We start from the raw sequence: 57413 nt of genomic DNA on the forward strand, positions 1-57413 counted from the left end.
CCATAGTGAACGACCAGCCAGCCGCCTGCCCATGCCCCACACTGCGGAAGACAAACAACGCGCCATCACCCGGCTGCGCCGCATCAAGGGCCAGGCCGAGGCGCTGGAGCGCGCGGTGGAAGCGGGCAGTGACTGCGCCCCCATCCTGCAGCAGCTGGCGGCCATGCGTGGCGCCGTGCACGGACTGATGGCCGACCTGCTCGACAGCCACGTGCGCGAGACGCTGGCGGAAAAACCGGCCCCGTCCCAGCAAGCCATTGACGAAACGCTGGCGCTGCTTCGCTCCTACCTCAAATAGACCGCCAACCCGCATTCCCTACCCGATTGACCGAAAGGACCACCCCATGAAATCCCGTGCCGCCGTCGCCTTCAAAGCTGGAGAACCCCTGCAGATCGTCGAGATCGACGTCGCCCCGCCCAAAAAGGGCGAAGTGCTCATCAAGATCACCGACACCGGCGTGTGCCACACCGACGCGTTCACCCTGAGCGGCGACGACCCCGAAGGCCTGTTCCCCGTGGTGCTGGGCCACGAAGGCGCGGGCATCGTGGTGGAAGTGGGCGAAGGCGTGACCAGCGTGAAGCCGGGCGACCATGTGATCCCGCTGTACACCGCCGAATGCGGCGAGTGCCTGTTCTGCAAGAGCGGCAAGACCAACCTGTGCGTGAGCGTGCGCGCCACGCAGGGCAAGGGCGTGATGCCCGATGGCACCACGCGCTTCAGCTACAACGGCCAGCCCATCTACCACTACATGGGCTGCAGTACGTTCAGCGAATACACCGTAGTGGCCGAGGTCTCGCTCGCCAAGGTCAATCCCAACGCCAACCCCGAGCAGGTCTGCCTGCTGGGCTGCGGCGTGACCACGGGCCTGGGCGCCGTCAAGAACACCGCCAAGGTGCAAGAGGGCGACATGGTGGCCGTGTTTGGCCTGGGCGGCATTGGCCTGGCCGTGATCCAGGGCGCCAAGCTGGCCAAGGCCGGGCGCATCATCGCCATCGATACCAACCCCTCCAAGTTCGACCTGGCACGCACCTTTGGCGCGACCGACTGCGTGAACCCCAAGGACTTCGACAAGCCCATCCAGCAGGTCATCGTGGAGATGACGACCTGGGGCGTGGACCACAGCTTTGAGTGCATCGGCAACGTGAACGTGATGCGCGCTGCGCTGGAATGCGCGCACCGGGGCTGGGGCCAGTCGGTCATCATCGGCGTGGCAGGCGCGGGGCAAGAGATCAGCACCCGCCCCTTCCAGCTCGTCACCGGCCGCAAGTGGATGGGGACGGCGTTTGGCGGCGTCAAGGGCCGCAGCGAACTGCCCGGCATGGTCGAAGACGCGATGGCCGGCAAGATCCAGCTCGCGCCCTTTGTGACCCACACCATGGGCCTGAAGGACATCAACGAAGCCTTTGACTTGATGCACGAAGGCAAGTCGATCCGCTCGGTCGTCAAATACGCCGCGTAACTCGGCTACTCGCCAGCGCCCACAGCCCCAGAGACAACCGGGCACTCTGGGTGCTGGCCCTGGCGGGCCATGAAAAACGGCCTGGAGCCGGTTTTTAGGGTCCCTACCAGTGAAAACTGCCTCAAGCGCTACGAGATATTACCTGAGCAGCTATCAATTCAAGAGCAAACACCATGACCACTCCCCTGGACCTGCTCAGCCAGCACGCCTGTTTTGGCGGCGAGCAGCGCTTTTACCAGCACACCTCCACCACCATCGGCCTGCCGATGAAGTTCTCGGTGTACCTGCCGCCCCAGGCACAACAGGGCCCTGTGCCCGCCGTGTTGTACCTGGCCGGGTTGACCTGCACCGAGGAGACCTTTGCCATCAAGGCTGGCGCCCAGCGCCTGGCCGCCGAACTGGGCCTGGCCCTGATCGCGCCCGACACCAGCCCGCGCGGCGAGGCCGTGTTGGCCCTGCCCGGCGCCACGGCCAGCTGGGACTTTGGCGTGGGCGCGGGCTTCTACCTCGACGCCACGCAGAGCCCCTGGAACACCCACTGGCGCATGGAGAGCTACCTGCTGCAAGAGCTGCTGCCCCTGGTGGGCCAGCACCTGCCCATCGACGGGCAGCGCCTGGGCATCTTCGGCCACAGCATGGGCGGGCACGGCGCGCTCACACTCGCCCTGCGCCACCCCGGCCGCTTCAAGACGGTGTCGGCCTTTGCGCCCATCTGCGCGCCCACCCAGTGCCCCTGGGGCGAAAAGGCCTTCACCGGTTACCTGGGCCCCGACCGCACCACCTGGCTGGAGCACGATGCCACGGTGCTGATGCAACACCAGCCCATCGCGCCCTACCCGGCGGGCATCCTCATCGACCAGGGGCTGGACGACAAATTCCTGGCCGACCAGTTGCACCCCCACCTGTTCGAGGCCGCGTGCCAGGCCATCGGCCAGCCGCTCACGCTGCGCCGGCACACGGGTTACGACCACGGCTACTACTTTGTGCAGAGCTTTGTGGGCGACCATTTGGCCCACCATGCGCGGGGTCTTGGCGCCGGACATTAATGCGCACTTAAGCAACTGGCAGCACACTAACGGGCTATGCTTTTGTCCCTGCGGCGCCTGCTGCCCTTTGCCTCGGCTTCACGCTCGGAGCCCCCCACCGCCTCCCCTGCACCCCGCCCCATGCATCCTGCATGGGTGGTGGTGCTGGTCAGCACCTGGCTGGCTACGGCCTGCAACGTGCCGCTGTGGCAAGAGGTGGCCCAACTGCCCGGCCAGGGCAGCCTGCGCGGCTGGGGCTTTGCGCTGGCGTTTGCGCTCATCGTCGCGGCGGGCAACGCGGCGCTGCTGAGCCTGCTGGCCTGGCGCTGGACGCTCAAGCCCGCCGTGCTGGTGCTGGTGCTGATGGCCGCGTTTGGTGCGTACTTCATGCTGGCCTATGGCATCGCCATCGACGCCAGCATGCTGGTCAACGTGATGCAGACCGACGTGAAGGAAGCTGGCGACCTGCTCAACCTGCGCATGCTGGGCACCGTGCTCATCCTGGCCGTGCCGCCGCTGTTGTGGCTGTACCGCCGCCCCGTGCAGCGCCTGACCGCGCTGCGCCATGTGGCGCACAACGGCCTGCTGCTAGCAGGCTCCATCGCCGTCATCGTGGTGTGCCTGCTGCTGGTGTTCCAGGACTTTGCATCGACCATGCGCAACCACACCAAGCTGCGCTACCTGATCAACCCGCTCAACAGCGTGTACGCGCTGGGCAACATTGCCACCAAGCCCCTGCGCATGGACACCAGCAAGATCCTGCCCCTGGGCCGTGACGCCCAGCTGGGCGCCAGCTACGCCAGCCAGGCCAAGCCCCCACTGCTGGTGCTGGTGCTGGGCGAGACGGGCCGCAGCGGCAACTTTGGCCTGAACGGCTATGAGCGCGACACCACCCCACGCCTGTCAGCCCGCAAAGACCTGGTGAGTGCCCGCAACGCCTGGTCCTGCGGCACCAGCACTGCTGCGTCGGTGCCCTGCATGTATTCGCACCTGGGCCGCACAGGCTACGAAGGCCGCTCGGCCAACTACGAAAGCCTGATCGACGTGCTGCACCACGCCGGCCTGGCCGTGCTGTGGGTGGACAACCAGTCGGGCTGCAAGGGCGTGTGCGACCGGGTGGGCGAGACCATCACCAGCACCCAGAAAGACCCAGCGCTGTGCGCTGGCGGCGAGTGCCTGGACCGCGTGATGCTCAAGGACCTGGACGCCCAGATCGCCGCCCTGCCTGCCGAGCAGCGCCAGCGTGGCACCGTGGTGGTGATGCACCAGATGGGCAGCCACGGCCCCGCGTACTACAAGCGTTCCGCGCCCGAGAACAAGAAGTTTGGCCCCGAATGCACCTCCACCGCGCTGCAGGAATGCCAGCGCGAGCAGGTGGTCAACGCCTACGACAACAGCATCGTCGAGACCGACCATTTCCTCGATTCAGTGCTCCAGTGGCTGGGAGCGCAGGAACAACATGCCCAGACAGCTATGATTTACGTAGCAGACCATGGCGAGTCGCTGGGCGAGAACAACATTTACCTGCACGGTCTGCCCTACTCCATTGCCCCCGACGTGCAAAAACACGTGCCCTGGATCACCTGGCTGTCACCCACCATGCAGGCGCGCACCCACCTCGCCACGGGCTGCCTGCAGCAAGACCTGGGCGAGCGACGCATCACGCACGACCACTACTTCCACTCGGTACTGGGCCTGATGGATGTGAAGACCGAGGCGTACAACACCGAGCTGGACATGTTTGCCGCGTGCCGCAAGCCCGCCGCGGCGGGCTGAGGCGGACCGAGGCGGGGCCAGGCGGACGGCCCCGGCAGCCCTGTGCCACAAAGGTGTGGCGCAGGGCGCAGCCAGCTCAGCTCCCTTGGGGCAACAACAGAATCTTGCCGATGCTGGCGCCAGACTCCATGCGCCGATGGGCCTGTGCAGCATCGGCCAGTGCAAACGTGCTGTCGATCACCGGCCGGATCACTCCAGCGGCCAAGGCTGGCAGCCACTGCTGGGCAAACCGCTGCACCATGGCCTGCTTGACCTCGGGCGGGCGGGACTTCATCACGGTGCCAAAAATCTGCAGGTGTCGGTACAGCAGCACATCCATGGGCAGCTCCGCACCCTGCGCACCGCCCAGCAGCCCCACCGACACCAGGCGTCCGCCGTCGGCCAGAGACCGCACGTTGCGCTGCAGGTACGGAGCCCCGATGAAGTCGATCACCACATCCACGCCCCGGCCCTGCGTGGCCTGGTCCACCACCGCCTGAAAGTCTTCGCTGCGGTAGTCGATGAACACATCGGCCCCGCAACCCAGCACGGCGCCGCGCTTGTCGCCCCCCGCCGTGGCAAACACGCGCGCACCCGCCGCATGGGCCAGCTGCACGGCGGCTGACCCCACGCCGCCCGCCGCCGCATGGACCAGCACGGACTCGCCCGCGTGCAAGCGCGCCAGGTGGAACAACGCCTCGTGCGCGGTCACGAACACCTCGGCCACGGCGCCAGCGGCTACCAAGTCCATGCCCGCAGGCACCGGCATGGCCATGCGGTGGTCGATGCGCGACAGCTCGGCGTAGGCCCCGCCGCCCACGATGCCCATCACGCGGTCGCCCACGGCAAAGCCTTGCACCTCGGGCCCCATGGCGACCACCGTGCCCGCAATCTCCAGCCCCATGGTGTCGGCATCGCCAAAGTAGGCGCGGCCATAGGCCCCTTTGCGGTGCAGCAGGTCGGCCCGGTTGACGCCTATGGCGGCGTTGCGCACCAGCAGGTCGTGCGGGCGCACCTCGGGGACAGGGATCTCGCGCGCCACCAGCACTTCCGGGCCGCCGAAGTCATCGAACACGACGGCTCGCATGGTGCGTTGGGGGTTTGCAGGTTGTTCGGCCGCTGGTGTGGACATGGGTGTTGCTCCTCAAGCAATGGTTTCAGTGCCTTGAAGGATAGGGCGCCACGCAGTGATTTAAACGCAGCAATTTTGCTCTACAGCGATGCAAATTTGCATCACACTCACCCCTCATCCGCAACCTCCATACGGCCATGAACTGGGACGACACCCGCATCTTTCTTGCCCTGACCCGCGCGCCCTCCTTGCGCGCCGCCGCGCGCAGCCTGGGCGTGGACCAGGCCACCGTCGGGCGGAGGCTGAACGCGCTGGAGGCCGAACTGGGCGCCAAGCTGTTTCTGCGCGCCAAGGACGGCTACCTGCTCACCGCTGCAGGCGAGACAGCGCTTGCCGCCGCCCGCCGCATGGAAAGCGCGGCCCTGGACCTGCGCACCCGCATCGAGGGCCAGGACACCAGCCCCGGCGGCCTGGTGCGCGTGACCAGCACTGACTCGATCGCCATCGACCTGCTCATGCCCGCCATTGAGCGCCTGCAACAGCACTGGCCCCACATTCGCGTGGACCTGGAGGTGTCCACCCAGTTGCTCAGCCTCAGCCGCCGCCAGGTGGACATCGCTTTCCGCAACGTCCGGCCCGAGACGCCCGACTTGGTGGTGCGCCGCGTGGTGTCGTGGCCTGTGGGCCTGTTCGCCAGTGCGGGCTACGTTGAGCGTTTTGGCATGCCGGTGCCAGAGGACGAACTGCGCGGCCACCACCTGGTGGCCTACGCGCCTTACCTGGAGCAAAGCCCGTTCCTGACCATGGCGGGCGTGCCTGCGCGCCAGGCCCGGATTGCGCTGGCCGTGCGCTCCAGCCTGTTGGTGCGCAAGGGCGTGGCGGCGGGCATTGGCCTGGGTGAAATGCCGGTGTGGATGGGGGCGCGCGAAGGCCTGGTGCGCATCTGGCCCGAGCGCCGCCGGGCGACCGACTACGAGGTCTGGCAAGTCATGCACCCCGACCTGCAACGCACGGCCCGGGTGCGCGCCACCGCAGAGTTTCTGTCCGAGGCATTCCAAGTCCAGTAGACGCCCCAAGCCGATGGAGCCCGCCCCGCCGGGCCGGGCCGCCACTGCAGCACAGGATGCACCATACTCTGACGCAGACCCATACCCCTTGCGCCCCAACATGCCACACACCATTCACCACCAGGAACAGGACGCCAAAGGTGCGTTCTACATCGAGCGCAACGGCCAGCGCCTGGCCGAGATGACCTACAGCCGCACCAACGCCACGATGATCATCGTGGACCACACCGAGGTGGACCCATCGCTCGGCGGCCAGGGTGTGGGGCGCGCGCTGCTCGACGCACTGGTTCAATGGGCCAGGGCCACAGGCACCAAGGTGGTCCCGCTGTGCCCGTTCGCCAAGGCGCAGTTCGACAAGGACGTGTCTTTGCGGGACGTGCTGGTGTAAACAGGCCCGCTGACAGTGGTGCCCGCCCGAGGCGGTCCATTGCTGGTCACTGCGGGTCATGGCAAAGAACGCCCTTGCCCGTGGATGGGCGGCGCAACCCGCGCGCATCGATGGTGGAGTGACTCTAGTCCTGTGGGCCCACAGCCGCTGAAGACGCCAGGGGCCTTCAGGTAGAAAATTCCGCCATGGATCAAAGCGTCATTTACGTCCTGGGCGCAGCGGTGCTCTTTGGCGCCAGCACCCCATTTGCCAAGCTGCTGACGGGCGACCTGCCACCGGTGCTGCTGGCAGGCCTTCTGTATCTGGGCAGCGGCCTGGGACTGGCCCTGGTGCGTGTGGTCCGCGATGGCGGGCTCAAGCCCTCTGGCATTCCCTTGAATGAATGGCCCTGGCTCCTGGGCGCCGTGCTGTTTGGAGGCGTGGTGGGGCCGGTGGCGCTGATGCTTGGACTGCGCTCCACCAGCGGCGCCACGGCTTCGCTGTTGTTGAATCTGGAAGCGGTGCTGACCGCAGTCATTGCCTGGTGGGTGTTCAAAGAAAACGCCGACCGGCGCATCGTGGGGGGCATGCTTGCCATCGTGGCGGGAGGCATTGCCCTGGGCTGGCAGACCGGCTCTCCGTGGCAACCCGGCGGCACGGGCTCCTGGCTGGTGGGCCTGGCCTGCTTGTGCTGGGCCATCGACAACAACCTCACACGCAAGGTTTCTGCCTCCGACGCGCTCTTCGTTGCCAGCATCAAGGGCCTGATCGCGGGGTCGGTCAACACCACGCTGGCCATCAGCATGGGCGCCGCCTGGCCTTCGTGGGCCACACTGTCTGCAACGATGGCTGTCGGCCTTTTGGGATACGGACTGAGCCTTGTGCTGTTTGTGCTGGCATTGCGCGGGCTCGGCACAGCCCGCACGGGAGCGTACTTCTCCACCGCGCCCTTCATGGGGGTGGTTGTGTCCTTGTTGGTGTTCTCGGAGCCAACCTCGTGGGTGTTTTGGATGGCCGCTGCGCTGATGGGCCTGGGGGTGTGGTTGCACCTCACGGAACACCACAGCCATGAGCACCAACACGAAGCGCTGGAACACGAGCACGAACACGAACATGACGAGCACCACCAGCACGCGCATGGCGTAGAGCATTGCGGCAGCGGCAAACACAGCCACCGACACACGCACCTGCCACTGAAGCACACGCATCCGCACTACCCGGACATCCACCATCGGCATGTCCATTGAGACCGAACACCTGCTTGTGGCGGGGCCGTCCCTTTGCAGGCAGCACGGCATTCAGCGTTAAGCGCCCCCCAGTCATCACCAAGGGACGCGCCGTTGGCGAGCCCGCAGGGTGCGCAATTAGCGCAGTGCCATCCAGCCCTCCACCTCTCCCACCAAATGCGCCCGGAACACCTCGGCAATCGGTGACAGCTGCTTGCCCTTGGGCCAGACCAGGTGCCACTGCGACTGGATGGGAAAGCCTTGCACGTTGAGCACGGCAAGCCCCTCGTGGTGCGGACCCAGGGAGTGGTGGGAGACGATGGAGACGCCCAGCTGGCCCTCCACCGACTCCTTGATGGCTTCATTGCTGCCCAACTCCAGCAATGCGCTGGGCGCAAAACCCAGTTGGCGCAGGTGGGCGTCAGTGGCCATGCGGGTGCCGGAGCCTTTTTCGCGCAGGATGAAACGCTCCGTCTGCAATTGCGCAAGCTTGATGCGCTTTTTGGCGGCCAGGGGGTGGCCTGCGGGGGCGATGACAACCAGCGGGTTCGGCATGAGGATCTGGTCCTCCAGCGGCAAATCCGCGGGCGGCATGGACATTACGTAGAGGTCGTCCAGATTGCTGCGCAGGCGGGTGATGACGTGGTCGCGGTTGAGTACCTCCAGCGAGATATCGATCTGCGGGTGCAGCTTGCAGAAGCTGCCCAGCAGGCGGGGCACAAAGTATTTGGCGGTGCTGACCACGGCGACCTTGAGGCGCCCGCTGGTGAGGCCCTTGGCGCCCGACACGCGCTGCTCGAACGCATCCCACTCGCCCGCGATGGCACGCGCAGTGCGGGCCAAGGCCTGTCCCGCTTCGGTCAGGTGTACACGGCGTGAGACCACCTCGTACAGCGGCAGGCCCACGGCCTGGGTCACCTCACGCAACTGCATGGAGGCCGTGGGCTGCGTGACATGCATGACCTTGGCGGCGGCGCTGACGCTGCCCGTCTCGGCCAGCGCCAGGAACAGTCGCAGCTGGCGAAAGGTGATGTTCATAGATTTTTATCTATAGATAACCGCGTTCGAATCGATTTTACTTTGCAGCCACACATCCCTAGTATCGACCCCCAACAAGGAGTTGAATGATGCAAAGCTTGCTGGACCCCGCGATTTTGTTTTTTGCCCTGGGAGTGTTTGCGGGCCTGGTCCGATCCAATCTGGAGATGCCGGCGGCGATCTCGAAGTTCTTGTCCATCTACCTGCTGATGGCGCTGGGCCTCAAGGGCGGGTTTGCCTTGGCGGCTTCAGGCCTGACACCCAGTGTGGCCAGCAGTCTGGGGCTGGCGGTGCTCCTGGCCGTGGTGGTGCCGCTGGTGGGCTATGCGCTGCTGCGGCGGGTGCTGTCGGGCTTCAACGCGGCGGCGGTCGCAGCCACCTACGGATCGGTCAGCGCCGTGACCTTTGTGACGGCCACGCAGTACCTGGAGTCACAGCACATTGCCTACGGCGGCTACATGGCGGCAGCCATGGCGCTGATGGAGTCGCCCGCCATCATCCTGGCGGTGATGCTGGCCAATGCGATGCGGCAGCGGCAGTCTGTGGCTCAGTCGTTGGCAGTCACCCCCTCAAGCCCCCTCCTGCGCGTGTCACCGGTGGTCGCCATGGCGTCGGCAGGGGGCCCCGCACTGGGTGGCGCAAGCGCAGGCGGCGCGCCAGGCAAACCAGGGCCTCACCTGTCGGTGGGCAAGATCCTGCACGAGTCGTTCACCGACGGCACCCAGTTGCTGCTGCTGGGCGCCATGGTGATCGGCATGGTGACTGGCGATGCCGGCAAGGCGGCCATGCAGCCGTTCTCAGGCGATCTGTTCAAGGGCATGCTGTGCCTGTTCTTGCTGGACATGGGCCTGTCCACGGCTCGCAACTTGCCTGCGGTGCGCAAGCAGTCGCCATGGCTGCTGGCCTACGCGGTGCTGGGGCCGCTGACGCACGCCAGCCTGGCCCTGGCGCTGGCCTGGCTGCTGCAGGTGCCCACGGGGGATGCCGTGCTGCTCATGGTGCTGGCCGCCAGCGCGTCCTACATCGCGGTGCCTGCCGTGGTGCGCTATGCCATCCCCGAAGCCGACCCGTCGCTGTACGTGAGCCTCTCGCTGGGGGTGACGTTTCCTCTGAACATCCTGGTGGGTATTCCGCTGTACACCCAGATAGTGCAGCGGGTGTGGGGGGGCTGACGAGGCAACGCATTGCGGCCTGCGGCGCGCAGTGCAAAGTGCACGGAGGCGGGCACGGGATCTAGAAGAGGCTCCCCTGCCCTTTCAGCAGTCCCGGCCTGAACTGCCCCAGGTCCAGCCCCTCGCGCTCCCGGTTGAGCCCCAGGCGGCGGCAGGTGTTGGCAAACCGCTGGCGCAGCAGGTCGGCCCAGAGCCCGCTGCCTTTCATGCGGGTGGCAAAGTCGCTGTCATAGGTCTTGCCGGCTGCGCGCTGGGCCCCGGTCAGGGGGTGCAGGTCTTGCACCCGGGCCATGACGCGCGCTGCACGCTGCGGGTAGTGCACGGCGAGCCACTCTCGAAACAATGCATCCAGCTCCCACGGTAGCCGCAGCACGGTGTAGAACGCGGTGCGCGCACCGGCGTCGCGTGCTGCCTCCAGTACCTGCTCCATGTCTTCGGTGATGAACGGGATCTGGGGCGCCACGCTCACGCCCACCGGCACACCCGCCTCGGCCAGCGCACGGATGGTGCGCAGGCGCCGGTGGGGCGCGGCGGCGCGGGGTTCCATGCGGCGAGCCAGCGCAGCGTCGAGTGTGGTGATGGTGATGTACACCGCCGCCAAGCGCTGCGCTGCCAGCGGGGCGAGCAGGTCCAGGTCGCGCTCCACGCCGCTGGATTTGGTGATCAGCGAAAACGGGTGGCGCGCCTCGCGCATCACTTCGATCACGCTGCGCGTGAGCTTCAGGTCACGCTCCACGGGCTGGTAGCAGTCGGTGGCGGAGCCGATGTTGAGCAAACGCGGCACGTAACGCGGCTGTGCAAGCTCTTGACGCAACACCTGCGCCACGTTGTGCTTGGCCACGATCTGCGTCTCAAAGTCGAGTCCGGGCGAAAAATTGAGGTAGCTGTGTGTGGGACGGGCGTAGCAGTAGATGCAGCCGTGCTCGCAGCCCCGGTAGGGGTTGACCGAGAGTTCAAAAAAGATGTCTGGCGAGTCGTTGGCGCAGATGGCGCTGCGTGCCGTCTCGAAATGCACGCGGGTGGCGGGTGAGGGGCTGGCGCAGGCTCCCTCGTCGCCCCCGCCCCATGCATCACCCTCTTCAGCACCCCCGCCGTTCGGCTTGCCATCCTGAGCCGTACCTGTGCCACCCTGCTCCACGCCCTCGGCCCTGCCAAGGGCGCGCGGATGGCTCCACCCATCATCTGCACGTTCGCGCTGGTCTTTGGCAAAGCGGTGGGCTATGGCCGTGGCGGCACCGCGCCCGCGGATGGCCTGCAGCGGAATGCGGATGTCCTGCGGCCGTGCAGGCAGGTCGTCGTCGGGAGGGTCAAGTGAACTCATGGCGATCGAGTGGTGGAGCAGCATGCACGATAAAACTGTTTATTTATACAGTATTTATCCACCACCCACAAACCCGCCCTCTGGCAAAGCCCCAATTCGGTGCAAAGCCTTGCACCAATTCCTGGCGCACTTCTTGCTTCAACTTGGTGCAAATCTGTGGCGTCGGATGAAAACGCACCAGAGTCGATCAATCACTATCGCGAGGACGTTATGGAAGCACTCAAACAGGGCACGGATGCCTTGTTCATCTTGCTCGGGGCGATCATGGTGTTGGCCATGCACGCCGGGTTTGCGTTTCTGGAGCTGGGCACAGTCCGCAAAAAGAATCAGGTGAATGCACTGGTCAAGATCCTGGTGGACTTTTCGGTGTCCACGGTGGTCTATTTTGTGGTCGGCTACACAGTCGCCTACGGCACGCATTTCTTCATCGGTGCCGAATCGCTGGTGCAGCAAAGCGGCTATGCGCTGGTCAAGTTCTTCTTCTTGCTCACGTTTGCTGCAGCCATTCCAGCCATTGTGTCGGGCGGCATCGCGGAGCGCGCCAAGTTTTGGCCGCAACTGCTGGCAACAGCAGTCATCGTTGGCTTTGTGTACCCGTTTTTTGAGGGTATTGCCTGGAACCAGCATTTTGGTGTGCAGGGCTGGATCAAGGCGCTGACGGGCGAAGAGTTCCACGACTTTGCGGGCTCGGTGGTGGTGCACGCCATGGGCGGCTGGATTGCGTTGCCGGCGGTGATCCTGCTGGGCTCTCGCGCCAACCGCTACCGCAAGGACGGTGCGATCTCGGCCCACCCGCCGTCCAACATCCCTTTCCTGGCGCTGGGCGCCTGGGTGCTGGTGGTGGGCTGGTTCGGCTTCAATGTGATGAGCGCGCAGACCGTGGACAAGCTTTCGGGCCTCGTCGCTGTGAATTCGCTGATGGCCATGGTAGGCGGCACGCTGGCCGCCCTGGTGCTGGGCAAGAACGACCCCGGCTTTGTGCACAACGGCCCGCTGGCGGGTCTGGTGGCCGTGTGTGCGGGCTCGGACCTCATGCACCCGCTGGGTGCGCTGGTGGTCGGCGCGGTGGCCGGGGCCATTTTTGTGCTGATGTTCACCCTGACGCAAAACAAATGGAAGATCGACGACGTGCTGGGCGTATGGCCGCTGCACGGGCTGTGCGGCACCTGGGGCGGACTGGCTGCGGGTATCTTTGGCAGCAAGGCGTTGGGCGGGCTGGGCGGGGTCAGCCTGTCGGCCCAGCTCATCGGCACCGGCCTGGGCGTGCTCTGGGCCCTGGTTGGCGGCGTGGTGGTGTACGGCATCCTCAAGCAGACGGTGGGTATCCGCCTGACACAGGAAGAAGAGTTTGACGGTGCCGACCTGAGCATCCACAAGATCAGCGCCACGCCCGACCGCGAAGTGAGCTGGTAACCAGCCCAACCTGCGGCGGCCCGGGCCAGGCTTCGCGCCTGCTACAGGGCCCAGCCGTCGCCTTGGCGCCCCGTCTGACATCGCCTGGGCCGGCGCACGGCTATACCTGAGCCCTGCGCCCCAGCGGCTCCACGGTCACAATCGCGCCATGCTGTCTTTGCCCTCCTTGTCCTTGACCCTGCCCCTGCGGGCCCGCCCCGGCTGGCTGGGCATGGCGCTGGTGGCGTTTGCCATGGCCCTTGCCGGTTGTGCGGGCCTGCCCAAGGATGTGGACCGCCCCGTGTCGGCAGCCTGGTCGGCCCCTGGCGATACCCCACTGGGCCAGTTGGTAGCAGCACGCAGGGTCGCCGAAGGGGCGCGGCACGCTTCGGGGTTTGCGCTGCTCAGCGGCCCGCAAGCCGCCTACAGCAGCCGCCTGGCACTGGTGGACGCCGCACAGAAAACCCTGGACCTGCAGTACTACGCCATTCACGCAGACGCCAGCAGCGAACGCCTGCTGCTCAGCGTGATGGCAGCAGCCCAGCGCGGCGTGCGGGTGCGCGTGCTGCTGGACGACTTCCACAGCACCGGGCGCGATGCGCAGGTGATGCGGCTGGCGTTTGTGCCCAACATCGAGATGCGCATGTTCAACCCCCTCACGGGCGCAAGGGGGTCTCCCATTGGCCGCATGCTGGGCCTGCTGGGCGACTTCTCGCGCGTGCAGCAGCGCATGCACAACAAGCTGTTCATTTCCGACAACGCCATGGCAGTGACCGGGGGCCGCAACCTGGGTGATGCCTATTTCGGGAATGCCGACTCGGGTAACTTTGTGGACCTGGACGTGCTGGCTGCAGGCCCCATCGTGCGGGACCTGTCGCGCAGCTTTGACAGCTACTGGAACAACGAACGCGCCTACCCGGTGCAGTCGCTCATCACACAGGGCGAGCTTGACCACCTGCGCGACAGCATCCGTCTGGCTGACGAAGGGCGAAGACGCCGTGTCGCAGGCCAGGGTGGCACCAGCGCCCCAGACCGCCTGCCGCCCGACATGGGGCCAGGCACCACCGCCGCGCAGCGGGCACGCATCTGGAACTACGAGCCCATGGACCTGGAGCGCACGCCCTTCGTCTGGGCTGCGGCGGCCGTGCTGGTGGACCAGCCTGCCAAGATCCCGGCCGACAGCGCAGGGATGGGCAATGGGGCTGCTCTGGCCTTGGCAGCACCGCCGCCGGGCCCAGGCGCCAGCGCCTCCGCAGGGGCGACCCACAGCCCCAAGGCCGCTGCTGCCGCCTTGGTCTCGGGCTCCCGCACGATACCGGCGGCTGACAGCGCGGCAGCCTCCCCACCCCGCGTGCTGCCAACGGCCGATAGCGCCACCGCATCTTCCAACGGCGCGCCACCCGACAGCCCCCGCGCAAGCCCCGAAGCCACCGAGGCCCAAACCGACACCGTGGTGGACGGGCTGTTGCAGCTCATGGGCCAAGCGCGGCGCGACCTGCTCATCATCTCGCCCTACTTTGTGCCGGGGCCGGACATGGAGGCCGCCTTTGCGGCGGCAAGGGCGCGCGGCGTGCGGGTGCGGGTGCTGACCAATTCGCTGGCCTCCAACGACGCGCCCATTGCGCATGCCGGCTATGCCCGCCATCGGCCGCAGTTGCTCGCCATGGGGGTGGAGCTGTACGAGATGCACAGTGAACTGCCAGGGGTGCTGCGGGGAGCGCTGGGCGTATCGGGCAGCATGGGCGGCGGCGCGGGTGCCGTGGGTTCGCAAGGCAGCTCGCGCGCCATGCTGCACTCCAAGCTGATGATCGTGGACGGCCGACTGCTGGCAGTGGGGTCGATGAACCTTGACATGCGCTCGCAGCGGCAGAACACCGAGGTGGCGCTGCTGATCCGCAGCACGGAGCTGTCTCGCCGGGCCCTCACTCAGATCGACACGGCGCTGAAAGAATCCGCGTGGCAGGTGCAGGCCACCGACCAGGGCCTGCGCTGGCGCGCCCCTGAGGGCAGCGGGCTGCCAGACGCCACGACCGAGCCCGACGCCAGTGCCCCGTTGCGGCTGATGCTGCAGCTGCTGGGCCCCCTGGCGCCCGACCACCTGCTGTAGCGGCGTCGTGAGAACCTGTCCTAAGCGCCGTGGGCGCTCTGGGCTTGCGCCTGCAAGTCCACCACCCACGCGGTGATCGCCCGCTGGTCCGTCATGGTGCGCACATGCTGGTACGCCACCTCGGCCTCGGCAAACCGGCGGCGCAACAGGTTAAGCCATTGCTTAAGGCGCCCCGCGCGCTGGCGCGGCTCCAGGTCGTCGCACACCAGCTGCCAGAAGGCGGCCAGGTGTGGCACCAGATCGGCCCACACCACGGTGTCCGTGTCCGGCCGCCCAGCATCGGCAGCGCGAATGGCGCGGGCAAGACCGGGGTCCGCCACGATGCCTCGGCCCAGCATCAGCGCATCGCAGCCCGACACCTCACGGCAGCGCTGCGCGTCGGCCACCGTCCAGATCTCGCCATTGGCCACCACCGGGATGGAGACCGCCGCGCGGATGGTGGGGATGTGCTCCCAGTAGGCCGGTGGGCGGTAGCCGTCGGCCTTGGTGCGCGCGTGCACCACCAGCTCGGCAGCGCCCCCTGCCTGCATGGCCTGGGCACATTCACGCATCAGGTGGATGTCGTTGAACCCGAGGCGCATCTTGGCCGACACCGGCAGGTGCGCCGGCACGGCGCGGCGCACCGCAGCCACTACGGCCGTAATGCGCTCAGGCTCCTGCAGCAGTGCCGCGCCACCGCCGTGGCGGTTGACCACCTTAGCGGGGCAGCCGAAGTTCAGGTCGATCCCCTCGGGGCCCAGCGCCGCCAGGCGCGCGGCGTTCTCGGCCATGCTGACCGGGTCGGAGCCCAGCAACTGGGCCCGCACGGGCACCCCGGCCAAGGTACGGCTGCCGTTGCGCAGCTCGGGCACGTAGCGCAGGAACACCTTGTCGGGCAGCAGGGTGCCGGTGATGCGGATGAACTCCGACACGCAGCGGTCCACGCCGCCCACGCGGGTCAGCACGTCGCGCAGCACAAAATCCAGAAGCCCCTCCATCGGGGCGAGCAGCAAGGTCATCTCAGGGGGACTGCTGGCTCGGTGAGCCCTCTCCGAAAAAAAGAGCCTCCACAGGCACTCAGCAGCGAAAATCAAACAAAAACAGCACCAAGCGCTAGTGCAATATGCCCAAGCAGCTATCAAATAAGGAGCAATTGCGCAGGCATGCGGCGCTTGAGGCAGCGCCAACCAGCCCACGATTGTGATGCAGGACATCCCAAGGGGTCATCACGGCGTCACGCCCGGCTGGTGGAATCGTCGCTCCAGAGACCGACCGCCACGGAGACACCCCATGCTGCTGCAAAAAACCGACAAAGCCCGCCTGGAACTCTCCCCTGGCGTGCGCACCCTGAGCCTGCGCGAACGCTCCCTGCTCCTGCTGGCCGACGGCAAACCGCTGTCAGACCTGCAAGCCATGTACAACGGCATTGGCGCGCAGATTGTCGAGAACCTGATGCGCCAGGGCTACCTGACCGGGCCGGCAGACCTGCCGCCCACGCCGGAGCCCACAGCACCGTCGATCGAGCGCCCGGCACCGGGTGAGTCCCTGCGGTCGCTGGCCGGTGCGCGCATGTACCTGTTTGACACCTGCGAGCGCCTGTTTGCGCGCCGCGACCCTGTGCTGGCACAGCATTTCCGCGAGGCGCTGCGCGCCGCCAAGGACCGCACCAGCATGCTGGACGTGGGCGAAGCCATGTTTGAAGAAGTGGCACTCGCTGCAGGCGCCGAGCGTGCCGCCAGCCTGCGTGAGCGGCTGGACCAGTTGCTGCCCGCAAGCCCGGTGGCTGAAAACTTTGCCACTACGCAGCCTGCGCTGCTGGATTGAGCCGGTCTGTGCGGGTTCAGGCCGCAGCAAGCCGCCACAGAGACGTGACCTCGGCCGCACGCGCAGCGTGCAGCGCATCCTGCGCGTCGGCAGCCTTGGCATGCACCGGCTTCACATCATGGCGGCCACGCACCACCAGGCCCGCCTCGGCAATCCAGGCCAGCAGATGTTCGCGCGGGCGCAGGCCCAGGTGTTCGGCCAAGTCCGACAGGATCAGCCAGCCCTCGCCGCCGGGCTCCAGGTGTGCCGCCAAACCTGCCAGAAAGCCCTTGAGCATGCGGCTGCCTTCGTCGTACACGGCGTGTTCGATGGGCGAGTTGGCGCGCGCCGGCACCCAGGGGGGGTTGCACACCACCAGCGGCGACCGGCCCGGTGGAAACAGGTCCGCTTGCTGCAACTCGACACGGTCGAGCAGCTGCAGGCGCTGCAGGTTCTCGCGCGCACAGGCCAGTGCCCGGGGATCCTGGTCGGTGGCCACCACGCGCTGCACGCCACGGCGCGCCAGCACGGCCGACAACACCCCCGTGCCCACGCCAATATCAAACGCCAGGGCCTTGCTGGGCAAAGGTGCTGCTGCCACCAGCCCCACGTATTCGCCACGCACCGGCGAGAACACACCATAGTGCGGGTGAATGCGGTTGAGCGGCGGGGCACCCAGCGCAGGGATTTCGACCCCTTTCTTGCGCCATTCATGCGCGCCCACCAGCCCCAGCAGCTCGCGCAGCGTGGCCACCGAGCGCTCGCCGGTCGCAGGCCCCCAGGCCTCTGTGCAGGCCTGGCGCCAGTCGGGCGCGCGACGCAGCGCAATGCTGTAGTCCCCCTCCAGCGGGATCAGCACCGACGCCAGCACCCGCGCGCGCTGCGCTTGTGCCTGGCGGTGCAGGTGAAACGCTTCGGCCGCCGTGGCCGCCGCCAGTTTCTGGGACGCCCTTGCAGCCGCCTTGCGGGGCTTCTTGTCGGCCCGGCGCATCAGCGCTTGCAGCAGGTGCCGCGCGTTCTGGAAATCACCCTGCCACAGCAACCCCGTCCCCTCACAGGCCATGCGGTAAGCCGTGTCGGCGGCCAGCGTGTCGTCAGCCCCCTCTACCCGGCGCGGCGCGGAGGCGCCACTCTCGGAGCGCCACAGGGCTTGCTGGGGCTGGCCCTGGTGGGTCCAGTGGATGGTGGAAGGATTTGTTGGCATCAGAGTCTGACAGTGCCGCGCACAGTCCGTAGTGTGGGAAACAGGCGCGCGGCAGGCCGGGGATGCCGAGCAAGGGCCGCCCCGCAGCGAAGGCATCGTCCCCCTGCCCGCGCAGCGCAGCGAAGCAAGAGCGGAGGGAACGAGCGCAGCGACGCAGGGGGGTGTCGTCGCACTTTATGCGTTGATCGGGCGCTTCAGGCGCACTTCTTCGATCTTCACGCCGCCGATCACGGCGGTCTTGGCGGTGGACAGCTCGCGCTTGAAGCCGGCCAGCTCATGAAAGCGCAGGGCGCGCTCATTGCGCAGCGGCACCCAGGCGGTGACGTTGGTGCAGCCTTCTTCTTGCAGGCCATCACGAGCGGCGTCCCACAGGGCCAGGCCTACGCCCTGGTTCCAATGGGTGGGGGCCGCGTAGATGGCCCAGATTTCACCAGTGGTGGGGCGGGACTTTTCATCGCGCGAGCGGTCGTAGCCGACAAAGCCGACGATCTTCTCGCCATCGACCGCCACCTGGACCTGGGGCTCGCAATATTCAATGGCCTCGCGCCAGTAGGCCTGGCGCTTTTCGACCGACATGGATTTCAACTGCTCGTCTGGCACCAGCCCTTTGTAAGCCTCTTGGGCAGAGACAGTGTGGATCTGGGCGATGGCTTTGGCATCGCGAAGCGTAGCGGGACGAACCTGGATACTTGACATGAAAAAACCGAACGAAAACGGGGAATGAAAAAACAAAAGGACCGGCATTGTCGCCGCAAACGGTTTTTCCACCCTGACAGGCGGGTAGCGCGGCCCTGTCGGTCACGCCTCCCAGCCTGGCTTTTCGCCCCCCACGCCCCGCATTCGCAGGGGCCCGCAGCCACCCCTCAGGCCATGACCATTGCGCCCGACAAGGCGCTGCCCGCAGCCGCAGTGGCCGCTGCTGCTGCGCGCTGCACCATCGCGCGCTTGTTGCGGGGGCGGGGCACATGCACTGCCGGTGGCGCGCCGTTGATGGCCGCGAGGCTGAGCACCAGGGTGACGGTGCGCGAACCGCCATCGCGGTCTTCGCTGGCATACGCGCGGTAGCTGCCGTTGCCCTGGCCATGGCTGCGCTGCACCGTATGGAACGCCACCCGTGCCCCCGTCACCCGGTGGCCGCCAAAGGGCAGCACCCGCAGGCGCGCGTCGCGGTCCAGCGCCAGGCCCAGGTTGCCCGGCCGGTTGATCAGGTCGGTGCGGATGCCACGCCAGGTCTGCCCAGCGTCGGCCGAGAACTGCCAGGTGCCAGCCTGGGCGTCCAGGTGCTCGATCACCACGCCGGCTGCCGCCAGCATGTCGGGGCAGTGCTCCTGCACGATGAGCGCCACGCTGTTGCCCCCCAGGCCCGTGCCCGCATGGGCTGCGCCAGGGTTGGCCGCGGGTCGTCGTTCGCTGTGGTGCAGGCCTGCTTCGGAGGTGCTGGCGCCATGGGTGTGTGCATTGATCGTCATGGGAACCCTTTGAAAACGGAGTGTGGTTACGAAGGTTTGCGCATTGGTGCGCACCCAAAGTGCTTTTCAATGCTTGACGGAAAGTCTAGAAAGTGCACATCCGTGCGTCCATCGCACAAATGGACTAGCCCGCAACACCCGGTTGTGCGCAATACTTGCCTGTATGACTGCCCGTCTTTTGCTTGTGGATGACCACACCCTGTTCCGCACGGGGCTACGCCTGATCGTGCAGGACCACCCCAGCGTGGGCAGCATTGCCGAGGCCGGATCGATCGCCGATGCCTGCGCACTGCAGCAGGCGGAGATCGACCTGGTCCTGCTGGACATCCAGTTGCCCGGCATGAGCGGGCTGGACGGCCTGCGACTGTTGCGACAGGCGTGCCCCCGGGCGCGCATCGTTCTGGTGTCGGCCAGCGTGGCACCCGATGCCATCCACGAAGCGCGCGCGCGCGGGGCCGATGGCTTTTTGCCCAAGTCCGCCAGCGCCGAGGACATCCTGGAAGCCATCAGCTGCGCACTGTCAGGCCAGCCGTGTTTTCCGATCAACAGCGGCAACAGCGCCACGGTGCGGGGGCCCGACACGCCATCCCTCACGGCACGGCAGCTGGATGTGCTGTCGCTGCTGTGCACGGGCAGGCCCAACAAGGTGATCGCCCGCGACCTGGGGCTGAGCGAGAACACGGTGCGTGTGCATGTGGCGGCCATCTTTGCGCAGCTGGGCGTCAACAGCCGCAGCGCTGCGCTGCTGGCGGCCCAGCGCCTGGGCCTGTCCACCCCGCAGCTCCATGACCCCCTCTGAAACCAGTCCGCTGCCCCTCGAACCGGTGATTCCACCCACGCGCTGGGGCTGGCCGGTGTGGGAGCGCGACGAGGTCCTGCGCGAACAGGTGGCCCTGCTGCGACAGAACTTTCCGATGACGCTGCTGGCATCGCTGGCCACGGCCCTGGGCACGCTCTGGGTCATGGCCCGCGTGGCAGACACGCAGGCCATCACCGTATGGCTGGTCTCGCACACGCTGGTGGTGGCCGGGGTGTACCTCGCGCTGCGCAGCATTGCACCGTTTGTGGACCCGGCGCCGCAGGCCGCGCGCAAGCTCATCGCCTGCATGGCGGCCATGGGCCTGAGCTGGGGCAGCCTGGGCTATGTGGTGCTGTACTGGGGCAACTCCGACAGCGTCATCTACGCCATCGGCATCATCAGCACCGTCTCGTCGGGAGCGCTCGGGCTCGGCGCGCCACTGTACCGGGCCTACGTCACCTACCTCACCAGCGCCATCGGCGGCGTGATGCTGTCAGTGGCGCTGGCGGGCGGGCCCGTGATGTGGCCTGCGCTGTTCCTGACCGGGGTGTATTACGCGCTGACCTGCCTGCAGGCACGCACGGCCGACCGTGCCACAAGACGCAGCATTGCGCTCAAGCTGGAAAACGAACGCCTGGTCAGCCAGCTGCGGGCCGAATCGCAGCGGGCCCTGGCGGCACAGGAGGCCGCCGAGCAGGCCGACCGCGACAAATCCCGCTTTCTCGCGGCTGCCAGCCATGACCTGCGCCAGCCCTTGCATGCCATGGGTCTGTTTCTGGAATCGCTGCACCGCAGCCCGCTCAATGACCACCAGCGCACCGTGCTGAAACACGCCCATGCCGCATCTGGCGCCGCGGCCGAGATGCTCACCACCCTGCTCGACTACTCCCGGCTGGAGGCCGGCGTGGTCAAGGTGAGGCCAGCCGCGTTTGCGGTGCAGCCCCTGCTCACCGCGCTGGAGCAGGAGTTTGGCGTGCAGGCCGACACGGCCGGCCTGGTGTACCGCACCCGCGAGACCTCTGCCGCCGCGTTTGCCGACCGCTCCCTGGTCGGCCTGGTGATGCACAACTTCATCTCCAACGCCCTGCGCTACACCGCCCAGGGCGGTGTACTGATTGCCTGCCGCACGCGCGGAAAACGGCTGGCGCTGGAGGTGTGGGACACCGGGGCGGGTATCCCCGAGCACCAGTGGGAACACATCTTCAAGGAGTTCCACCAGCTCGGTAACCCGGAGCGTGACCGCCGCAAAGGCCTGGGCCTGGGCCTGGCCATCGTGCAGCGCCTGGCGCGTGAAATGCGGACCTCCGTGGAGTTGCGCTCGCAGCCTGGCAAGGGGTCTGTCTTCAGGCTGTGGCTTGACCGCTGGCAGGGAGCACTGGAGGACGATGCCACCACACCCCAGGACGGCCGCAGCCTGGTAGGCCTGAAGGTGCTGGCCATCGACGATGACGAGGCCGTGCGCCTGGGCATGCAGTCATTGCTGCAAAGCTGGGGCTGCCAGTGCATGACGGCAGAATCCAGCGCAGACGCCCTGGAAGTCCTGGAGGACGTGACGCCCGACATCATCATCACCGACTTCCGTCTGCGCCATGAAGAAACCGGCAAACAGGTACTGCAGGCGCTGCGAGCCTACCTGGGAACCAACGTGCCCGCGATCATCATGACGGGTGACACCTCGCCCCAGCGCCTGCGCGACGCGCAGTCCACCTCCGCGTTGCTGCTGCACAAGCCGGTGTCCACCGGCCAGCTGCGCGATGCGATGGTGCAGCTCATCACCCAGCCGCCGCTGCCTGCTGCCATGGAGGACGACGAACCGGAAGACGGTCAGACAGCACCCGGGCAACTCACACAAAGCACTACAACCAGCGGCGCAGCAGCCCCATGACCTGGTCGAACTTGGCCCCATAGGGCGGATAGAACAGCGAGCCCATGGCCCAGCGCGACTGCACCAGCACCGACTTCTGGTGACAGAAGCGCAGGAACCCCTGCTCACCGTGGTAGGCGCCCCAGCCACTGTCCCCCACACCGCCAAACGGCAGGTTGTCGTGCGCAATGTGCATCAGCGTGTCGTTCACCGTCACCCCACCGCTGACGGTGCGGCGCAGCACATCGTCGCGCACGGCCTCGCTCTGGCCAAACCAATAAAGCGCCAACGGGCGGGGCCCGCTGTTGATGTGGGCAATGGCATCGTCCAGCCGCTCGTACGAGATCACGGGCAGGATGGGACCAAAAATTTCCTCCTGCATGAGCTGCATTTGCGAGGTGGCACCAAACACCAGCGTGGGCAGCATCTGGCGGCTTGCACCGTCGCCCAGCGTTCCCACGGTGGGCACCACAGGTTTGCCGTCGCTAGGGTCGATGGTGTGCACCTCTGCCCCTTGTGTTTGCGCCTGCTGCAGCATCGTGCGCAAGCGGGCATGGTGGCGGGGCGTGATGATGGAGGCGTAGTCTGCGTTGCCCTCGATGGTGGGGAACAGGCGCGCCACTGCGGCCCGGTAAGCCTGCGCAAACTCGCCCTCACGTCCACGCGGCAGCAGCACATAGTCGGGGGCTATACAGGTTTGCCCCGCGTTGAGCAGTTTGCCGTGCGCAATCTTGAGAGCCGCATCCGCCATGTCGCAATGGCCGTCGATGATGCAGGGCGACTTGCCGCCCAGCTCCAGCGTGGTCGGTGTCAGGTTCTGAGCTGCCGCCTGCGCCACCTTGCGGCCCACCGCCGTGGAGCCTGTGAACACCAGATGGTCGAAAGGCAACGAGGCAAACAAGGCGGACAGGTTGGCATCTCCCTGCACCACACAGAATTCGTCGGGGGCAAAGAACTGCGCCACCAGTAGCGCCAATTGGGCCGAGGTATGGGGCGTCAACTCGCTGGGCTTGAGCATCACCCGGTTGCCAGCAGCCAGCGCGGTGATGGCGGGTGCCAGGGCCAGTTGCACCGGGTAATTCCACGGTGCAATCACCCCCACCACCCCCATGGGCTGGCGCTGGATGAAGGCGTGGGCCGGCTGAAGGTAAATCGGCGTATGCACCTTTCGGGGCTTGACCCACTTTGCCAAGTGGCGCAGCGTATGCGACAGCAAGGAGCGCAGCACCAAGAAGTCTGCCACCTCCGTGAGGCGGGGTGACCGCATGCCAAAGTCGGCCTGCACGGCCGCCGCCAGCACAGGCCCATTCTCATCGAGCAACTTGCGCAAGCGCAGCAAACGCTCTCGCCGCACGAGCAGCGGCACGTCCACGTGCGCACGGCTGGCCTGGAACTGAAGATCGAAATGTGCGCGGATATCGGCTGGTGTCATGGATGGATGATAGGAGACACCCCGATGGGCGCGTCACAAAAAGGCAGACGCCCTAGGGTTGATGCCCGTTGGCTTACGCTCGTACCACGGAACTCTCACGAGATGGGGTTGGTGGCAGCCAAAGTGCAGCGGCCGCCACTGCCACATCAACGCAGTTCGCGTGCTTCTACGTCAGTGACCTGTGCCGCCCCCGGCAGGATGCCGCCACGGCGCGATGCGGCGGCGTCTTCACTGGCGCCTTCAGGCGCACTATTGCCGCGGCGGCCAGCAGACCACCGCTGCGTAGACCGAAAGACCGTGCTGAAGCCTGTGCGTGGGTCCACACCCATCACCCACGGAGTCACCGGTCGTCCTGTCAGGCGCGCCCAGCCTGCACGCAGCACCCACACCAGCGCAAGCAACATGGCCGCGACCAAAAGGCTGGCAAACAGGACCAACCCCATGGCAATGACGACCAGACGCAACAGAAGGCTCACGACACCCGCAACAAAATCATTCAAACGACACCTCTCCTTCACAACTTGGGATGCAGATTGCGGTGCTGAATCACACCGCAACCGCCTCCCGAGCCCACATTACTCTTGCGGGGCGACTCCGAACTGGAACACACCAGGCTCCAGGACAGGGTTGACGGTGACCGGAATCACACTCTTGGGCGGGAATCGCCCTTCCAGCAACAGCTTGGACAGCGGATTCTCTATGCGCTGCTGAATCGCCCGCTTGAGCGGCCGCGCACCAAACACGGGGTCGAACCCCACCTTGGCCAATTCTGCCAAGGCAGCGTCGGACACCTGCAACTCCAAATCCATCTTCGCCAACCGGGATTGCAACAGCTGCAGCTGGATCTTGGCGATCGAGGCAATGTGCTGGGCATCCAGCGCATGGAACACCACGGTCTCATCAATGCGATTCAGGAACTCAGGCCGGAAGTGGTTCTTGAGTTCACCCCAGACGGCTTCCTTGATGTCTTCCGAATCCTGCCCCACCATGGCCTGGATCAGATGCGAGCCGATGTTGCTCGTCATCACGATCACCGTGTTCTTGAAGTCCACGGTGCGGCCCTGGCCGTCGGTCAGGCGGCCGTCGTCCAGCACCTGCAGCAACACGTTGAAGACGTCGGGGTGGGCCTTCTCCACCTCGTCGAGCAGCAGCACGCTGTAGGGCTTGCGGCGCACGGCCTCGGTCAGGTAGCCGCCCTCCTCGTAGCCCACGTAGCCGGGCGGCGCACCGATCAGACGGGCCACCGAGTGTTTCTCCATGAACTCGCTCATGTCGACGCGGATCAAGTGGTCTTCGCTGTCAAACAGGAAACCCGCGAGCGCCTTGCACAGCTCGGTCTTGCCCACGCCCGTGGGGCCGAGGAACAGGAACGATCCAGTGGGCCGATTGGGGTCACTCAGCCCAGAGCGCGAACGGCGAATCGCATTGGCCACTGCGGCAATCGCCTCTTGCTGGCCCACCACACGCTCGTGCAACTTGGACTCCATCTGCAGGAGCTTGTCTTTTTCGCCCTGCATCATCTTGGCCACGGGAATGCCCGTAGCGCGACTCACCACTTCAGCGATTTCCTCGGCGCCCACCTGCGTGCGCAGCAGGCGGCGCGTGGCGGGCGCGCCGTCCTTGCCAGCCTCTTGCGCTTGGGCTTCCTTCAACTGCTTTTCCAGCTCAGGCAGCTTGCCGTATTGCAGCTCGGCCACATTGTTGAAGTCGCCTTTGCGAGTGAATTCCTCGATCTGGAACTTGAGCTTGTCGATGGCCTCGCGCACATGAGCGCTACCTTGCGCCTGGGCCTTTTCAGACTGCCAGATCTCGTCGTAGTCGGCGATTTCCTTTTGCAGCTTGGTGATCTCTTCCTCGATGAGCGCAAAGCGCTTTTGCGAGGACTCGTCCTTCTCGCGGCGCACCGCTTCGCGCTCGATCTGCAGCTGAATCAGGCGGCGGTCAAGCTTATCCATAACCTCAGGCTTGGAGTCCATCTCGATCTTGATCTTGGACGCGGCCTCATCGATCAAGTCGATCGCCTTGTCCGGCAGGAAGCGATCCGTGATGTAGCGATTGCTCAGCTCGGCCGCAGCGACGATCGCCGGGTCGGTAATGTCCACGCCGTGGTGGACCTCATATTTTTCCTGCAGGCCGCGGAGGATAGCGATGGTCGCCTCCACGGTGGGCTCGCCGACCAGGATCTTCTGGAAGCGCCGCTCCAGTGCAGCATCCTTTTCGATGTACTTGCGGTATTCGTCGAGTGTGGTGGCCCCCACGCAGTGCAGCTCGCCACGCGCCAGCGCGGGCTTGAGCATGTTGCCCGCGTCCATCGCGCCCTCGCCCTTGCCCGCGCCCACCATGGTATGCAGCTCGTCGATAAAGACGATGGTCTGACCTTCGTCCTTGGCCAGTTCGTTGAGCACGCTTTTCAGGCGCTCTTCAAACTCGCCACGGAACTTGGCACCCGCAAGCAGCGCGGCCATGTCGAGGCTGAGCACGCGCTTGCCCTTGAGGCTCTCGGGTACTTCGCCCGCCACAATGCGCTGGGCCAGGCCTTCTACGATGGCGGTCTTACCCACGCCGGGCTCGCCGATCAGCACGGGGTTGTTCTTGGTGCGGCGCTGCAGCACCTGGATAGCACGGCGGATTTCGTCGTCGCGGCCAATCACGGGATCCAGCTTGCCAAGGCGAGCGCGCTCGGTGAGATCCAGGCAGTACTTGGCCAGAGCACCGCGCTGGCCTTCGGCCTCTGCGCTGTCCATCTTCTGACCGCCGCGCACGGCCTCGATGGCGGCCTCCAGGCTCTTGCGCGTGAGGCCGTTGTCCCTGGCGATCTTGGCGGCTTCGCCCTTGCTGTCGATCACGGCGAGCAAAAACAGCTCGCTGGCGATGAACTGGTCACCGCGCTTGATGGCCTCTTTCTCGGTGGCCTGGAGCACACGCCCCAGCTCAGGGCCGCCTTGTACCTGGTCGTTGCCTTGCACCTGGGGCAGGCGCTTGACGGCTGCCTCTGCAGCCGCCAGCAAGCCTGGCACGTTGGCACCCGCACGCTGCAGCAACGCCTTGGGGCCATCGTCCTGTTGCAGCATAGCCTGCAGCACGTGTACCGGCTCGATGTAGGCGTGGTCGTTACCCAGCGCGATGCTTTGGGCATCGCTCAGGGCTTCCTGAAATTTGGTGGTGAATTTGTCGAGACGCATGGTCTATGTCCTCCGAATTGCACTGAACTTGAGGCGGCGAGTGACCGTTTTCAAGACAGTGCTTGCGACGGTTCGTTGACTTTCATCAGGAGTTAGCTGCGAATTGCGGTTAACGACTACGGCCTGAAACGCCTTCCTCAAATCGATGGCGGATCTAGCTTGGCGCCACTCGGCCCCACAATGCACCACCTCGTAAACAGGAGGCATTCTGAGTCCAGTCGCGCGGGAATGCGCGATGCAATTGCTTCCTCGGGGGGCTCTACATTCGCCTTGGCGCGAATGCCTACTTTTACTTTGATAGTCTCGTGCGGCTCGACCAAACAAGGCGCCCAACGCAGGGGCCTTGCCAAGCGCACTGTGCTTGCAGCACCCCGAGACAAGACTCCGCCATGCGTGCTGTAGTTTGCATAGAGCCGCCCCTCTTGGCAGCTTGTATCCCCGAAGGCTTGTGTCCCCAGCCCAGGCTCTGGACCAATTTGCAGCCCACACTCGGCTAGTACAACGCACTGTACGCACCAAGCCCGCATCCAAGTCCGCTATGGCATGCGCCTTTGTATTGAAGCGCCATCGGTTACCCTGCTTGTTTTGGCCATCGTGGAATCACGCTCACTGCTTTTTGGTCTATGCGTGGCATCCGCAACTCCGCCTGCCCTGGGCAGCATTCTTTTGGCCAGCGGCAAAGCAGTGGGGGGGGGTAATGCGGCTCTGATGGGCCCACTTGGACACGCCAGACAGCGACAACGCACAGGATGCACCACTCGCAGGGGATCCCCTCATCCCGGTACATCAGCCCGACAAAGTAGCGAAAGGTCGGCATCTCGCGCAATGCGCCTTCTAAGACTTTGGCGCCCAGTTTGGCCCGTTCAAGCCAAAACAGATGCCAGCAGAGTGGCCACTTCTAAAGACCTCCCATTTCGAGGCGTAGATTCGAGGGCTTGTGGCTGTCTAGCGAGATATCCCCCAGAACTTCCGGCTCCACAGGGTGACGAGATCCGTGTTAAGCGGGGGCTTGACTTTATCGCTCAGGAAACTATTTCGCCACTCGGGTGCCGCTTGGGCATAGACCTGTGCAATCGGACTACTCAAGGAATGTGAAGACGATTCCAAGGGCTACGGTAATTCAACGCGGCCCTCAGTGGGCATAGCGCCGGTCCAACACCAACAAATTGATCGGCAGCGCATTTTAGCTAACCGGCCATACAGCCCTTCGCGGGAAAGCAATGCTCTCTACTGGGTTGCGGAACTGGTGCAGCTTGAATCGGTGCTCGGCTTACATGTTCTCACGCGCCCGGTCCGGGCCACCACCACGCGCCTGGTTTCCTCCAAAGCACTTGAGGACGACGCATCTGTCCGGGCAATGGTCAAACTCAACGCAACCGGCGAGGCGCTGTTGTCAATTGAATATCCAGAATTATCAAATTTAATATAAGGTGTGGAGCCCGCTGCAATGCTATTACCTGTTATGTTGAAATAACTCTTCAGAGCATCCTGTGTTTGGACGGCAATGTCAGTGCCGTCTGTGAATGAATTATCACGATTCACATCCACATACACCAGCCACCCACTATTCCAACCAGAGCCCCTCGGCACAACAAAAGCATTTCTGCCGGTTTTCATGGCTTCACCTTTCGCTGCATTGACAGCGGCCAAAAGTGAGTTGGTCAACGACGAAAGCTCTGAATTACGCTGATATTGAATAAAACTAGGCACAGCAAGACTGGCCAACACAGCCGCAATAGCTATGGTGACAATCAGTTCAATAAGCGTGAAACCAGAACTATGAAATTTCATCATCATGGCCAGCAGAGTTTAGGGTCAGTTGATGCGGATGTGCCTGTACATGACTTTGTCCCAGTGGTAGTCATCTGCAAGGAGCCAACTTTAGGATCAGCTTTGACGGGCGTTGCAATAACTCTGACGCAATCTCCAATTGAGAGAGTGCCAGCCCCGGCTGGGCAAGCATCCGCGCTCAATAGGTAATGCGAATTACTCAAAGTATCACCCGAAAAGGTCTTGAAAGGCACGGACGCCGCCGTAACGCCACCGCACGCTGCACCAGGAGACGTAGCAGTCGCAACGCCTGCCGAGTTTGTGGTGAAGCCGAGGTAGCAATTCTGCTGCGTAATATAGCGCTCCTGTTGCTGCAGCAATTGCGCTACCGCAGCCCTGCCCTGTGCTCTGCGCCCCTTCAGAACTGAGTCAGTGTAGGCAGGGTACGCAACAGCAGCCAAAATACCAACAATTGCCACAACAATCATGAGTTCAATCAGCGTGAACCCCGCAGCATATTTTTTAATTTTATTCATGGCGCGTTCTTCATATCTTGGTAGTTAAAAATTTGTCGCCAGTTCAAACGCCCAATGGTTTCTTTCGTTGTGACAGGAGGGGCACTGGTATCGATACCACTCTGGGCCTGAGTGAAGCGACGAAGTGTCGTAGTGCGAACGCGCCTCCCAGTGCTATCCGAAGGTGTGACAACTGTTTCCGAATCGTTTGAAAGCAATACCGGAGGGCCAAGCAACCCAAGGCTGGAGGGTACGTACGATCCGGAGCCGGTATTAATGCTCAGAAAATACTGATTACCGCTACCAAGCGTGTTAGAGCATGAGCCAGCGCCAGCTGAGGTAGAGCCTGGAATTTTGGAATTGATTGCAGCATATAACGTACCCAAATCCAGTGCCGCTTGATCTATTCTCTCCCCAGAAACGGGCAAATCAAAATACCAACCCGCACGGCTCGTCAGATCCGCGCTGGTTGTCGGCCGCCCCCATTTAAAGGCACTTACAGTAATGGTCTTTGCTGTTGTATTCACCGTTCCGGCCTGCAAGCGCCCCCGCCCCGTAATTACACTAGCGCTGGCAGGTGAATTATCTGCCGTTGTGCCCCCATTATCATACACAGCATAAACCGACTGGGTAGTCGTGGAAATATTATCACTGGATTCAAGATATTTTCCCGTTCCAAAGACAATATAGAAAGATTCCAAACCACTCACAATGGGACCCGCAAAAGGGGTGGGCGCCGCAAAAATAGGTTGGACCTTAGGAGTTGCATCACCCGTTCGAGCGATATATAAAGGATAAGGAACTGGACTGCCGGCACTGCCTTTATCAAAATACGACAATTTGTCCATATTCCAATCAGTAGGTAATTTTCCGGCAAACTTAAGGCGCCACAGTGCACCATGGAGATCACCCATATAGATATCTGTCATCTCGCCTTGCGTGCCATACAGGGCGCTAAAGTTGGTAACACCAGTGGCATTAGTTGAAGCAAGAGATGAATCAGTGGGCACCGAAACCTTGTAATAATTGGTACCTAGCGACCACGCATCTCCAGAAGGCTTGTCGAGGGCTAACAAAAATAGTGCAGGCTTGCCGGTAGAGCTGAACCTATTGTCAGCATCAGGGACATAATTATTCACTCCGCTCCCGACAACAGCAAACCATCGATAGGTAACCGTTGAGCTTGTTCCACTCGTCTTGACCTTTAATATTTTTGGTTCACCAACAACCTGCCCCATATCCTCATCATCCGCACGAGTGAACTCCCACATGACATTGGATGCACTGAAATTAGCAGGGTTAGACACATCAAGCGCAAACACACCAGACCCACCGCCACCAGTGCCTGACACCAAAACTGTTTTCCAATCCGTGCTTGCGCCAGTGTTGGCTACTTGTGCCTCAGAGACTACAGAAGGAGCATCTACATAATTTTGGTGGTTGTTGGCAAAGGTAGGATCTGTCAGCGCCGACAAATTACGCCCCAGCCAACTTGGAATATATGCGAACAACTCATCGCCCGTAGTGGCGTTGAATGCGTGCAACATGCCGTCATTAGATCCAGCAAAAACGGCAGGAGTTCGTGAATCGTAGTCAGCTCGGAAAGCGGTATATCCCGCACCAGTGAAGGCCTTGGAAGGAGCCCCAGAGTACGAAATATTAGAGTTAACAATATCACCCAGCAAAGAACTTCTCACCCGAAATGGCGTCCCCTCCTTCGTCCGATCGCCACGAAGAAAAGCAAGACGATCTTGACCCAAGCCATCCGCAGCTGCGGCCGGACTAGCTTTATCGAGCTGCGCTTTCAATGTTGCATCGATCGCTCCCCATGTGAAGGCGGTGGCGGTGGTGCTTGATGTTGCACCCACGCGTCCCACGAAAATCTTGCGGTTAGCAGCGGGTGAAATCATGTTGTCCAAGCGCTGAGCAGCACTCCAAAGCTGCGTGCCAATAACTAAATTATTACTTGCATCTTGAGTGATGGGCTCAGCAACCACATCTCCACTCCAGTTACTGGTGTCGAATTTAGCAGAATAAGAAACTGAATTACTGGTCACCTTACTGCCGGTGCTCAAACCACCACCGGCAACACTTCGGGCACTGGTAGAAGCTCTACTGAAAATCTCATCAAATGCGGTGAGCACCTCGCGGGCCGGCGAAGTTTTTGATGTGTTGTAAACATAATAAGTGCTTGCCTCGCCGGGCTCAGCAGCTTTTTGCCACACATTATTATTATTTACATTATTTTGATCTTTAAAGGGATTGCCTTTAACATTATACGGCTTTTGCCCTGGATTGGTTGGATCCGTTTCAAAGCCACCATATTTGGCAGCCATGAAAAACTGGTTTGCCGTACGGCGCGTAGTGTTGTCGTTTTGCGCGCCATATTCATTGACGTCAAAAAGAAAAGTCTTCACCCGGAGCCCAGGACGCTGCTTGGCTGTGTCAGCAGTCCAGCCAGAACCTCTGATGTCATGGGTTCTCGCCCAATACGCCGAGCCCATTATTTGGCTTGTGCTTGTAGCAGAAGGAACGCTGTTGTTAGGAGTATTTGGATTCGCAATGCTCTGACTAGCTCCCTGTCCATCCACATATGTACCAGCAGTGTTCTTCTCAAACTTCTGGACTATACCTCGCCAGTAATTAATGTCCGGAATATTATTGGCAGCACTTGCAGTGGGAAGCCGATTACCATCGTGAGTATTGATATCACCGACGACTACAATATTGCTCTTCACACACGAATAATCGCTAGCATTGCTGCGACCATCCCCGTATGGATCGGTCCAAGTAGTGAAATATGGAAAACCGTCAGCCATCGTGGCCGTAATCGTTCCACTGACGGCATCAGCACTAGGCTGGAGCCCCTGCAAATAGCGAAGCGCCTCGTAGTGCAGCTCTCCTACCGGATCGTATTTTTTGTACACACCAGGTGTAGGTCCGGTTCGCCCGAATTTGTTTAGATAATTTATAACCCCGCTGATAGCAGGCGTTGCGTTTGAATCGGGGTTATCAAGAAATACGCCGGTATTGGCGTTCCATTCCGCCTTTGGGTTCCCCCCCGTCGGAGTGTTGTCTTGGCCATAGATGTTGTATGTCTTCGCACCCACATACTTCATCGGAGCACGTAAAACGCCACCATACCGACCCCCAGCATTATAACTGGCCGTTTGATCCAACAAATAGCCAAATGCTGCCAATCGAATCTGGTCGCTATATTTTTGAATTACGCCGGTGGGCTTATAATTACCGTTAGGATATTGTTTGCAAAAATTATAGTTTCTAGTATCTTGCAAAGTACCCGATGTGGAGTTACAAGCCTGCACTCGGGCGTAGAAGAATCCATCGGTATTAAAAGTACCCGCGGTAGTCGGAGGAGTCCATGTCCCCGAATAGTCGAGTATGTAACACTCTTTGGCCTGCCCCGGATACGGATCTCCAAAAGTTGTCGAATTGCAGCTTACTCCATTGTAGGCAGGCGCAACATACCAATTATTGGTAGTCCCATTTTTTTTCCCATACCAAACCATCTTAGTACCCGAAAAAGTACAAAATGTATTCTCTGCAGAACACAACACAGAACTCACTGGGCGATTTCCAGTTTGCTTGGTGATCGGACCTATAGTGCTACCGAGCCTGTAGCCAGTGTTGTCTGTACAGCTTCCCGTCTGCGACGTACCAAAATAAATCCGATTTAACGTGTTGGCCACATAAATATCGCCGCCATTTGCATTAGCGATCATTGACGCCGGCACCGCCCCCCAATAACTACCCGCCCCACCGCCGTCTTTGGACAGTCGCTTACCAGGGAAGTTTGTAGAGTTCCACATGCAGGTAGGGTCCCCGTTAGGGATAACCGCGCGCTGCAGTATGGTCAATGAAGGCGTGTCAATATATCTGTCTCCACCAGACAGCGCCAAACGAAGCATATCGATGGCTGAGTTAGACGCCCAGTTCAAAAAGTTGCCGCTAAATGCATTGGTACATTTGCGCCCAGTCGCAGCTCCAACGCGATCAAATCTCTTGTAATCAGTCGCTGTTTGGCTAGCAGCGGGGGTTTCGCTGGGTGAATTGTTGTAGGAATAACAACTCTCCGCATCATAGTATCCAAGATACTCCTTAGCGGTATCATAAGTATTATCCGTGCTACCCCCTGGGGTATATTGAGCACCCACCGTTGGGAACTCCACAGACAGGGCAAGAGCCATGGCGGGCTTATCAACCACCACAGCAGCATAGAGAGGCTCGGTGGCAAGGGCAATGGCTGGAATGGAGGGTGGAGTACCGCTACCAATCGCAACAAATGAAACAGCGATAGCGAGTGGCGCCAATCCCCACGCGGCGTACGCAGCACGTCTACCCTTGAGCAAATTTCGAGATTTTTGAAGTACTCGCTCGCCAAGAGCGGCTAGATTTTTAGAGAATTTTGACATGTTTATCTCACCGCTTAATTTCTATAAATCATCTGGAGCACTCCTTGAGTTTCTCCGTTGGGGCCAAAGCCCATGGATGTGACCCTGTACACATAAGATGGGCCAGAACCAGCGGTAGGATCGGTAGTCCTGTACGACTTGACCCCATATCGATCAAGAATAGGTTCGATAATGTAACGAGGTGGTTTGGCCGGTTGCGTCCCCTTCACGCCTGACGGAAAGTCCCGCCCAGTGTACGTACCCAATTCCACCGCCTTCGCACCCGTACCCGTTGCAGTGAAATCGACTGTCAACCAAGCCGGTTTTCCGGCATCTTTAAGCGCACATAAGCCAATGCTCTGCCCCGAGTCACCACAGTTATCAATGAATTTGGCCAGATCTACATCACCGCGTTTGAATACTACACTTCTCTTATTGGGTGACGCAGCAGGAAGCCCTTCGATATCAAACTCCGCATCTATCAATCCAGCCTCGGCCCCTTGCCAGGCAATTTGCATATCTCTGTCATTACGGGTTCCCCGTTCACCCATCATGGAGATTTGTATACCGCCCACTCCTAAAATTGAAACTACAATGAGTATCAACATCACGATAATCAATGAAAGCCCTTGCTCACTCATTGATGCCGGACGTTTCTGATGTAAGGGTATTTTCATCATTTCAGTACTCACCCTGAAAATTTCGCAAGTGCACAGTAAATGTGACCACTTGCCTTAAGCGACTATCGACTGTGGGCGTGTAAGCAGTGCCGGGATCTGTTGAATTGTTGGCAAAACCCGACCCCGGTGTACCGCTTCCCGAGGCTTTGGAAACCCCCAGGGGGTAAAACGTCTGACTTGCATTATCGATAGCTGACCCAGGTGGCCCGCGTAGCACAACACCAATTCGAATGCTGCGAACGCGCTGCCAGTTGGCATAGGTGGCAGCGTCGTTGCCTGCAACCGTCAGTTGGTCTGCCCGCAAATATCGCTCGGGAATCGAGTCCGCCGAAGCAGATGGAATAGGAACCGTAGTATTTCCGGGTCCAATACCATCCACTCCGTAAAGCACTTGGAAATTCTCAACACCAGAAATAATCGGCTGTACGTCATAGGGCGCCGCCCCTGTATCCGACCGCGAACACAGAAGTGCCGGCTCGCCGTCTGATCCCACACCCACGTGGAGAATACTGACCAGTTTGTCATCCAGCCCCGTGGGGACAGCGGTTGACGCCACGCCGGCACAGTCAATCATGGTTCCATCAGAGCTTGTCGCATCTGGAGTCGATGAGCTAGTCTGATGTCGCAGCACTAGGATATCGCTGCCATAACCAACTTGCCCCGAGGTACGCACGGTGCCTGCATCCCAGGTCGCAGTGGACGTTCGGGACGCATTATTCAATCCAAAAATATTTGGGGGAGGAGCAGTCGCCCCGTAAGATTGGTTGGCCTTGGCAGTCGTATCCGTTGCAAATTTGACATCTCTATAACCCGCCTGCACGCCAAGGCGCTGGGTAAGGCTTTGCAGATATCGCCCGTTGTCACGCAACTGCGAAGCTGCATCCACTGCGGCGAACCCTTGGCGAGAAACCAGCAGGGCAGCAGCAGCAGCAAGCGCAATCAAGAGCCCCAACGCCATTGCCACCATCAACTCAACAAGCGTTACGCCCTTTTGGCGACTATCTTGACGTTGCGCGCCACCAGAGGCAAGAAAAGTTGACCATTTCATCATGTTGCGTTCCCACTAGTCACAGGAACTACGACATAAGGGCGGCTGCCACTGTCGTTAGCTCTTTCGAGAGCAGCGCTACCGGTTTGACTCTTGTCTGTCACAGTCCGCGTCCAGCCAATTTTGATGAACACAATTTCGTCAGCACCCGTTGCATTGCAGTTCCACTGAGGCAGTCCATTGGCGTCATATGGCGCTCCATCGAAACAAACCGTGACACGCGCATCCGGTAGCTCAGCCGCCACGCGAGCCAACCAATCCGTCATTTCTGCGCTGGCTACATCCAACGTGGATGTACACCCAGTAGATGCATTGGCGACTCTCATGCAGTAGCTTGGCGACGCCATCGTCATTGATGTCACCAAATACGGGTTGGCGGCAGCAGTAGTCTTGACCGCAATTTCCTTATTCCCGCGCATCATTTCCGCCAACTCACGCGCAAAGACCACCGCCTGAGCCTGGAGGCGTGCATCGCGGTTTGCCTGGAGTGCAAATGCCTGCATGCCTACGGTTCCCAACATGCCGAAAGCCAGAATTACGATGGCGACCAAGACCTCCACCAAAGTGAAGCCCCGCTCTTCGCGCGATGAATCCACACATTGAGCGGATACTGGTTTGCGTATGTAGCCGAATGAAGATCGATATTTCATAGGCTTATCTTACGGAGCATGCCCTCTTAAGGGTAGGTGGCAGCGAGCCGTTTGTGCGTTTGGATTGACCGCCGGGCGCCAAAAAGAAGAACGGCGCTGCTCAATGAGTGAGTCTCCGCAAACGTCTACACTCCCGCGCTTTTTAATCAACTACCGACGTAACGCGATGGTGAACGTATCTGGATCATTCTGCAGTCCTCGGATCTGGACCACGGAGCGTGCGTTCTGATTGCGGTTCCGGTCGGGGGGTTTCCGGACAAGACGGATCGGAACCCAGAACATGATCACGCAGGTGGAGTGATGCCAAGCAAGGGATCAGCCACCAAGGGCATTGACCATGACGGCCACCGCAGGGCTTTCCTCGCGGGGTAGATTGGCAAGAATCCTTGACGAATCTTCCTCTGCCTCTGCACGCCGGATAGCCCCGCCGACAGCCTCTCCAACCCTTATCTCGCAAGCGCTTTATTGGTCTGTGCGTCACAGCGCTGGCCCGGGGCCTATCGGAAAATCACGGCGCGCGCCAGTCATACTTGCGCATATCCTCAGGAAAACGCAGACAAGTCCCATTGCCGCGTGTCGACCGGGATAAATCAGCCTTGTTTCTGCTCAAAGCCTGTTTGGTGTTGTCCGCATCTGCAGGGACAATGTTGTTCACCATGACCTTTCCGCAAAGCCCAGAAAATCCGCCCCCTGCCGACGCATTTGACCCGGATTCCACCCTGGCATTCCAGCGCCGCATGGAGCGCGCGCCGGAGTGGTTTTGTTCTTTTCTCGCGGGCAACAGTCGGGAAAAGAGCCGCTTGCGCCGCGAGATGGCCACCATGAAAGGCTCGGTGGTCTGGCTGGTGCAGCAGCGCCGCCAGGGCACCTGGAGTGCCGAGGAACGTGCCCACCTGCGGGATGTGATGCGGTCTGCCTCTTCGGTCAGCCCTTATCTTTTTATTTGGGTGATCCCCGGCTCGATGCTGCTGCTGCCCTTCATGGCGTGGTTTCTGGACAAGCAACGCAAACGGCGGGAACGCAAGCTTTTGCGATAGCACTGCACTGGGCTGAAGGATATAGCGCGCTCAAAAAAACAGCCCAGTCGGCCTGCCCCTGCGGTCTCAGCCTAGGGGCTATGCCCAGTTGCTGGTAATGACCACCAGCATACCCGCCCCCACCAGCCCCAGCTGCCAGCGCAAGGCCGTTGACCACGATGGCACATGACGCTCCACTCGCAGATACAACAGACGCCCAGCTGCCAGCGACAGCCCAAACGCCAGGAGCATGCCCACGGCGTTCAGCGCTGGTGATGTAGGCCAGAGGTGGCTGACCACCGCGTTCACGAGCAAGCACACGGCAAAGTGCACCAGAAACACCGAGTACGACATCTGGCCGAGCTTTACGAGCGGCGACACACCGGGAAAGCTGCGCATGCGCGCAGAGCGCATCGCCACCACCAGGCACAAGGCCGTGACCGCAGCCACGGCAATGCGTGCCCGGAAATCCACCGCCAGCGCTGCCCCCACCAGCAGCGCCATGAGGCAGACCCATGCCTGCGCCTGCGGCGCCCGCACCGCCCAGTAGGCCAGCATGCCCAGGCCGTAGGCACCAAAAAAGTACAGCGCCCACATGTCCAACCCCGCGATGCGGTTGAAAACCCATAGCGAGGCAGCAGCCACCAACAGCACCAGCCCCTGCGACAAGGCCGCTGCATGGTGCTGTACCCAGCGCACAGGCAGCGCGCGTACACCGGCCAGCATCAGCACAGTCAGCGCAAAGAGTTGAAAGTCGATGGCCACGTACCACACGCCAGCCGACAAAGCACCTTCACCCACGATGTCCTGCAGCAGCAAAGCGTTCGCCAACAGTTGTGACAAGGTGGGTTGGTCGGGCACAGAGTGGTGCTCCATCCAAGGCCGCACGAGGGCGGCGACCACCACCGCCAGCATCAACGCCACGGCATAAGGCACCACAAGCCGCACGAAGCGTTTGGCAATGGCGGTGCCCGCATGATCGAAACGAGCGAAGCCCTGGGGCGCAAGGCTCGCAGCAGCCAGGTACCCACCCAACACCAGAAACACCTGCACCGCCATGCGCCCATAGTCATATAGCCACGCTATGAGTGCTGGAGCCAAGGGATGGGCGATGTCGGACATCGGGCCATAGAAGGCCAAGTGGTGCCACACGATGGTGGCGCAAGCCATGCCCTTGATCATGTCGATCAAGGGTGTGCGGGATGTAGACGAGGACATAGGGCGAGGTGTTGAATCCCTGCGGACAGCGCGCCGCTGGATATCCGGATTCCCTCCGCGCTGATTCGCCTGCTGCGCAAAGCAGCAAGACGAACTGGACCGAGGATGGAACAACAAAACCCGCTATTGTCCTCCGTTAGAGGATTTTTTGCACAGCTGCACTGTCTCCCGCTGGTCTGCCATCACCTGCAGCGGGCTCGATGAACGAGAGTCCCCCTACCGCGCGAGGCGTGGAGACCCTCAGTAACGCAGACTGCCTTCCGCGTCCACGATAGCCAGCTCCACATAGGTCGATCCATTGTGGTTGCGCGGCGAATACTTCACGCTGAAACGACCAAAAGCAATTTCACCCGCGTCCTCCATCGTTTTGGAGAACGACTCGGTAGTCAGGTTGCGCCCCGTGCGGCGTAGCCCTTCCACCAGCAAGCGTGCGTGGACAAAACCTTCAAACTGCGAAGCCGAGGGTTGAGCGCCGGGCGACTTGGCACGCAGCAGGCTCAGATATTCGGCCACCACTGGGATAGTGGTGTTGCGCAGCGAAGGCATGATCTGCGCCAGGATGATGCCCCGCGCCTTGTCCCTGAGTTCGCGCTGGATCACGTCCATGCTGGCCACGGAGAACCCGTAGTAGGCAGGACGCACCGCCGTGGCCTGCACCGCCTTGATGTAGCTCGTGAAAGTGGTGCCGCCGGTCGCCACGATCACAGCCTGGGGTTGGGCTTTTTCGGTCGCCTGTGCGGCGGCAGCAAAGTCGGGCTGTTTAGGGTCCACCTTGATCTCGGCCACAAAGGGCAGCTTCTCCTCGTCCGAAGCCTTCTTGAGCTCACCTGCCAGTGTCTTGCCCAGGCCGTCGTCCTGAAAGAACACCGCCACACGGGTGACGCCTTGCTGGCGCAACTGCGACACGATCTTGCTGGCCTCATTCGCATAACCCGCACGCACATGGAACACATAGGGATTGAACGCCTCCCGGAACACCGAGGCACCTGTGACGGGGCCAAACAGCACAGTGCGCTGCTCCTTGATCAGCGGCAGGATGGCCGCTGTCTGCGCCGTACCGGTGCTATGGAAAATCATGAACACCTTGTCGTTCTCCAGCAGCTGGCGCGTGTTTTCCACGGCCTTTTGCGGGTCGAAAGCATCATCGAGTGTGGTGTACCGGATCATGCGGCCATGTACCCCGCCCTGCGCGTTCACCGCGTCGAACAGCAGTCGCGAGCCCTCGCCGTACTGTGCCGTCTGCGGCCCGAGCGGTCCCGACAGCACGACCGAGGCACCCAGCCGGATTTCATCGGCGGTCACGCCTTCATTGCGGGCATGAACCAGGGTGGTGGCGCACACGGCCAGCAGGCACACAAAAGCACGGAACATCAGGCATCTCCCTCGCAACTTGGTGACAAGGCCGGCGAACGTGGCACCGGCATTCGTTGATTATTTTTCATCACCATTATCTGTAGGGGACTTCTCCTCCTCACGCGGGTTTCCCCTCGGGTGCGTCACCGCAAAGACACCGCTCGAACACCTCCCACAAAGACATTCGCCCGCCTTGTGGGATACACATGGCGGGCGAAACAAATGACGGGGTGAGGTAAGAAAGATGGCCGAATGCCCCCAGAGGCACAAAGCCACCGCCGCTCACACAGAGCGCAGATTCACAGCTTGAGACGGGCGCGGGCTGCCTCGTACTCACTGCGCAATTTGGCGACCAGTTCGGCGGTGCTGGTCACGGCGCTGATGGAGCCGATGCCCTGGCCGCAGCCCCAAATGTCCTTCCAGGCCTTCTTGGCGTCGCCGCCAAAGTTCATCTTGCTGGGGTCGGACTCGGGCAGGTTGTCCGGGTCCATGCCGGCCGCGCGGATCGAGGGCGCCAGGTAGTTGCCATGCACGCCCGTGAACAGGTTGCTGTAGACGATATCGTCCGAGTTGCCGTCCACGATGGCTTGTTTGTAGGCCTCGCTGGCGCGGGCCTCATGGGTGGCGATGAAGGCCGAACCGATGTAGCCAAAGTCTGCCCCCATGACCTGTGCAGCCAGCACCGCGCCGCCACTGGCAATAGAGCCGCTGAGTGCCAGCGGGCCGTCGAACCACTGGCGGATTTCCTGGATCAGCGCAAACGGGCTCTTGGTGCCAGCATGACCACCAGCACCGGCCGCCACGGCGATCAGGCCGTCAGCGCCCTTCTCAATCGCCTTGTGCGCGAACTTGTTGTTGATGATGTCGTGCAGCACCACGCCGCCCCAGGCATGCACGGCCTGGTTCACGTCCTCGCGCGCACCCAGGCTGGTGATGATGATCGGCACCTTGTACTTGGCGCACACCTGCATGTCGTGCTCCAGCCGGTCGTTGCTCTTGTGCACGATCTGGTTGATGGCAAATGGCGCAGCAGGCTTGTCGGGGTTCGCCTTGTTGTAGGCCGCCAAGGTCTCGGTGATCTCGGCCAGCCACTCGTCCAGCAGTTCGGCAGGGCGGGCATTGAGCGCGGGCATGGAGCCCACCACACCGGCCTTGCACTGCTCGATCACGAGCTTGGGGTTGCTGATGATGAACAGCGGCGAACCGATGACGGGCAGCGACAGGTTTTGCAACACGGGAGGCAGTTTGGACATGGCAACAACTTCCAGAACAAGAATAGGGATGGAATAGGCCGGATGCGCTAGTGAATCATGCGTCCGTAGCTATCATTTTTATATCAAGCCCCCTGCCCCGCAGGTGGCCTGTCTCCTCACGGCACGCCAGTCCTTCAGAAGGCTTCCAGCGCCAGCTCGGTCACGCTGGCCGCGCCTTCCACAATGCTGTCGCGCAGGCCGGGGGCCTTCACCAGAATGTGGTCGGCGTAGAACTGGGCCGTGGTTATTTTTGCGCGCATGAAGGCTTCGTCCTGTCCCTTGTGCAACAGGTCTTGCGCCACCAGCAGGCTGCGCGCCAGTTGCCAGCCCGCCACCACATTGCCCGCCAGCATCAGGTAGGGCACGCTGCCCGCAAACACGGCGTTGGGCTGGGCCTTGGTGCCACCGGCTACAAAGTCGATCACGTCGAGCAGCGCCTTGCGCGCGGCCGTCAGGCGCTTGGCCACCGCCAGTGCAGCGGGCGTGCCGCTGGCCAGCAGGTCGGCCTCGGTCTTCTCGATCTGCGCGGCGATGCCCTTGGCCACCTGCCCGCCATCGCGTGCCGTCTTGCGGCCCACGAGGTCGTTGGCCTGGATGGCGGTGGTGCCTTCGTAGATGGTCAGGATCTTGGCGTCGCGGTAGTACTGCGCGGCGCCGGTTTCTTCAATGAAGCCCATGCCACCGTGCACCTGCACGCCCAGGCTGGTCACTTCCAGGCTGGTCTCGGTGCTATAGCCCTTGACCAGCGGCACCATGAATTCATAGAACGCCTGGTTCTGCTTGCGCGTGTCGGCATCGGGATGGTGGTGTGCGGCATCAAACGCCGCAGCCGCCACCGTGGCCATGGCGCGGCAACCCTCGACGGTGGCGCGCATGGTCATGAGCATGCGCTTGACGTCAGGGTGGTGAATGATGGCGGCGCTGGCGTTGATGCTGCCGTCCACAGGGCGGCTCTGCACGCGGTCTTTCGCGTACTGCACAGCCTTTTGGTAGGCGCGCTCGGAGATCGCGATGCCCTGCATGCCCACTGCGTAGCGGGCCGCATTCATCATGATGAACATGTACTCCAGGCCCCGGTTCTCCTGGCCCACCAGGTAGCCCACCGCGCCGCCGTGGTCGCCAAACTGCAGCACGGCCGTGGGCGATGCCTTGATGCCCAGCTTGTGCTCGATGCTCACGCAATGCGCGTCATTCCGCGCGCCCAGGCTTCCGTCCTTGTTGACCATGAACTTGGGCACCACGAACAGGCTGATGCCCTTGACGCCCTCCGGCGCGCCCTGCACGCGGGCCAGCACCAGGTGGATGATGTTTTCGGCCATGTCGTGCTCACCGTAGGTGATGAAAATCTTGGTGCCGAAAATCTTGTAGGTGCCGTCGGGCTGGGGTTCTGCACGCGTGCGCACCAGGGCCAGGTCCGAACCCGCCTGGGGTTCGGTCAGGTTCATGGTGCCAGTCCACTCGCCGGTCACCAGCTTTTCGAGGTAGGTGGCCTTGAGTTCATCGCTGCCTGCCGTCAGCAGCGCCTCGATGGCGCCGTCAGTCAGCAGCGGGCACAGCGCAAAGCTCATGTTGGCGCTGTTGGTCATCTCGATGCAGGCGGCGCCGATGGTCTTGGGCAGGCCCTGGCCGCCAAAGTCGGCGGGGTGCTGCAGGCCTTGCCAGCCGCCTTCGCCATATTGGCGGAAGGCTTCCTTGAAGCCGGGGGTGGTGGTGACCACGCCGTCTTTCCAGCTCGACGGGTTCTTGTCGCCTTCCCAGTTGAGCGGCGACAACACCCCTTCGTTGAACTTGGCACACTCTTCCAGCACGGCGGCGGCCGTGTCCAGCCCGGCATCTTCAAAACCAGGGATTTGCGCGATCTGTTCAATGTTGGCCAGGTGCTCGATGGCGAACAGCATGTCCTTGACGGGGGCGGTGTAGCTCATGGGTGTCTCCGGGAAAGCGAAATTTCGTCAAAAAAAAGGCATCGCGAGCGATGCCTTTGTGTGCACAGTGGCGTTCTTACAGGGCCTTGACCAGTTCAGGCACAGCCGTGAACAGATCCGCTTCCAGCCCGTAGTCGGCCACGCTGAAGATCGGTGCCTCAGGGTCCTTGTTGATCGCCACGATCACCTTGGAGTCCTTCATGCCCGCCAAATGCTGGATAGCACCCGAGATACCGGCGGCCACATACAGCTGGGGCGCCACGATCTTGCCGGTCTGGCCCACCTGCCAGTCGTTGGGCGCGTAGCCTGCGTCCACCGCCGCGCGGCTGGCACCGAGCGCCGCGCCCAGCTTGTCGGCCAGGGGCGTCATGACTTCGTCGAACTTTTCCTTGCTGCCCAGCGCACGACCACCGGAGACGATGATCTTGGCAGCGGTCAGCTCGGGGCGGTCGCTCTTGGCGATTTCGCTGCCCATGAAGCTGCTCTTGCCTGCGTCGGCCGTGGCGGCGGCGGTTTCAACAGCGGCAGAGCCACCGGTGGCGGCTGCGGCGTCAAAGCCGGTGGTGCGCACGGTGATGATCTTGACGGCATCTTGGCTTTGCACGGTGGCAATGGCGTTGCCGGCGTAGATGGGGCGCTCAAACGTATCGGCAGCGATCACTTTGGTGATGTCGCTGATCTGGGCCACGTCGAGCTTGGCCGCCACGCGGGGGGCCACGTTCTTGCCGCTGGCAGTCGCGGGGAACAGGATGTGGCTGTAGTTGGATGCGATGGCCAGGACTTGGGCGGCCACGTTTTCTGCCAGGCCGTGTTCCAGGCCAGGGGCGTCTGCGTGGATGACCTTGGCAACACCGGCTATTTTGGAGGCGGCTTGTGCAGCAGCTCCGGCGTTGTGGCCGGCCACCAGCACGTGCACGTCGCCGCCGCAGGCCACTGCGGCCGTGACGGTGTTCAGCGTGGCGCCCTTGATGGACGCGTTGTCGTGTTCAGCAATAACGAGTACCGACATTTAGATCACCTTCGCTTCGTTCTTGAGTTTTTCGACCAGGGCGGCCACGTCGGCCACCTTGATGCCTGCGCCGCGCTTGGCGGGTTCGGTCACCTTGAGGGTCTTCAGGCGCGGCGCCACGTCCACACCGAGGTCTTCGGGCTTGACGGTATCGAGCTGCTTTTTCTTGGCCTTCATGATGTTGGGCAAGGTGACGTAGCGGGGCTCGTTCAGGCGCAGGTCGGTGGTGATGACGGCGGGCAGCGTCAGGGCCAGGGTTTCCAGGCCGCCGTCCACTTCGCGGGTCACGCTGACCTTGTCTGCAGCCAGTTCAACCTTGCTGGCGAACGTGGCCTGGGGCAGGTCGGCCAGGGCCGCCAGCATCTGGCCGGTCTGGTTGGCGTCGTCGTCGATGGCTTGTTTGCCCAGGATGATGAGCGAGGGTTGCTCTTTGTCCACCAGGGCCTTCAGGAGCTTGGCCACTGCCAGGGGCTGCAGTTCCACGTCGGTCTCGACCAGGATGGCGCGGTCGGCGCCAATCGCCATGGCGGTGCGCAGGGTTTCCTGGCACTGGGCCACGCCGCAGGAGACTGCGATGACTTCGGTCACCAGGCCTTTTTCTTTCAGGCGCACGGCCTCTTCAACGGCGATTTCGTCAAAGGGGTTCATGCTCATCTTCACGTTGGCGATGTCCACACCCGTGTTGTCCGACTTCACGCGGACCTTCACGTTGTAGTCCACCACGCGCTTGACAGGGACCAAGACCTTCATTGCTGCGGCTCCTAGAGAGTTGGTTGAATTGACGTTTACGTAAACTAGAACATTCTATGTCGCACTGCAGCGAAAGCGCTACGGAGCCACCACACAGACTGCACAATCACAAAAAAGAACGATCGTGCTTTTTGTGAATTATAGGCGAGTGAACCCGGACAGTGTCTAGAGTTTGCTGTCGCCTGCGCTACGGGCACCCGCCGGGGCATCACCCTGCAACCGGATCAGCCCGCCGAAGCCGGTGCTGGCGCGGGCGCCCCGCCCGGCGACATCGCTGCAGGGACTGCGCCATCGACCTGCACATGCATGACCCGCTGGGGGTAAGGGATTTCGATCTGGTGGGCCCGCAGCGCACTCAGGATGGCCCGGTTGATGTCCGAGCGCAGTCCCAGGGATCCGTTTTCAGGGTCTGCAATCCAGAAGCCCACGGTGAACTCCAGCCCATCGGCCCCGAAGGCCGACAGCGCGGCGCTGGGGGCGGGGTCGCGCAGCACGCGCGGGCTGACCAGGGCGGCATCGGTGAGCAACTGGGCCACCTGGTCCACATCGCTCTCATAGGCCACGCTGACCACGGTGGACATCCACACGCGCGGGTCTGACAGCGACAGGTTTTCCACCCGCTGGGTGATCAAGAGTTCGTTGGGCACGATGGATTCGCGCCCCGAAGGCGAGCGGATGACGGTGTAGCGGGCATTGATTTGCGTGATGCGCCCCTCGAACGTATCGAGCTTGACGTTGTCGCCGATGCGCATGCTGCGCTCGGCCAGGATCACAAAACCGCTCACATAGTTGGCCGCCAGCTTCTGCAGGCCAAAGCCAATGCCCACGCCGACCGCACCGCCCAGCACCGACAGCGCAGTCAGGTCGATGCCCACCGACGACAAGGCCACCAGCAAGCCCACAAACACCAGCAGCGCCCGCACCGCATTGCTCACCGCCTTGCGCAGCGACAGCTCGGCACCCGTGGCCGAGCGCAGCAGCCGCGACTCGATGGCCGCCGAGATCCACAGGGCAATCAGCAGCACTGCCGCTGCGGTGACCGCCCCTTCGATGATGGTGCGCACCGACAGCGTCGCCCCGCCCACTTTCCAGTGGATCTGGTCCAGCTCGTCCAGCACCAGCGGCAGCAGCCCGGTGACCCACAGCACCATGCCCAGCCACGCCATCCAGGAGATGGAGCGCTCGATGGGCCGCACCCAGGCAGCGTCCGGGTAGGCCACCTGCAGCACCTTCACGCCAATGCGAATGACCACCAGCGCCACCAGCACCGGGATCGCAATCTTGAAAGCCGCCAACGCCACCCAATGGTGCAGCAGGGTGCGCGCGATGTAGGCCAGACTCAGCAGCACCAGCGGGAACAGCGCGCCATCCACGATGCGCACACCAAACAGGATGGAGCGCGGGTCGCCCCGGCGCAGGCCGCGCTGCAGCAGCGCCACCAGCCCCCAGGCCAGGCCCACGCAGACTGCCAAAACAGCCAGTTCCACCAGCACCGTGGGGCTGAGAAAGGCCTGCACCCACAGGCCCACGTCGTCGAGCATCGGCTTGTCCATCGTGCGGTGCCTCAACGCTTCCAGGCGGGCTGGCGTTTTTCGGCAAACGCACGGGCGCCCTCCTGGGCGGCCGCGTCCATCATGTTGGTGGCCATGGTCTGGCCTGCCAGCTGGTAGGCGGCATCAATGCCCAGCTCGCGCTGCTGGTACACCAGCGCCTTGCCCATGGCCACGGCCACACGGGGCTTTTGCAGGATGGATTGCACCAGTTGCTCGACCTCGGCATCCAGCGCATCGGCGGGCACCACCCGGTTCACCAGCCCTTGCGCGAGTGCAGTGGGCGCATCCATGAAGTCGCCGGTGAGCAACATTTCCATCGCCCGCTTGGCGGGCACATTGCGCACGAGCGGCACGCTCGGCGTGGCACAAAACAGGCCGTAGTGGATGCCACTGGTGGCAAAACTCGCGCTGTCGGCCGCCGCGGCCAGGTCACACTGCGCCACCAGCTGGCAGCCTGCGGCCGTCGCCATGCCCTGAACCCTGGCGATCACGGGTACTGGCAGCTTGTGGATGGTCAGCATCATGCGGCTGCATTGCGCAAACAGCTTTTGGTAGTACGCCAGGTCCGGGTTCGCCGCCATGTCCTTGAGGTTGTGCCCGGCACAGAAGGCCTTGCCTGCTGCGGCCAGCACGACCACGCGCACAGCCTCGTCGCGGCCCGCTTCGTCCAGCGCCTGTTGCAGGGCTGTCAGCATTTCAGAGCCCAACGCATTGAAGCGTGCAGGGTCGTTCAAAGTGAGGGTGATCACACCGCGCGTATCACGGGTGATCAGCAGCAGCTCGTCAGAATTTGGAATCGTCATGTTGTTTCTCCTGTGCACAGCGATGCGAGGGGCGTTTGAAACAGGCGCGCATGAGGCCAGTGCCACCGTGGAGCTGGCTCCGCCAGGCCACGGGTGGCGTCCCCCTCAGGGGGGAGACGCCGCAGGCGGCTCAGGGGGAGTCAAAGATCAGCCAGAACCCGCAGATGCGCCTCCACGCTGCGCGCCAGCGGCCCCATTACGTAGCCACCCTCCAGGCACGACACGATGCGGCCCTTGGAGTAGCGCCGGGCCACGTCCTTCACGCGCTGGGTTATCCAGGTGTAGTCCTGCTCGGTCAGGCCCAGCTGGCCCATGTCGTCCTCGCGGTGGCCGTCAAAGCCCGCGCTCACAAAAATCATCTCGGGCTTGAAGGCCTCCAGCCGGGGCATCCACATCATCTCGATGATCTCGCGGATGTCCATGCCGCGTGTGTACGCAGGCACCGGCACGTTGACCATGTTGGGGGCGGGATCGTGGTCGCCGCTGTAGGGGTAGAACGGATGCTGGAAGATGCTCACCATCAGCGCCCGCGGGTCATTGGCCAGGATGTCCTCGGTGCCGTTGCCGTGGTGCACATCAAAGTCCACCACCGCCACGCGCTGCAGGTTGTAGCGCTGCAGCGCATATTTCACTGCCACCGCCACGTTGTTGAAAAAGCAAAAGCCCATCGCTTTGTCGCGGCAGGCATGGTGCCCCGGGGGGCGCACGGAGCAGAAGGCATTTTCGACCTCGCCCGCCATCACCGCGTCGGTGGCAGCCAGCGCAGCACCCGCGGCGCGCAGCGAGGCCTTCCAGGTGTGGGCGTTGATGGAGGTGTCGGTGTCAATCTGCGCATAGCTGGGGCCGCCGGCCATCAGCTCTTCGTTGAGCCGGTCAGACATCCCGCGCAAGGCGGCGATGTGCATGCGGCCATGGGCCAGTTCGATGTCGGCCAGCGAGGCTTCCGGGGCTTCGTAGCGCTCTAGCGCATCCCCCACGCCAGTGACCAGCAAACGGTCTTCAATCGCATCCAGCCGCTCGGGGCATTCGGGGTGGCCCGGGCCCATCTCGTGCTTCCAACAATCCCGATGGGTGAAATAGCCCGTCTTGCTCACAGTCTTGTCCCCGCGTCTCGCATTTTTTGCCGTTTTTCGGATAACGTCGTGCCATGAATGCACAGCACAAGATCAAATCGCTTCTGGATCAGCTTAACACGGTGATCGTGGGCAAAAAGGCCCAGGTTCAGGACTGCGTGGCCTGCCTGCTGGCGGGGGGGCATCTGCTCATTGAAGACGTGCCGGGTGTGGGCAAGACCACACTGGCGCACGCGTTGTCCCACACCTTTGGGCTGCAGTTTTCGCGCGTCCAGTTCACTGCCGACCTCATGCCCAGCGACCTGACCGGCGTGTCGGTGTACGAACGTGGCAAGGAAGCCTTTGTGTTCCACCCCGGCCCGGTGTTTGCCCAGGTGCTGCTGGCCGACGAAATCAACCGCGCCAGCCCCAAGACGCAAAGCGCCCTGCTGGAAGCCATGGAAGAAAAGCAGGTGTCGGTCGAGGGCGAAACCCGCGCCCTGCCCCACCCCTTCTTCGTGATCGCCACCCAGAACCCACACGACCAGCTGGGCACCTTTGCGCTGCCCGAGTCACAACTTGACCGCTTCTTGATGCGCATCTCCATCGGCTACCCCGACCGCGCCGCCGAGCGCCTGCTGCTGTCGGGCGCCGACCGGCGCGACATGGTGAGCAGCCTGCTGCCCCTGCTGTCCGCCGAAGAACTGGCCGAGCTGCAGCGCCAGGTGCAGGCCGTGCACACCGCAGACCCCCTGCTCAACTACGTGCAGGACCTGATCGCCGCCACCCGCTCGGGCCGCTGGTTCTTGCAGGGCCTGTCGCCCCGCGCGGGCATTGCCATGCTGCGCGCCGCCAAGGCCCAGGCGCTCATCAGCGGGCGCGACTATGTGGCGCCGGACGATGTGCAGGCCGTGCTGCCGCAAACCATTGCCCACCGCCTGGTGCCCGTGGGCGACGCCGGGCGCGGCGCGGTCGAGCAGGTCCGCGCCATGGTCGATGCCGTGCCGCTGCCCTGATCGATGGAATCCGCCGCCCACCCTTCCCTCACGACGACCACGGGCTGGCGCGGCCTGGCCGCGCGGCTCAGCCCCGTGGCGCGCCTTCGCAGGCGCTTCCAGCGCTGGTGGCAGGCACGCCTGCCGCTGTCCGACACGCTGCAGCTCACCCAGCGCAATGTCTACATCCTGCCCACCAGCTCAGGCTGGATGCTGGCGCTCACGCTCGTGGTGCTGCTGGTGGCCTCCATCAACTACCAGCTCAACCTGGGCTACCTGCTGACCTTTTTGCTGGCTGGCAGCGCGGTGGTGGGCATGCACATCTGCCACGCCAACCTGCGCGGGCTGACGCTGCACCTGAAGGCCCCCGAGCCACATTTTCTGGGCACCAGCACGGCGTTTGAGATCCAGCTGTCCAGTGATCGCAAGTCGCCGCGTTATGGCATTGCCCTGGCCGTGCACGGCACCGGCAAGGCCGAACACCACTGGGCCTGGACCGATGTGCCCGCCCAGGGCCAGGCCAGCGTGCAGGTGGCCTTCCAGCCCGGGCGCCGGGGGCTGCACCGCGTGCCCACACTGACGGCCGAAACGCGGTTTCCGCTGGGCACCTTCCGCGTGTGGACCTATTGGCGCCCTGCTGCCGAGGTGCTGGTGTACCCCGCGCCCGAGGTGCCGCCACAACCCCTGCCGCCGGGCGAGCCCCGCGCCGGGGGCACGGGCAACGCGCCGTCGCAGGGCATTGGCGAATTCGACGGGGTGCGGGCCTACCGGCGGGGCGACCCGCTCAAACTGGTGGTCTGGAAGAAGGCGGCGAAGTCGCTGGCTACAGGCACCGACGACCTGGTGAGCCGTGACGCGCAACAGGCCCAGCGGCACGAGCTGTGGCTGGACCTGGCCCACGCCGCCTTGCCCAACCATGAGGCACGCGTGTCGCGCCTGACGGCCTGGGTGCTGCAAGCCGACCGCCTGGGCCTGGACTACGGCCTGCGCCTGCCCGGCACCGAGATCGCGCCCGACACGGGGGCCGCCCACCGCCGCCGCTGTCTGGAGGCGTTGGCCCTGTGTTGACCTGCCACTGCCCATTCCTGCCGAATTTGGCCCCTATCGGCTCCAAGCGCATATTCTTATTGCCCGAATAGCTATCAAATAAATAGCACCATGAAATCCATCTTCCCCCGTTCCACCGCTCAGCCATGAGCCTGCGTCAGACGCTCAACGCACTGCCGCGCGACGCGCGCGACACGCTGTTCCTGCTCGTCGTGATTGCGTGGGTCATCGCCCCGCAGGTCAACGTGTTGCCGGTATGGGCGAGCCTGCTGGCGGCCGGACTGATGCTGTGGCGCGGCTGGCTGGCCTTCAAGGGCCGCCCGCTGCCGACGCGCTGGGTGCTGGCCGTTCCGCTGGTGATCGCGGTGGCGGGCACGCTGTACACCCACCGCACCATCCTAGGCCGCGATGCCGGGGTGACGCTGATCGTGATGCTGCTGGCGCTCAAGATGCTGGAACTGCGCGCGCGGCGCGACGCGCTGGTGGTGTTCTTCCTGGGCTTCTTCACGATGCTCAGCAACTTTTTCTTCTCGCAGTCGCTGTTCACGGCCGCTGCCATGCTGGTGGCGCTGCTGGGGCTGCTCACGGCGCTGGTCAACGCCCACATGCCTGTGGGGCGGCCACCGCTGTCGCAGGCACTGCGCACCGCAGGCACCATGGCGCTGCTGGGCGCGCCCATCATGGCGGCGCTGTTCATGCTGTTCCCGCGCATGGCGCCCCTGTGGGGCATGCCCAGCGACACCATGAGCGGGCGCAGCGGCCTGTCCGGCGTGATGAAGGTGGGCAACATTGCCGAGCTGGCGCTGGACGACACGGTGGCCATGCGCGTGCGGTTTGACACCCCTGACGGCGCCGCGCCACCGCAGAGCGACCTGTACTTCCGCGGCCCGGTGTTCGGCACCTTTGACGGTGTCGAATGGCATCCGGTGTCGCCCCGCCCCGGCGATTACTCGCAGGCACGTGCCAGCACCGTCGCCAACCTGCGCGTGCAAGGCCAGCCTGTGCGCTACGAAGTGACGCTGGAGCCCCACCAGCGCCCCTGGCTGCTGCTGCTGGACGCTGCGGTGGACAAGCCCGCCGTCGCGGGCATGGACACCTTCATGACGCAGGACCTGCAGTGGCTGACGACCCGCGCAGTGACCGATGTGGTGCGCTACAAGGCAGAGAGCTACCCACAGTTTGCCCATGGCCCCAGCGCCCCCAACGCCGCCCTGCGCACCTATACCGAGCTGCCCACCGGCTTCAATCCCCGCACGCTGGCGCTGGCCCAGCAACTGCGCAACGACCCCCAGCTCAACCCCAACCCCGCGCAAGACAACGCCGAGGCCCTCGTCAATGCCGCCCTGAACCGCCTGCGCACCGGCGGATATGTGTACACGCTGGAGCCCGGCGTGTACGGCCAGCACACGGCCGACGAGTTCTGGTTTGACCGCAAGGAAGGGTTTTGTGAACACATCTCCTCGGCCTTTGTGGTGCTGATGCGTGCGCTCGACATTCCGGCCCGCATCGTTACCGGTTACCAGGGCGGCGACCGCAACCCCGTGGACAAGCTCTGGACCGTGCGCCAGAGCGACGCCCATGCCTGGGCCGAAGTCTGGCTCTCCGGCCGGGGCTGGGTGCGGGTGGACCCCACCGGTGCCGTGTCACCCGGCCGCACCGGGGCCTTTCAGCGGCTGCGCGCCCCCCAGGGGGCGTTTGCCACCGCCATGGGCACGGTCATCAGCCCGGGGCTGGCGCAGAACCTGCGCGCCGTGTGGGAGGCCGTCAACAACAGCTGGAACCAGTGGGTGCTCAACTACACACAAAGCCGCCAGCTGGACCTGCTCAAGTCCCTGGGCTTTGAGTCGCCCAGCTGGCAGGACCTGACCATGGTGCTGGGCATCCTGATCATCGTTGCCGCCCTTGGGGGCATGGGCTGGAGCCTGTGGGAGCGCAGCCAGCACGACCCCTGGCTGCGCCTGCTGGCACGCGCCCGCCAGCGCCTGGCCCGCGCCGGGCTGGTGGTGCCCGACACCTTGCCGCCCCGGGCCATGGCCGAGCGGGTGCAGGCACAATTCGGCGCACCCGCTGCGGCGGTGGCCGACTGGCTGCTGCGGCTGGAGCGCGTGCGCTACGCCCCCCACCCTGAGGCCGCCCTGGGCGATTTGCGGCGGGAGTTCCGCAGCCTCGCCTGGCCGAAACAGTGAATCACCCCCCTGAGCGGCTGCGCCGCTTCCCCCCAGGGGGACGATGCCCTCGCTGCGGGACGCCCTTGCTTGGCATCCCTGGTCTTGGAGCGCGCCGGTATCAGACGCTGCAGGGAGCCACAACATGACGAACCATTGACATGAAGAAGACAGCACCATGGACCACGGCAGCTATATTTTTGATAGCTGCCTGTGCATTACCCGCTAGCGCAAAGCCCGAAAATCAACCCAAACCGGCGGCCCAGAAGGCACATGCCAAAGCCGGCCAGGCCCACCAGGGGCGGGCCAGTGCCAAGGCCCCGGTGCTCTACGCATCGCGCCCTGAGGCCATGGACTTTGCCGACGACCTGGCCACACGGCGGGACCTGGACCGCGAGTGGGTGCGCCAGGCCATCGGGCAGGCGCATTTCTTGCCACAGGTGCCCCGCCTCATGCTGCCGCCCGCCAAGGGCACGGCCAAGAACTGGCGCGTGTATCGCAGCCGTTTCATCGACCCCATCCGCATCCGTGCAGGCGTGCGGTTCTGGCAGGAGAACCAGGCCATGCTGGAGCGTGCCGAGCGCGAGTTTGGTGTGCCCGCAGAGATCATCGTGGGCATCATCGGAGTGGAGACCATCTACGGCCAGCAGATGGGCACCTTCCGCGTGATGGACGCGCTGGCCACCCTGGCGTTCGACTTCCCCACTGCACACCCGCGCGCCAAGGAGCGCACCGAATTCTTCCGCCGCGAGCTGGAGCAGTTCCTGAGCCTCGCCAACCGCAGCAACACCGACCCGTTTGAGCCACGCGGCAGCTATGCCGGCGCCATGGGCCTGGGCCAGTTCATGCCATCGAGCTGGGTGCGCTACGCGGTGGACTTTGATGGCGACGGCCGCGTGGACCTGTTCAAGAGCCCGGCCGACGCCATCGGCTCGGTGGCCAACTACTTCCGCGGCCACGGCTGGACGCCCGGCATGCCCACGCATTTTGGCGTGCAGTTCGACAACGCGCGGCTGCAACTGGACGACCTGCTCGCCCCTGACATCCTGCCCACCTTCAGCGCGGCCAGCATGCTGGCCAAGGGCGCTGTGCTCGATGCCCCGGGTGCCCAGCACACGGGCCCGCTGGCGCTGGTGGAACTGCAAAACGGCAACGATGCACCCAGCTACGTGGCAGGCACCGAAAACTTCTACGCTATTACGCGCTACAACTGGTCGAGCTACTACGCCATGGCGGTGATCGAGCTGGGGCGCGAGGTGGCGGCAGCGCGCTGATGGCGCCTACCGCGCTGCGAACCACGCACCAATCGGCTGAACCCGGAGGTTTCTGCGGGCACGGAGCCCCTGCCCTGCACGCTTGCGCAAGTCAGTCCACAATGCCCGGCTTCGACCGCTTGCACAGCGGCCCGGCCAAGGCGGCGCGCCCTGGTCCTCCAAGAGAACCTTCCCCATGCCTGCATCACCTTCTCCAGCACCCGACACGGACGCCATCGTCCGCGTACGCGGCCTGAGCAAAACCTACGCCGGCGGCTTTCAGGCACTCAAGAACATCGACCTGGACATCCGGCGCGGCGAGATCTTTGCCCTGCTGGGGCCCAATGGCGCGGGCAAGACCACGCTGATCAGCGTGATTTGCGGCATGAGCAATGCCACGGCGGGGTCCGTCACGGCCGATGGGCACGACACGGTGCGCGACTACCGCGCAGCACGTGCTGCCATTGGCCTGGTGCCCCAGGAGCTGCACACCGACTCGTTCGAGACGGTGTGGGCCACGGTGAACTTCAGTCGGGGCCTGTTTGGCAAGGCCCCCAACCCCGCATACATCGAGAAGATCCTCAAGGACCTGTCGCTGTGGGACAAGAAGGACAACAAGATCCTCGCGCTGTCGGGCGGCATGAAACGCCGCGTGCTGATCGCCAAGGCGCTGTCGCACGAGCCCAAGATTCTGTTCCTCGACGAGCCCAGCGCCGGCGTTGACGTGGAGCTGCGCCACGACATGTGGCGCCTGGTGCGGGCGCTGCGCGACGCGGGCACCACCATCATCCTGACCACCCACTACCTGGAAGAAGCCGAGGACATGGCCGACCGCATCGGCGTGATCCGCAAGGGCGAGCTGATCGTGGTGGAAGACAAGGCCGTGCTGATGCGCAAGCTGGGCAAGAAGGAACTTGCCATCACACTGCAGCAGCCCATGGAGCAGGTGCCCGCAACGCTCGCCCGCTGGCCGCTATCTTTGAGCCAGGGCGGCACCGTGCTGACCTACACCTTCGACACGCAGCAGGAAGACACCGGCATCGCGGCCCTGTTGCGCGCCCTGACGGAGCACGGCATCGACTTCAAGGACCTGCACTCCAGCGAGAGCTCGCTCGAAGACATCTTCGTGAGCCTGGTGCACCAGGACAAGGCCCCCACCCCTTCGGCCCAGAAAGCGATCCCAGCATGACCGGTGTGAACCTGCATGGCGTGCGCGCCATCTACCGCTTTGAGATGAACCGTGCCTTCCGCACCTGGATGCAGAGCCTCATTGCGCCCGTGCTCACCACCGCGCTGTACTTCATCGTCTTCGGCTCCGCCATCGGCTCGCGCATGGGCGACATCGGCGGGGTGAGCTATGGCGCCTACATCATCCCCGGCCTGCTCATGCTGTCGCTGCTCTCCGAGAGCATCTCCAACTCGGCCTTCGGTATCTACATGCCCAAATGGTCGGGCACCATCTACGAACTGCTGAGCGCGCCGGTCAACTGGGTGGAGGTGCTGCTGGGCTACGTGGGCGCGGCAGCCAGCAAGTCGCTGCTGGTGTCGGTGCTCATCCTGTCCACCGCCCGGGTGTTTGTTCCGTACGAGGTGGCGCACCCCGTGTGGATGGTGGGCTTTCTGGTGCTTACGGCCGTCACGTTCTGCCTGTTCGGCTTCCTCATTGGCCTGTGGGCGGACAGCTTTCAAAAGCTGCAGGTCATCCCGCTGCTAGTGATCACGCCGCTCACCTTTCTGGGTGGGGCGTTTTACAGCATCAGCATGCTGCCGCCGTTCTGGCAGACCGTCTCGTTGTTCAATCCGGTGGTCTATCTCATCAGCGGGCTGCGCTGGGCGTTCTATGGCCACGCCGACGTGCACATCGCGGTGAGCACCAGCATGACCTTGGTGTTCATGGCCCTGTGCCTCGCCGTGGTGCGGTGGGTGTTCAAGACGGGCCACCGCATCCGGCGCTGAGCGCGATCACCCCGGGCGCCCCGGCCGCCCGGGGCGAATCCACGCATCAGTAACGCTGCATCAATAGCGCTGCATCTGGCAGCTGTGCGGTTGCTGCGCCTTGGCCGCCGCAATCTGCCGCACCACGCGGAAGCCGTAGCCCGAGCCTTCCACGTCGAACTTCACGCCGGGCGCGCCTTTCTTGTCCATCACGCCCACCGCCAGCGCCTGCTGGAACTGGTGGTCGGCCGCACGCATGGTGCCGCCCTGGCCGGCCAGTTGCACGTTGGCCGACTCCATCTGGCGCGCGACGGCCACCACGTCGGTGCTGCCTGCACGCTCGATGGACTGGGCGAGGGCCTCGACCATCAGCTGCATGCGCATGTGCACGTAGTCGTCCTGCGGCTTGGGAAAGCGTGTGCGGAAGGATTGGTAGAACGCCTCGCTCTGCGCGCCCGGCACGTTGGGCAGCCAGTCGGCCACGGCCACCACCTTGCCGATGCCCGCGTCGCCAATCGCGGCGGGAGCGCCCAGCGCGTTGCCATAGAAGGTGTAGAAGCTGCCCTCGTAGCCCACGTCCCGCGCGGCCTTGACCAGCAGCGTGAGGTCGTTGCCCCAGTTGCCGGTGACCACGGCCTGCGCGCCGCTGGTCTTGATCTTGACGGCATAGGGCGCAAAGTCCTTCACGCGGCCGATGGGGTGCAGCTCTTCGCCCACCACGGCCACATCGGGGCGCTGGGCGGCCAGCTGCTTCTTGGCCTCGCGCAGCACGGCCTGGCCAAAGCTGTAGTCCTGGCCAATGAGGTACACGCTCTTCAAGGCCTTGTCCTCGCGCATCACCTCCATCAGCGCGGCCATGCGCATGTCGGCATGGGCATCAAAACGGAAGTGCCAGAAGCTGCACTTCTCGTTGGTAAGGATGGGGTCCACCGCCGAGTAGTTGAGGAACAGCACGCGCTTGTTGGGCTCGCGCTCGTTGTGCTTGTTGATGGCCTCGATCAGCACGGCGGCCGTGGACGACGAATTGCCCTGCAGGATGACCTGCGCACCATCGTCAATCGCGGCGCGCAGGGCAGACAGGGCTTCTTCGTTCTGGCCCTTGCTGTCGTAGCGCTCCAGCACCAGCGGGCGGGGGCCGCCGCTGCTGGCAGGCAGCTGCACGCCGCCGCGTGCATTCACGCGCTCCATGGCCCAGTAGATGTTGCGGTACACAGCCTCGCCCGTGTTGGCAAACGGGCCCGACAGGCTTTCGATGAGCGCCAGCTTGACCGGCCTGGCCTGGGCCACGCCTGCCGAGGGCGGGGTCTGCGCTTGCGCGGCAGGCGCCAACGCCACGGCGCCTGCAAGGGCCACTGCGGCTGCCCAAACGGTGTGACGTAATGCCGCAGCGCCTGATTTCAAGCCCACAGATTGCAATTTATTCATGGCATTTTTCCCTTGAAATGCGGCGTGGCCGCACACACCTCTCTGCCATGCGGCGACCACGTCGAGAGCCGCGCAGTGTATAGGAGTTACCCATGATCTTCGCCCCCGTGATCCGCCGCGCCGCTTATGCCCAAGCCCCCCGTTCCGCCGACCTGGCGCTGCAACGTTTTCTGATGGGCGCGCTGGCTCAGCCTGCATCCGCGGCGGCAGCACCCGCCGCGGGCTGCACCGTGACGCAGGACGAAAAGGCCACCACCTTGCAGCTGGACGTCCCCGGCCTCGCCCGCGAACAGCTCTCGATCAGCATTGAAGGCCAGGTGGTGCAGGTGCAAAGCGTGGAAGGCGCACCGCGCAAGGTACAGCGCGCGTGGGAGCTGCCCACCGAGATTGACGCCAGCGCCAGCACCGCCAAGCTGGAAAACGGCGTGTTGACCCTGACGCTGGCCCGCCTGGAGCCCGTGAGCAAGGCCACCACGCTGACCATTCACTGAAGCGGGCCGTTCCCCAAGCGATGGCGCGTGACGGCCATCGCTATATTTTCAATAGCAATCAAGGCATGATGCACTAGCGCTTCATGCCTTTTTTGCTGGTATTTCCGCTCTGAACCCTCTGCAAACCCTCACTCATGCCGCAGCGCATCGATGGGGTCCATGCGCGCCGCGCGCCGCGCCGGGAAGTAGCCGAACACCACACCAATCCCGGCCGAGAACAGGAACGACAGCAGGTTCACGCCGGGGTTGAAGAGGTAGGGCACACCCATCAGCCCCGACAGCGCGAGCGACGCGCCCGTGGCCAGCACGATGCCGATGAGCCCGCCCAGCGCGGCCAGCACCACAGCTTCGATCAGAAACT

General features: G+C 63.4%; 48 protein-coding genes (1 of these 48 running past the window's edge). 21 read left to right on the forward strand and 27 right to left on the reverse strand.

Annotated features, from left to right (window positions below):
- Positions 1–31 precede the first annotated feature (31 nt).
- The 4 genes from ATF69_RS15315 (at position 32) to ATF69_RS15330 (ending at position 4261) form a co-directional block, all read left to right on the forward strand.
- On the forward strand, positions 32–298 hold the full coding sequence (locus ATF69_RS15315; RefSeq protein ID WP_056064906.1) for a metal/formaldehyde-sensitive transcriptional repressor: 267 nt from the start codon (positions 32–34) through the stop codon (positions 296–298).
- A gap of 46 nt (positions 299–344) precedes the next feature.
- The gene (locus ATF69_RS15320; RefSeq protein WP_146871496.1) at positions 345–1460 is read left to right on the forward strand and encodes an S-(hydroxymethyl)glutathione dehydrogenase/class III alcohol dehydrogenase; all 1116 of its coding nucleotides are present in this window, start codon (positions 345–347) and stop codon (positions 1458–1460) included.
- A gap of 173 nt (positions 1461–1633) precedes the next feature.
- The gene (gene fghA, locus ATF69_RS15325; RefSeq protein WP_056747013.1) at positions 1634–2506 is read left to right on the forward strand and encodes an S-formylglutathione hydrolase; all 873 of its coding nucleotides are present in this window, start codon (positions 1634–1636) and stop codon (positions 2504–2506) included.
- Positions 2507–2542: 36 nt separating this feature from the next.
- Positions 2543–4261 carry a phosphoethanolamine transferase gene (locus ATF69_RS15330; RefSeq protein ID WP_146871497.1) on the forward strand — a complete coding sequence of 573 codons (1719 nt, stop codon included), beginning with the start codon at positions 2543–2545 and terminating at the stop codon, positions 4259–4261.
- A gap of 76 nt (positions 4262–4337) precedes the next feature.
- On the opposite strand, the gene ATF69_RS15335 is transcribed toward ATF69_RS15330, so the two are convergent.
- Positions 4338–5372: an NAD(P)H-quinone oxidoreductase gene (locus ATF69_RS15335; protein WP_244303736.1), complete on the reverse strand. Its 1035-nt coding sequence runs from the start codon at positions 5370–5372 to the stop codon at positions 4338–4340.
- Between the two features lie 137 nt (positions 5373–5509).
- Between ATF69_RS15335 and ATF69_RS15340 the strand changes: the two genes are divergently transcribed.
- The 3 genes from ATF69_RS15340 to ATF69_RS15350 all read left to right on the forward strand — a co-directional run bounded on the left by ATF69_RS15340 (position 5510) and on the right by ATF69_RS15350 (position 7993).
- Positions 5510–6379: a LysR family transcriptional regulator gene (locus ATF69_RS15340; RefSeq protein ID WP_056064917.1), complete on the forward strand. Its 870-nt coding sequence runs from the start codon at positions 5510–5512 to the stop codon at positions 6377–6379.
- A gap of 100 nt (positions 6380–6479) precedes the next feature.
- Entirely contained in the window at positions 6480–6767 is a 288-nt protein-coding gene (locus ATF69_RS15345; protein ID WP_056747009.1) for a GNAT family N-acetyltransferase, read from the forward strand.
- A 185-nt stretch (positions 6768–6952) separates the two neighbouring features.
- Complete coding sequence (locus ATF69_RS15350; RefSeq protein ID WP_146871498.1) at positions 6953–7993, forward strand: DMT family transporter; 1041 nt, start codon at positions 6953–6955, stop codon at positions 7991–7993.
- A 117-nt stretch (positions 7994–8110) separates the two neighbouring features.
- Here ATF69_RS15350 and ATF69_RS15355 read toward each other — a convergent pair whose 3' ends face one another.
- Positions 8111–9010, reverse strand: a complete 900-nt coding sequence (locus ATF69_RS15355; RefSeq protein ID WP_146871499.1) for a LysR family transcriptional regulator — start codon at positions 9008–9010, stop codon at positions 8111–8113.
- An 89-nt stretch (positions 9011–9099) separates the two neighbouring features.
- On the opposite strand from ATF69_RS15355, the gene ATF69_RS15360 reads away from it, so the two are divergent.
- On the forward strand, positions 9100–10182 hold the full coding sequence (locus ATF69_RS15360; protein WP_146871500.1) for a sodium-dependent bicarbonate transport family permease: 1083 nt from the start codon (positions 9100–9102) through the stop codon (positions 10180–10182).
- A 61-nt stretch (positions 10183–10243) separates the two neighbouring features.
- On the opposite strand, the gene ATF69_RS15365 is transcribed toward ATF69_RS15360, so the two are convergent.
- Complete coding sequence (locus tag ATF69_RS15365; protein WP_099732180.1) at positions 10244–11503, reverse strand: PA0069 family radical SAM protein; 1260 nt, start codon at positions 11501–11503, stop codon at positions 10244–10246.
- Positions 11504–11713: 210 nt separating this feature from the next.
- Between ATF69_RS15365 and ATF69_RS15370 the strand changes: the two genes are divergently transcribed.
- Positions 11714–12916 (forward strand): ammonium transporter, encoded by a 1203-nt coding sequence (locus ATF69_RS15370; protein WP_056064922.1) that lies wholly within the window; start codon positions 11714–11716, stop codon positions 12914–12916.
- A 148-nt stretch (positions 12917–13064) separates the two neighbouring features.
- The gene (locus ATF69_RS15375) at positions 13065–15002 is read left to right on the forward strand and encodes a phospholipase D family protein (RefSeq protein WP_146871501.1); all 1938 of its coding nucleotides are present in this window, start codon (positions 13065–13067) and stop codon (positions 15000–15002) included.
- 20 nt (positions 15003–15022) lie between these two features.
- Here ATF69_RS15375 and ATF69_RS15380 read toward each other — a convergent pair whose 3' ends face one another.
- The gene (locus tag ATF69_RS15380; RefSeq protein ID WP_146871502.1) at positions 15023–16000 is read right to left on the reverse strand and encodes a tRNA dihydrouridine synthase; all 978 of its coding nucleotides are present in this window, start codon (positions 15998–16000) and stop codon (positions 15023–15025) included.
- Positions 16001–16271: 271 nt separating this feature from the next.
- Here ATF69_RS15380 and ATF69_RS15385 point away from each other — a divergent pair, with 271 nt between their 5' ends.
- Positions 16272–16805, forward strand: a complete 534-nt coding sequence (locus ATF69_RS15385; RefSeq protein ID WP_056064929.1) for a hypothetical protein — start codon at positions 16272–16274, stop codon at positions 16803–16805.
- Between the two features lie 16 nt (positions 16806–16821).
- Here ATF69_RS15385 and ATF69_RS15390 read toward each other — a convergent pair whose 3' ends face one another.
- The 3 genes from ATF69_RS15390 to ATF69_RS15400 form a co-directional block, all read right to left on the reverse strand.
- Positions 16822–17988 (reverse strand): methyltransferase, encoded by a 1167-nt coding sequence (locus ATF69_RS15390; RefSeq protein WP_146871503.1) that lies wholly within the window; start codon positions 17986–17988, stop codon positions 16822–16824.
- 174 nt (positions 17989–18162) lie between these two features.
- Positions 18163–18684 (reverse strand): GNAT family N-acetyltransferase, encoded by a 522-nt coding sequence (locus ATF69_RS15395; RefSeq protein WP_056065189.1) that lies wholly within the window; start codon positions 18682–18684, stop codon positions 18163–18165.
- A gap of 167 nt (positions 18685–18851) precedes the next feature.
- Complete coding sequence (locus tag ATF69_RS15400; RefSeq protein ID WP_099730785.1) at positions 18852–19457, reverse strand: hypothetical protein; 606 nt, start codon at positions 19455–19457, stop codon at positions 18852–18854.
- A 163-nt stretch (positions 19458–19620) separates the two neighbouring features.
- On the opposite strand from ATF69_RS15400, the gene ATF69_RS15405 reads away from it, so the two are divergent.
- Complete coding sequence (locus ATF69_RS15405) at positions 19621–20256, forward strand: response regulator (protein WP_099730786.1); 636 nt, start codon at positions 19621–19623, stop codon at positions 20254–20256.
- Positions 20243–22141, forward strand: coding sequence for an ATP-binding response regulator (locus ATF69_RS15410; protein ID WP_146871504.1), 1899 nt, complete (start codon positions 20243–20245; stop codon positions 22139–22141). Before ATF69_RS15405 ends, ATF69_RS15410 begins: the two co-directional genes overlap by 14 nt.
- Here ATF69_RS15410 and ATF69_RS15415 read toward each other — a convergent pair.
- From ATF69_RS15415 to pilV, 9 genes are all read right to left on the reverse strand, one after another.
- Positions 22113–23552: a coniferyl aldehyde dehydrogenase gene (locus tag ATF69_RS15415; RefSeq protein WP_108498961.1), complete on the reverse strand. Its 1440-nt coding sequence runs from the start codon at positions 23550–23552 to the stop codon at positions 22113–22115. The genes ATF69_RS15410 and ATF69_RS15415 overlap by 29 nt on opposite strands.
- Before the next feature lie 146 nt (positions 23553–23698).
- Positions 23699–24052 carry a hypothetical protein gene (locus tag ATF69_RS15420; RefSeq protein WP_146871505.1) on the reverse strand — a complete coding sequence of 118 codons (354 nt, stop codon included), beginning with the start codon at positions 24050–24052 and terminating at the stop codon, positions 23699–23701.
- 75 nt (positions 24053–24127) lie between these two features.
- Positions 24128–26734, reverse strand: coding sequence for an ATP-dependent chaperone ClpB (clpB, locus tag ATF69_RS15425; protein ID WP_146871506.1), 2607 nt, complete (start codon positions 26732–26734; stop codon positions 24128–24130).
- A gap of 1227 nt (positions 26735–27961) precedes the next feature.
- Positions 27962–28531 carry a GspH/FimT family pseudopilin gene (locus tag ATF69_RS15430; RefSeq protein ID WP_244303737.1) on the reverse strand — a complete coding sequence of 190 codons (570 nt, stop codon included), beginning with the start codon at positions 28529–28531 and terminating at the stop codon, positions 27962–27964.
- Positions 28528–29040 (reverse strand): type IV pilin protein, encoded by a 513-nt coding sequence (locus ATF69_RS15435; protein ID WP_056746997.1) that lies wholly within the window; start codon positions 29038–29040, stop codon positions 28528–28530. The genes ATF69_RS15430 and ATF69_RS15435 overlap by 4 nt, the downstream gene beginning before the upstream one ends.
- Entirely contained in the window at positions 29037–33452 is a 4416-nt protein-coding gene (locus ATF69_RS15440; protein WP_146871507.1) for a pilus assembly protein, read from the reverse strand. Before ATF69_RS15440 ends, ATF69_RS15435 begins: the two co-directional genes overlap by 4 nt.
- 14 nt (positions 33453–33466) lie before the next feature.
- Positions 33467–34111 carry a pilus assembly PilX family protein gene (locus tag ATF69_RS15445; protein WP_146871508.1) on the reverse strand — a complete coding sequence of 215 codons (645 nt, stop codon included), beginning with the start codon at positions 34109–34111 and terminating at the stop codon, positions 33467–33469.
- A 1-nt stretch (position 34112) separates the two neighbouring features.
- On the reverse strand, positions 34113–35162 hold the full coding sequence (locus ATF69_RS15450) for a PilW family protein (protein WP_146871509.1): 1050 nt from the start codon (positions 35160–35162) through the stop codon (positions 34113–34115).
- Positions 35159–35809, reverse strand: coding sequence for a type IV pilus modification protein PilV (gene pilV, locus ATF69_RS15455; RefSeq protein ID WP_146871510.1), 651 nt, complete (start codon positions 35807–35809; stop codon positions 35159–35161). The genes ATF69_RS15450 and pilV overlap by 4 nt, the downstream gene beginning before the upstream one ends.
- A 656-nt stretch (positions 35810–36465) precedes the next feature.
- Here pilV and ATF69_RS15460 point away from each other — a divergent pair.
- Positions 36466–36846 (forward strand): hypothetical protein, encoded by a 381-nt coding sequence (locus ATF69_RS15460; protein WP_056747195.1) that lies wholly within the window; start codon positions 36466–36468, stop codon positions 36844–36846.
- Between the two features lie 78 nt (positions 36847–36924).
- Here ATF69_RS15460 and ATF69_RS15465 read toward each other — a convergent pair whose 3' ends face one another.
- The 9 genes from ATF69_RS15465 to ATF69_RS15505 form a co-directional block, all read right to left on the reverse strand.
- Positions 36925–38043 (reverse strand): acyltransferase family protein, encoded by a 1119-nt coding sequence (locus tag ATF69_RS15465; RefSeq protein WP_146871511.1) that lies wholly within the window; start codon positions 38041–38043, stop codon positions 36925–36927.
- 240 nt (positions 38044–38283) lie between these two features.
- Positions 38284–39414: an ABC transporter substrate-binding protein gene (locus tag ATF69_RS15470; protein WP_146871512.1), complete on the reverse strand. Its 1131-nt coding sequence runs from the start codon at positions 39412–39414 to the stop codon at positions 38284–38286.
- A 281-nt stretch (positions 39415–39695) separates the two neighbouring features.
- A complete protein-coding gene (locus ATF69_RS15475) occupies positions 39696–40649 on the reverse strand; it encodes an NAD(P)H-dependent flavin oxidoreductase (protein WP_146871513.1) in 954 nt (317 codons plus the stop codon).
- Positions 40650–40783: 134 nt separating this feature from the next.
- Complete coding sequence (locus ATF69_RS15480) at positions 40784–42574, reverse strand: acyl-CoA dehydrogenase (protein WP_099730799.1); 1791 nt, start codon at positions 42572–42574, stop codon at positions 40784–40786.
- A 76-nt stretch (positions 42575–42650) separates the two neighbouring features.
- A complete protein-coding gene (locus tag ATF69_RS15485) occupies positions 42651–43583 on the reverse strand; it encodes an electron transfer flavoprotein subunit alpha/FixB family protein (protein WP_146871514.1) in 933 nt (310 codons plus the stop codon).
- Positions 43584–44333 carry an electron transfer flavoprotein subunit beta/FixA family protein gene (locus ATF69_RS15490; protein WP_015015119.1) on the reverse strand — a complete coding sequence of 250 codons (750 nt, stop codon included), beginning with the start codon at positions 44331–44333 and terminating at the stop codon, positions 43584–43586.
- Between the two features lie 224 nt (positions 44334–44557).
- A complete protein-coding gene (locus tag ATF69_RS15495; RefSeq protein WP_056058390.1) occupies positions 44558–45886 on the reverse strand; it encodes a mechanosensitive ion channel family protein in 1329 nt (442 codons plus the stop codon).
- 11 nt (positions 45887–45897) lie between these two features.
- Positions 45898–46689 carry an enoyl-CoA hydratase gene (locus ATF69_RS15500; protein WP_146871515.1) on the reverse strand — a complete coding sequence of 264 codons (792 nt, stop codon included), beginning with the start codon at positions 46687–46689 and terminating at the stop codon, positions 45898–45900.
- A 140-nt stretch (positions 46690–46829) separates the two neighbouring features.
- The gene (locus tag ATF69_RS15505; protein WP_056058384.1) at positions 46830–47735 is read right to left on the reverse strand and encodes a histone deacetylase family protein; all 906 of its coding nucleotides are present in this window, start codon (positions 47733–47735) and stop codon (positions 46830–46832) included.
- A gap of 101 nt (positions 47736–47836) precedes the next feature.
- Here ATF69_RS15505 and ATF69_RS15510 point away from each other — a divergent pair, with 101 nt between their 5' ends.
- From ATF69_RS15510 to ATF69_RS15535, 6 genes are all read left to right on the forward strand, one after another.
- On the forward strand, positions 47837–48757 hold the full coding sequence (locus tag ATF69_RS15510) for an AAA family ATPase (RefSeq protein ID WP_108498974.1): 921 nt from the start codon (positions 47837–47839) through the stop codon (positions 48755–48757).
- A gap of 3 nt (positions 48758–48760) precedes the next feature.
- Complete coding sequence (locus ATF69_RS15515; protein WP_056058379.1) at positions 48761–49804, forward strand: DUF58 domain-containing protein; 1044 nt, start codon at positions 48761–48763, stop codon at positions 49802–49804.
- A gap of 125 nt (positions 49805–49929) precedes the next feature.
- A complete protein-coding gene (locus ATF69_RS15520; protein ID WP_146871516.1) occupies positions 49930–51969 on the forward strand; it encodes a transglutaminase TgpA family protein in 2040 nt (679 codons plus the stop codon).
- 140 nt (positions 51970–52109) lie between these two features.
- Complete coding sequence (gene mltB / locus ATF69_RS15525; protein WP_099730804.1) at positions 52110–53222, forward strand: lytic murein transglycosylase B; 1113 nt, start codon at positions 52110–52112, stop codon at positions 53220–53222.
- A gap of 175 nt (positions 53223–53397) precedes the next feature.
- Positions 53398–54390 (forward strand): ABC transporter ATP-binding protein, encoded by a 993-nt coding sequence (locus ATF69_RS15530; protein WP_146871517.1) that lies wholly within the window; start codon positions 53398–53400, stop codon positions 54388–54390.
- A 5-nt stretch (positions 54391–54395) separates the two neighbouring features.
- Positions 54396–55157, forward strand: coding sequence for an ABC transporter permease (locus tag ATF69_RS15535; RefSeq protein WP_056744038.1), 762 nt, complete (start codon positions 54396–54398; stop codon positions 55155–55157).
- Between the two features lie 60 nt (positions 55158–55217).
- Here ATF69_RS15535 and ATF69_RS15540 read toward each other — a convergent pair whose 3' ends face one another.
- Positions 55218–56561 carry a branched-chain amino acid ABC transporter substrate-binding protein gene (locus tag ATF69_RS15540; protein ID WP_082564911.1) on the reverse strand — a complete coding sequence of 448 codons (1344 nt, stop codon included), beginning with the start codon at positions 56559–56561 and terminating at the stop codon, positions 55218–55220.
- A gap of 92 nt (positions 56562–56653) precedes the next feature.
- Here ATF69_RS15540 and ATF69_RS15545 point away from each other — a divergent pair, with 92 nt between their 5' ends.
- A complete protein-coding gene (locus tag ATF69_RS15545; RefSeq protein WP_146871518.1) occupies positions 56654–57052 on the forward strand; it encodes an Hsp20/alpha crystallin family protein in 399 nt (132 codons plus the stop codon).
- A gap of 128 nt (positions 57053–57180) precedes the next feature.
- Here ATF69_RS15545 and ATF69_RS15550 read toward each other — a convergent pair whose 3' ends face one another.
- On the reverse strand, positions 57181–57413 hold the final stretch of the coding sequence (locus tag ATF69_RS15550) for an ABC transporter permease (protein WP_146871519.1). 973 nt of this gene lie beyond the right edge of the window; 233 of the gene's 1206 nt are visible here — the last part of the coding sequence; its start codon lies beyond the right edge, outside the window; it ends in the stop codon at positions 57181–57183.

The organism is Acidovorax delafieldii (assembly GCF_007993815.1).
In the GTDB taxonomy this organism is placed as follows: domain Bacteria; phylum Pseudomonadota; class Gammaproteobacteria; order Burkholderiales; family Burkholderiaceae_C; genus Acidovorax; species Acidovorax delafieldii.

What these genes read in the sequence shown, in the direction of transcription:
- ATF69_RS15345 (WP_056747009.1), top strand. Translation starts at nt 6,480, where the DNA reads ATGCCACACACCATTCACCACCAGGAACAGGACGCCAAAGGTGCGTTC.
- ATF69_RS15365 (WP_099732180.1), bottom strand. Translation starts at nt 11,503, where the DNA reads ATGAGTTCACTTGACCCTCCCGACGACGACCTGCCTGCACGGCCGCAG.
- ATF69_RS15340 (WP_056064917.1), top strand. Translation starts at nt 5,510, where the DNA reads ATGAACTGGGACGACACCCGCATCTTTCTTGCCCTGACCCGCGCGCCC.
- ATF69_RS15375 (WP_146871501.1), top strand. Translation starts at nt 13,065, where the DNA reads ATGCTGTCTTTGCCCTCCTTGTCCTTGACCCTGCCCCTGCGGGCCCGC.
- ATF69_RS15350 (WP_146871498.1), top strand. Translation starts at nt 6,953, where the DNA reads ATGGATCAAAGCGTCATTTACGTCCTGGGCGCAGCGGTGCTCTTTGGC.
- ATF69_RS15435 (WP_056746997.1), bottom strand. Translation starts at nt 29,040, where the DNA reads ATGAATAAAATTAAAAAATATGCTGCGGGGTTCACGCTGATTGAACTC.
- ATF69_RS15400 (WP_099730785.1), bottom strand. Translation starts at nt 19,457, where the DNA reads ATGACGATCAATGCACACACCCATGGCGCCAGCACCTCCGAAGCAGGC.
- ATF69_RS15430 (WP_244303737.1), bottom strand. Translation starts at nt 28,531, where the DNA reads ATGATGATGAAATTTCATAGTTCTGGTTTCACGCTTATTGAACTGATT.
- ATF69_RS15520 (WP_146871516.1), top strand. Translation starts at nt 49,930, where the DNA reads ATGAGCCTGCGTCAGACGCTCAACGCACTGCCGCGCGACGCGCGCGAC.
- ATF69_RS15335 (WP_244303736.1), bottom strand. Translation starts at nt 5,372, where the DNA reads ATGTCCACACCAGCGGCCGAACAACCTGCAAACCCCCAACGCACCATG.
- ATF69_RS15315 (WP_056064906.1), top strand. Translation starts at nt 32, where the DNA reads ATGCCCCACACTGCGGAAGACAAACAACGCGCCATCACCCGGCTGCGC.
- ATF69_RS15530 (WP_146871517.1), top strand. Translation starts at nt 53,398, where the DNA reads ATGCCTGCATCACCTTCTCCAGCACCCGACACGGACGCCATCGTCCGC.
- ATF69_RS15465 (WP_146871511.1), bottom strand. Translation starts at nt 38,043, where the DNA reads ATGTCCTCGTCTACATCCCGCACACCCTTGATCGACATGATCAAGGGC.
- clpB (WP_146871506.1), bottom strand. Translation starts at nt 26,734, where the DNA reads ATGCGTCTCGACAAATTCACCACCAAATTTCAGGAAGCCCTGAGCGAT.
- ATF69_RS15320 (WP_146871496.1), top strand. Translation starts at nt 345, where the DNA reads ATGAAATCCCGTGCCGCCGTCGCCTTCAAAGCTGGAGAACCCCTGCAG.
- ATF69_RS15510 (WP_108498974.1), top strand. Translation starts at nt 47,837, where the DNA reads ATGAATGCACAGCACAAGATCAAATCGCTTCTGGATCAGCTTAACACG.
- ATF69_RS15405 (WP_099730786.1), top strand. Translation starts at nt 19,621, where the DNA reads ATGACTGCCCGTCTTTTGCTTGTGGATGACCACACCCTGTTCCGCACG.
- ATF69_RS15490 (WP_015015119.1), bottom strand. Translation starts at nt 44,333, where the DNA reads ATGAAGGTCTTGGTCCCTGTCAAGCGCGTGGTGGACTACAACGTGAAG.
- ATF69_RS15450 (WP_146871509.1), bottom strand. Translation starts at nt 35,162, where the DNA reads ATGATGAAATGGTCAACTTTTCTTGCCTCTGGTGGCGCGCAACGTCAA.
- ATF69_RS15445 (WP_146871508.1), bottom strand. Translation starts at nt 34,111, where the DNA reads ATGATGAAAATACCCTTACATCAGAAACGTCCGGCATCAATGAGTGAG.
- ATF69_RS15415 (WP_108498961.1), bottom strand. Translation starts at nt 23,552, where the DNA reads ATGACACCAGCCGATATCCGCGCACATTTCGATCTTCAGTTCCAGGCC.
- pilV (WP_146871510.1), bottom strand. Translation starts at nt 35,809, where the DNA reads ATGAAATATCGATCTTCATTCGGCTACATACGCAAACCAGTATCCGCT.
- ATF69_RS15355 (WP_146871499.1), bottom strand. Translation starts at nt 9,010, where the DNA reads ATGAACATCACCTTTCGCCAGCTGCGACTGTTCCTGGCGCTGGCCGAG.
- ATF69_RS15485 (WP_146871514.1), bottom strand. Translation starts at nt 43,583, where the DNA reads ATGTCGGTACTCGTTATTGCTGAACACGACAACGCGTCCATCAAGGGC.
- ATF69_RS15515 (WP_056058379.1), top strand. Translation starts at nt 48,761, where the DNA reads ATGGAATCCGCCGCCCACCCTTCCCTCACGACGACCACGGGCTGGCGC.
- ATF69_RS15470 (WP_146871512.1), bottom strand. Translation starts at nt 39,414, where the DNA reads ATGTTCCGTGCTTTTGTGTGCCTGCTGGCCGTGTGCGCCACCACCCTG.
- ATF69_RS15380 (WP_146871502.1), bottom strand. Translation starts at nt 16,000, where the DNA reads ATGACCTTGCTGCTCGCCCCGATGGAGGGGCTTCTGGATTTTGTGCTG.
- ATF69_RS15495 (WP_056058390.1), bottom strand. Translation starts at nt 45,886, where the DNA reads ATGGACAAGCCGATGCTCGACGACGTGGGCCTGTGGGTGCAGGCCTTT.
- ATF69_RS15440 (WP_146871507.1), bottom strand. Translation starts at nt 33,452, where the DNA reads ATGTCAAAATTCTCTAAAAATCTAGCCGCTCTTGGCGAGCGAGTACTT.
- ATF69_RS15475 (WP_146871513.1), bottom strand. Translation starts at nt 40,649, where the DNA reads ATGTCCAAACTGCCTCCCGTGTTGCAAAACCTGTCGCTGCCCGTCATC.
- ATF69_RS15385 (WP_056064929.1), top strand. Translation starts at nt 16,272, where the DNA reads ATGCTGCTGCAAAAAACCGACAAAGCCCGCCTGGAACTCTCCCCTGGC.
- fghA (WP_056747013.1), top strand. Translation starts at nt 1,634, where the DNA reads ATGACCACTCCCCTGGACCTGCTCAGCCAGCACGCCTGTTTTGGCGGC.
- ATF69_RS15500 (WP_146871515.1), bottom strand. Translation starts at nt 46,689, where the DNA reads ATGACGATTCCAAATTCTGACGAGCTGCTGCTGATCACCCGTGATACG.
- ATF69_RS15330 (WP_146871497.1), top strand. Translation starts at nt 2,543, where the DNA reads ATGCTTTTGTCCCTGCGGCGCCTGCTGCCCTTTGCCTCGGCTTCACGC.
- ATF69_RS15460 (WP_056747195.1), top strand. Translation starts at nt 36,466, where the DNA reads ATGACCTTTCCGCAAAGCCCAGAAAATCCGCCCCCTGCCGACGCATTT.
- ATF69_RS15545 (WP_146871518.1), top strand. Translation starts at nt 56,654, where the DNA reads ATGATCTTCGCCCCCGTGATCCGCCGCGCCGCTTATGCCCAAGCCCCC.
- ATF69_RS15395 (WP_056065189.1), bottom strand. Translation starts at nt 18,684, where the DNA reads ATGTCAAGTATCCAGGTTCGTCCCGCTACGCTTCGCGATGCCAAAGCC.
- ATF69_RS15480 (WP_099730799.1), bottom strand. Translation starts at nt 42,574, where the DNA reads ATGAGCTACACCGCCCCCGTCAAGGACATGCTGTTCGCCATCGAGCAC.
- ATF69_RS15505 (WP_056058384.1), bottom strand. Translation starts at nt 47,735, where the DNA reads ATGGGCCCGGGCCACCCCGAATGCCCCGAGCGGCTGGATGCGATTGAA.
- ATF69_RS15410 (WP_146871504.1), top strand. Translation starts at nt 20,243, where the DNA reads ATGACCCCCTCTGAAACCAGTCCGCTGCCCCTCGAACCGGTGATTCCA.
- ATF69_RS15360 (WP_146871500.1), top strand. Translation starts at nt 9,100, where the DNA reads ATGCAAAGCTTGCTGGACCCCGCGATTTTGTTTTTTGCCCTGGGAGTG.
- ATF69_RS15390 (WP_146871503.1), bottom strand. Translation starts at nt 17,988, where the DNA reads ATGCCAACAAATCCTTCCACCATCCACTGGACCCACCAGGGCCAGCCC.
- ATF69_RS15370 (WP_056064922.1), top strand. Translation starts at nt 11,714, where the DNA reads ATGGAAGCACTCAAACAGGGCACGGATGCCTTGTTCATCTTGCTCGGG.
- ATF69_RS15540 (WP_082564911.1), bottom strand. Translation starts at nt 56,561, where the DNA reads ATGAATAAATTGCAATCTGTGGGCTTGAAATCAGGCGCTGCGGCATTA.
- mltB (WP_099730804.1), top strand. Translation starts at nt 52,110, where the DNA reads ATGAAGAAGACAGCACCATGGACCACGGCAGCTATATTTTTGATAGCT.